This is a genomic window from Amycolatopsis sp. NPDC034160 (assembly GCF_055575355.1).
The window spans coordinates 1-56,467 of sequence record NZ_JBVISU010000023.1 but is presented as its reverse complement, the minus strand read 5'-3'; the positions used below and the strand labels follow the sequence as shown (position 1 = coordinate 56,467).

Below are 56,467 nucleotides of genomic sequence, written 5' to 3'. Positions count from 1 at the left end.
TCCTCGCCCTCGCCGTCTACGTCGAGTCGAAGGTGGCCGAGCCGATCCTGCCGCTGAGCCTGTTCCGCAACCACACGGTCACCCTGACCACCCTCGCGAGCTTCCTGGTCGGTGTCGCGTTGTTCGGCGGGACGGTGTTCCTGTCGCAGTACTTCCAGCTTTCACTCGGCAAGTCGCCGACGGTGGCCGGCCTGCTGAGCCTGCCGATGATCTTCGGCCTCCTTGTCTCCTCGACCGTCTCCGGACAGTTGATCAGCCGGACCGGCAAGTGGAAGAGCCACCTGCTGCTCGGCTCGGTACTGATGACCGTGGGCCTGGCCCTGCTGGGGACGATCGACGCCCACACGAACCTCGTCGTGCTCAGCGCGTTCATGGTGGTGCTCGGGGTCGGCGTCGGCATGCTGATGCAGAACCTGGTGCTGGTGGCGCAGAACGACGTCGACGCGCACGACCTCGGCACGGCGACGTCCACGCTGTCGTTCTTCCGCAGTCTCGGCGGTTCGATCGGCGTGAGCGCGCTGGGCGCGGTGCTCGCGAACCGGATCACGGCGCTGATCACCGAGGGCATCGGCCCGCTGCCCACCGGCGGGGAAGGTGGCGCGGTGCCGAACATCGCCACGCTGCCCGAACCGATCGCGACAGTGGTCCGTGAGGCGTACGGGGAAGCGACCAGCGAGTTGTTCCTGATCAGCGCGCCGATCGCACTGCTGGTGATCGTCTCGGTCGCCTTCCTCAAGCACAAGCCGTTGAAGACCCAGTCGGGCAACGAACGGCTGACCGAGGAGACCGTCGCCGACGCCGTCACCTGATCTCCCACGCACGAAGAGGTCCCCGGTTCACCGAACCGGGGACCTCTTTTTTTCGCGCACGAAAAACCACGAGAAAATCCGGTCGCGTTTCGGTGGATTCAGGCGGCGCTGCGCACGCGAATCGGGCGACGTCGTTCGCTGCCGGTCAGCCCGCCGAAAACGCCATGGTCCAGTCCGTTGTCCAAGGCGTACGCCAGGCAGGCCGAAGTCACCGGGCACCGCGCGCAGACCGCCTTGGCCCTGGCCACCTGCCGGGCGCCCGGACCGATTTCGGTGACCGGAAAGAACAGTTCGGGATCCTCACTTCGGCAAGCGGCCTCGCTCAGCTCGCTCGCCATCCTCGTCTCCATTTTCCTATCACCTCCTTTTCTTCGATTTTCTCTTCCTCGTCAAACGACTTCCGTCCGAACCCGGGTATCCGCTGGGGTGCACGACGTAAACTTCACCTTGATCGAATCGTTACACTCAGCGGCCCGCTCACTGCACCTGTCCTACGAGGGCATTCGCGTCCGGCGGCTGAGAGCGGTGAGTGCGGGTGATGGGCCACGACGAGTTCGACGAGTTCTTCCACGCCGAATTTCCGCTGCTCACCGGCTTCCTGTGCAAGGCGGGATTCGCGCTCGATCCGGCGCGGGACGCGGCGGCGGAAGCGATGCTCAACGCCTACGAAGACTGGCTGACCATCACCCATCCGCCCTCCTGGGTCCGGCGCGTCGGCTACCGGCGGGCGAAGGAGCAGACCGCGGCCCGGACGGACTGGGCCTGCACGGACGCGGGCAAGGAAGACAAGCTCACCGCCCTCGCCGACGAGGCATCGGCTGTCCTGACCATGCTGGGGCGGCTCCCGAAACGCCAGCAGCTCGGTATGGCGTGGGCACTGGACGGCTTCACGGCGCGGGAGGTCGCCGCGATACTCGGCATCGCGGAGGAGGCCGTCAGCACGACGCTGCGCCACGCGCGCGGCCGCCTGGAGGAGCACGACCCCGAGTTCGTCTCCCGGCTGGACCACGCCAACACGGCCTTCGTCGACGCGCTGAGGGTGGGACTCGACGTCGAAGACACGCTGTCCCGGATCAAAAACCGCGCGATGATCCGGGAACTCGCCTTGGTGGAGCCCGGTTCCCCGGTGGCGGCGGAACCGGAGCAGGTGGCCCCGGCCCGCTGGTATGCCCTCGACGCCCCCGTCGCGGCCGCGGGCCGCGGTGATCAGCGGGCGCTGGAGGAGCTGCTGAGCACCGTCCGGCCGCTCGTGATCCGCTACTGCCGGGCACGGATCGGCAGACAGGAACGGACCTACGCCTCGGCGGACGACGTCGCGCAGGAGGTCTGCGTGGCGATCCTCCGGGCGCTGCCCGCCTATCGCGAACGAGGGCGGCCGTTCCTCGCGTTCGTCTACGGCATCGCCCAGCACAAGGTCGCCGACGCCCGCCGCGCCGCCGCCCGCAACCGCTCCGATCCCGTCGCCGAAGTCCCCGACGGCGTCGCGGATACCGCCGGTCCGGAACAGCACGCGCTGCACAACGAATTGAGCGACCGGATGGGCGAGTTGCTGCGGATCCTGCCGGACAGGCAGCGGGAGATCGTCGTCTTGCGCATCGTTGTCGGCTTGTCCGCGGAGGAGACCGCCGGTGTGGTCGGTTCGACGGCGGGCGCGGTGCGGGTGGCTCAGCACCGCGCCTTGACGCGGCTCCGCAAGATCCTCACGGAAGACTCGTGAGTGGTAATGACGGTTAGAACCGTCATTACCACTCACGAGACCATTCACGACTCAGGGGCGGCAGCGTTCGGCCGTCGCCGCGGCCGTCTTCAGCTCCGGGGCCCCCAGGATGGCCGCGACCGGATCGAGTGCGCTGCGCGTGTCCTTCTGCGCGGCCACGAGCCCGTCGACCGCACGGCCTTGCGCCGCGGTGTCGTCCTTTCCCGACGCGTCCAGGTCCGCCTTCGCTTTCACGGTCTTGTCGCGGGCCGCGGTGTACTTCGCGAGGAAGTCCTGCTTCGCCGTCTCGCCAGCCGGAACCGGCGCGGCGGGAAGGGCAGTGAGGCCATCGACCGTCTTGGCCAGAATGGTCGCGTAATGCCCGAGCTGGGCGCTCGTGCTCTTCTTGATGGCCTCGATGGTTTCCCCACCCGCCGACGGCATCTTGTTGTTGCCGTCGACGAAATCCTTGACCGCACCGCAGAAGCCGTTCATCCAGGTCACCGCCGCGGCCGGATCCGCGCCGGCGGACGAAGACGTCACCGGCGGGGGCGCCGGCGCGGCCTGCGGTGCCGGGTCCGGCGCGCAAGCGGCCAGGAGCATCACGATTCCCGCCGCACCCAGGAGCCCGGCCGATGTCTTGTGGGCAGCGCACATGTCTGTTTCCCCTTTCCTCCGGTCGGGTGTTCCCTACCGGCGAGGAGGACCTTGACACGCCGGAACCGGCGCGGTCTGCGTCATCTGACGCAGAACGGACGGCCCGTACTCGAACTCGTAACGTTCGAAGCACCGGCGCCCGGTTGGCGTAACGAGGTGCGGGAGGGCGGCGAGTACAGCATTACCCCTGTTCACTGCGAGGGCACCCAGCCGAAGAGGTAGCGCCATGGCCATCAAGATCATCGCATCGCGGCTCGAAGGTGGGAAATTCCACGAGAACATCACGAAGCTGCGCTGGGTCAACCCAGGCAGCGGCGAAACCGGCGAGAGCCTGGTTTCGGCGATCGTGGCGTGGATCGAGGACGACGACGGGAAAGCCTACGTCGACGAGGGGATCCACCGGGTGGCCGTGGAAATCATCAAACCGAGCCTTCGCGACACGCTGTCGGTCGCCGAGCGGGATCCTGCGCGCCCCGCTCGGCGACCGACAGCGTCAAGGAGAGGTCGTGGCTTGTGAATCGTCCTCGATCACGCCGACCTGCTCAGGGTCGGGGGCCGCCATGTGGCGGATGCTTTCACCGCCCTTGTGGTCGTGGGCGCGGGAGTACAAGGAATCCAGCACGCTCTTCATTTTGTGCGCCGCACCGGCATACGCGTCGTCCACCGTCGTCGCATGATGCGTCACCGCTACGGGCTGTTTGCTCCCGGGACGTGCTTCGATCACGCACTTCTTGTCTTCCGGCTTGGTGCCCCCGTTGTCGCTGAGGTGCACCTCCACCCGGGTCAACCAACCGCCGAATCTGGCCAGACTGCTTTCCAAGTCCGTTTTCACGTAGGTGGCCAGTCTCTCGCCGCCATGGACGTTGTGGTCGGTGTTGACTTCGATCTGCACGAGCACCCTCCGCAGAAAACAGTAGAGGTGTCTTCAGTACCACGAGTATCGCTGACTCAAACCATTTCCCTCAATTCGGTACCGGCCCGCTCACGGCTGACATCTCGAGCGACCAGAATGGACATCGCCCGCTCGACAGCACGGGATGCGGAAGAAAGACCGTCGCGCCCAGGGTTTGACCTAACGTCGGCGCGGGCACTCCGGGGCCAGCCCCATCGTTGCGGCAAATTCGTTCCGGCCGCTCCAGAAAGTGAGTAACCATGATCGTGCTCGGAGTCATCATTCTCGTGATCGGCCTGATCGTCGACATTCCTGTGCTGACCACCATCGGCGCCGTTCTCGCCGTCGTGGGCGTGGTTCTCGCGATCCTCGGTGGCACGGGACGCAAGGTGGGCGGCCGCGCCCACTGGTTCTGAGCCCCTCAGCGTCCGCCCCGACAGCCCTTACCCCGCAACACTTCTACGCCACCGCACCAACGAGGACAACGATGCCCGAACCGACGACACCGGAACCTGTCCCAGCCGAATTACGGGCCCTGGCCGCCGAAGCCGACGCCCTCGCCGAACGGACCGCGGAAGTGGCCGCCCGCCTGGAGGCAGCGGACGACGGGCATTTGCAACGCCTCGCCCAGCCGATGAACAAAGCCACCGACGATCTGGCCGGCTACATCGGCGAGATCGCCCGGACCGCCGAGTACCTGACCCGCGTCCGCGTATCCCGCGATCCCCACCTCTGCGACGTCCCCTGGGGCATCTGTCCCGACCACGGCGTCACCCTGCACTCACTCGGAGACCGCGCCTGGTGCACCGCCACCGACTGCGGCAACACCTGGACCTACGACCGGCTGCACACCCCCTGCACCGAACCGGCCGCGGCGATCGCCACCGACCGCGACGGCGTCACCGGCTCACTCTGCACAGCCCACGCCGCCGACGCCGCGCGACGACTCGACGGATGCAGCATCGAGTACCTCGATCACCCGGCGACGAACAGCTGACCGGCGTGCCCACTCGTGCTCCTGGTCCTGCTCCACGAGCGCGACAGAACGGGCCTCGAAGTGCTTCCCCCTGGACCGACTCCTGTGCTCAACCGGTCAGTTCACACGGCACGGTGGAGTTGTCGAGCGGCAAGGGTTTCGATGCCGAACACGGGGCAGAGAAGGGTTCGTGGCAGCGCTTCCGCGGCGAACCTCGTCTGCGCGGGGCAGGCTCTGGTCCTGTGCAGTGAACTCTCGTGACAGTCAGCGACCTTGGCAGAATAGGCCGGTGACCGACACCGCCGCCTCCGACAGAGACGCACCGCAGTCAGCGCTGAACCGGATCATCGCCGGGCACCCACACGCCATCGGCAGTTTCCGGTTCCACTTCGCCGACCAGTCCTGGGAATGGTCCGACGACGTCGCCCGGCTCCACGGCTACCAGCCCGGCACCGTCCAGCCCACCACCGACCTGCTGCTGTCGCACAAACACCCCGACGACCGGGACACGGTGGCCGGAACACTGGCCGCGGCGGTCCACGACGGCACCGCGTTCTGCAGCCGCCACCGCATCATCGACACCACCGGCATCGAACACCACGTACTGGTCGTCGGCGACCGGCTCCACGACGACACCGGCGCCACCGTCGGCACCACCGGCTACTACATCGACCTCGACGTCAACAGCGACGGCCACCGCCGGCAGATCCTGAACGAAACACTCCCCGAACTCCTCGAAGCCCGCGCCGGCATCGAACAAGCCAAAGGCGCACTCATGCTCGCCTACGGCATCAACCCCGACCAAGCCTTCCGCATCCTGCAATGGCGCTCCCAGGAAACCAACACCAAACTACGGACACTCGCCGAAAAACTCACCGCCGCCATCACCACCCTCGGCGGCAGCCCCACCAGACAACGCACCCAGTTCGACCACATCCTCCTCACCATCCACGACCAGCCCGATCCCGCGACCGCCTAGCACGTGTTGTGACATGCGTGAGGTCTGCGACCGGCACCTTGTAGACTTCCGTCAAACGGCAAGGGCCGAGTTCGCGCCGGGAGGCAACGACGTGGAATACGCTGCCAGCACCGGCGGCCAGGGCCATGGTCAGCGGGTCGAGGCTGGGTTGCGGATCCTCGACCTGCCCACCACGAGCGGGATAATGGTGCTCGGGACGATCGACCCGGCGACCCGCGCATCATGGGAGACGAGCTTGAACCTGCTGGTCAACAATGGTGGCGGGACAGTGGATCTGTCCCGCCTGTCGTTCACCGACGTACGCGGGATGAGCGCCCTCGTCGACGCGGCCCGCCGCGTCCAGCCACCTCGGTCGCTGACGATCCGGCATCCGCCGGGCACCGTACGGAAAGTCCTGCGCCTCTTCTGGCCGCAAGAAGCAGCTCAGCTCATCACCGACGACGGACGGCCAACATGAATCCGGCTGTCATGGCCGCGGACCCGTTCGTCCACCCCGCTCTGTTCTACGAGGGTCCGGAGGACTACCTGGCGGGCACCGTGCCGTTCATCCGCCAAGGCCTGCTGGCAGGCGAACCGGTCGCGGTGTCGGTTCCCGGCCCCAACCTCGAACTACTGCGCGCCGCACTGGGCCAGGACGCCGAACAGGTCCGGCTGCTCGACATGACCGAGGAAGGCCGCAACCCCGGCCGGATCATCCCCGGCGTTCTCCGTGCCTTCGCCGACGCCCACCCCGATCAGCGGGTCCGCATTATCGGCGAACCGATCTGGGCCGGGCGCACCGAACTGGAGTACCCGGCCTGCGCCCAGCACGAGGCGTTGATCAACCTCGCGTTCACCGGCCGCGAAGTCACCATCCTCTGTCCGTACGACACCACCCGTCTCGACGCGCACGTCCTGGCCGACGCCGAAGCCACCCACCCCGTGCTGGTCGACACCGACGGCGAGCGACCAAGCACCGGCTACGACCCCCAGCGCATCATCGGCGGCTACAACACTCCCCTCCCCGAACCTGCCACCTCCATCACCATCGGCACCGTCACCCGCGACTCGGCCTCCCTGGCCCAGGCCCGCACCGTCACCCGCGACCAAGCCCACCGGGCCGGACTCTCCCCTGACCGCACCGAAGACGTCGAACTCGTGGTCGCCGAACTGCTCGGCAACAGCATCGACCACGGCGGCGGCCAGGGACGGTTACGGCTGTGGACCGAGCCGGGCTACCTGATCTGCGAAGTCCGCGACAACGGCCACCTCACCGACCCACTGGCCGGGCGACGCCCCATCCCCGCCGGGGAACTACGCGGCCGCGGCCTGCTGCTGGTCAACCAGCTGTCCGACCTCGTCCGCGTCCACACCGACCCGCACGGCACCACCATCCGGGTCTGCTTCACCACGTAGCACCCTGGAAACGCCAGGCCTGCTCCGGTATGTGTCAGCGAAGGGCTGCGGCGGCTTGAGTGACCAGCCAGCTTTCCGATCGCTCGTAGGTCCAGCCACTGTCCTCGTGCAAGGTGTGGTAACCGGAATATCCGAAGTAGAACCAGAGGATGTCGCTCGCCTCCGCGACCGTCGTTCCCTCGCGCAGGCCGCCGACGTCGCGGAGCCGGGTGGCGACGGCTTCGATGGCATCGCGGTAGCGCGTCGTGGCCACGCGCAGGTTTTCGGCGACCTCGCGGTTGTGCGGCGCGGTCGACAGCACCAGCCGGATGATGTCGCCGTATGTCTCGCGCATGGACCTGACCACGGCCGCGGTGTGCCGCAGTATCTCGTCCGGGTCGGTGAGGGTCTCGATCTGAGAGAGGGTCTGCGCCACGACCGGCGCTTGGCTCCACAGATCGACCAACGTCCGGATCAGGCCCTGTTTGCCGCCGGTCACCGCATACACCGTGGCCGGTGCTACACGGGCCTCCACCGCGATGTCATCGATCTTCGTCGCGAAGAATCCGTCCCGGGCGAAGAGCAGACGCGCCGCGTTGACGATGGCGGTGCGGGTGGCCGCGGCGTACTCGGCGCGGCGGCCTTTCAGAAGCTCGGTCATGGCGATCCCAGCATAGCCCGAGGTCACTCATCAGAGTTTAACTCTGATGAGTATGGGGTTACTCTGGTGACGTGAGTGACATACTGACCTCCGGAACGGAATACGAAGCGGTTCTGTCCCTTTGGAACGGTGCGGTGACCAGCCGTCCGCGTGCCGTCGTTCGCTGCGCCGACACGGCTGATGTCCAGGCCGGGGTTCGGACCGCCCTGGAGAAGGGGCTCCCGCTGTCGGTCCGCGGTGGCGGGCACGACTGGGCCGGTCGCGCGCTGGCCGACGGCGGACTGACTCTCGACCTGAGCCCGATGCGTCAGGTGAGTGTCGACCCGGCCACCGCGGTCGCCACCGTGGCGGGCGGCGCCACCGCGGCCGACGTGGCCGCGGCCGCGCAGCGGGCCGGCCTGGTCGCGGTGACCGGGACGGCCGGTTCGGTCGGTATGGCAGGCCTGACGCTCGGCGGTGGTTACGGGCCGCTGAGCGGCCGGTTCGGCCTCGCCGCCGACAACCTGCTGTCGGCCGACGTAGTGCTTGCCGACGGCACGCTGATCACCGCCGACGACGAGCACCACCCCGAATTGCTGTGGGCGCTGCGCGGTGGTGGAGGCAACTTCGGCGTGGTCACCACGATGCGGATCCAGTTGCACACGGTGCCGTCGACCCTGGCCGGGATGATCATGTACCGGTTCGACACCCTGCCGGAATTGGAGGAGTCGCTGCTGCGCGGGCCGGACGAGCTGACCGTGCAAGCCGGCTTCATCACCGCCCCGACCGGTGAGCCTGCACTCTTCGCCGCACCCACCTGGTGCGGCGATCCCGAGGCGGGAGCCCGGGTGCTGCAGCGGCTCACCGAGCTCGGCGAGCCGCTGGCAGCGCAGGTCGGTCCGACCACGATGGTCGATCAGCTCGCCCAGATCGACGCGATGTTCCCGGCCGGTCGCCACGTTGAGATCGCGACGCGGACAGTCCCCGGACTCGACCGTACCGTTCAGGAGATCTTGCTCGACGCCGCAAGCGCCAAGACCTCGCCCTTGTCCGCGATCTCACTGCACAGCCTCCATGGGGCGGCCGCTCGCGTGCCCGCCGACGCCACCGCGTTCCGCAACCGGACGCCGCACCTGATGGTCGAGACCATCGCGGTCTGGGAACCAGGGGACGCCGATGAACCTCGACACCGGGCCTGGGTACGGGGAACCGACCGTCTTCCGGGCGGCTATCCCAATCTGCTCGGGCCGGAGGACACAGAACGCACCGCCGCCGTCTTCGGGCCGAATGTCGAGCGACTACTCGCCGCCAAACAAAGGTACGACCCCGACCTCGTATTCCACGCCCCGGGCAGGCTCTGAGGGACATTGAGCCGACGAGAGGCCGTCGACGGAGGAATGAAGTGACCTGGAGCACCCGCGAGATCGCTCAACTCGCCGGGACCACACTGCGAGCGGTACGCCACTACCACGACATCGGGCTGGTGGCGGAACCACAGCGGCGTGCCAACGGCTACAAGCAGTACGGGGTGGCTCACCTTGTCCGGATACTGCGCATCAAACGCCTGACGGACCTCGGGTTCTCGCTGTCCCAGATCGCGACCATGGACGACACCGACGGCCCGCCTGCGGAGGCCCTGCGCACGCTCGACACCGAACTCGCGGCCACCATCGAACGTCTCCAACGCGCTCGCGCCGAACTCGACGTCATCCTGCGCCAGCCGACGCCGGCCGAACTGCCGCCCGGCTTCGCGGCCCCCGACGTCGTGGCGAGGATGTCGCACGCCGACCGCTCGTTGATCGTCGTGCTGACCCGGGTCCTCGGAGCGGGGACCATGCGGGCCTGGGCGGACATGCTGCGTGAGGCCGTCACCGACCCGGTCGCCGGACGGTTCGACACGCTTTCCGCCGACGCCGACGAGCAGACCCGCGCCGCGGTGGCCCGGGACATGGTCCCCTACGTACGCACGCTGAACGCGAAGCATCCTGAAATCAAGATCACGAACGCCGGCACCCGGCACAGTGCGCGCTACGTCGAGCAGGCCGTCGGCAAGGCCCTGAGGGAGCTCTACAACAGCGCGCAGCTGGACGTTCTCCGGCGTCTCGGCAAACTGCTGTCCGACCCGCACGACCATCCCGGTCAGTAGCCCGGGGTGTGGTCGCCCGGGGGTGCGGCTAGCGGCGGGCCGCCCACCAGTCGCAACGAAGGCGTGAGGGTGGTGGTGAACCGTCGGTCCAGGTGGTCGTGGGGGGGGGGTTGGGGTGAGAACCCGAATCGCCACTCACGACCACCCCAGCTCGCCCCACGTCGGAAGCCTCAAACCAGGAAGTCCGTGAAGGCCTCCTTCCCTACCCTGAAAGTAGGGAAGGAGGCCTTCACGGACACGCCACGTTTGACTTACGGCTGTTCTCTTGAGGGGTAAGGCAAACGTGGCGTGTTGCGTGCGGGGCTGTTCGCGCCGCGGCCTGATGTCGCCAATGTGGCATTGGGGACGCTGACCGTCTCCAATGCCACATGGGGGACATGCCGCCTCCCGATTCCCCGCTCACACCGCCAGGGGTGACCAACCTCCCCAAGCCCTCAAGGGGGTGTCGGCAAACCGCTTCCGCAACACCAAGCCTGGCCCCAGGGCATGCCAACTTGCCTTACCTCTCAAGATAAAAAGGGTTAGTGGGCAAAGGTGTCATGGTCGGCGCCTATGCGGTGCGTGTTCTCGCGAAGGCGGCGCCCGCTGCTCGTGTCGCGAAAGCCACTTTCAGGACATGTGGTGTCCCGAAAGTGGCTTTCGCGACACCTTCGGGACGCCACCGCCCAGTGCCGAAGCCCGATGTCCAACGTCTCACAGGCCCTCCCGACCACGACACCTTTGCCTTACCGCTCCAGAACCCTAATCCCACGGCGCGGGTCTGGTCGGCTCACGGCCGTAGGGGCCGATCGCCTCGCGGTCGGCATGTTCACCCGGCGGGTTTGTCGCGGTCGAGGATGACGTTGGCGCGCTGCAGGACGTCGATCTGCGCGGGGTTGTGAAGTTCGGCGACCGCGTGGAGGAAGGCCGACCAGTGGCGTGGCCCATGGCTCACCGCGCCCTGTTCCGCGAACTCCTGCAGGAGTGGATGTTCCCGCCGGTGGCGCTCAAGGTCGGGGGCGAGCCGCTCGGCCAGGTTCTGCCGGGTTTCCTCGCTCGCGTCCTCGGTCAGGGCATCGAGATCCTTCTCGGCCGCGGTCGGGGCTGTGGTGTGCGCCTGCCGCAGGGCGTCCAGCACCGGTGGCGCGAAGAATCGCGAGCAGACGAGCAGGAACGCCCGTTCGTCCTCGGACACGCCGCCGGCGAGGTCGCCGAAGCCTGGCGGCAAGTCGGCGCAGTCGGGATGCCGCAGGATCTCGGCCAGTTCCCCGCGGATCCGTTGCTGGCGCTCGATACCGGCCGCCAGCTCGGCGTCGAGGGCGCGGAATGTCTGTTCCGCGCCCTCGACCGATCTCCGGATCGCGGCGATGTCGGCCAGCGACACGCCCAGGTCCACCAGACGCCGGATCCGCAGCAGCCGGACGAGATGCCGGATCCGGTACTGCTTGTAGCCGTTGGCGGCCCGTTCCGGCTCCTCGAGCAGCCCGATCCGATGGTAGTGCCGCACCGTTTTCAGGGTGGTGCCGGCGAGCTCGGCCAGCTCACGGGTGCTCCAGTCGGCCTTTGTCCGCATGTCGGCAGTCCACACCGTGCCCCTGGGGCACAGTCAACATCAGCCTCGCTGGCAGGTCTGGTCGGCCGGCATGGTGCCGTCGACCAGGTAGGAAGTGGTGAGGTTCAGCGCGCAGGCGTTACCACCGATCACGTAGACACCATGCCCACTCCCGTCGACGGTGACCAGACGGGAGCGCTTCTCGAACTTCGCCCGCAGCAGTTCGCCACCGGCGAGCGGGGTGACCGGGTCCCGCCGGTTCTGCAGAATGAGCACGTTGCGAGGCCCCTTGTCCTTGATTGCGACGGGTGGCTCGGACGGCTCGTGCTTCCAGAAGGCGCACGGGGTGATGTTGGCGCTGGCCGCGCCGAACAGCGGGTACCGCTCGCGGTCCTCCGCGACGCTCCGCCGATAGGTGTCCACGTCCTTGGGCCACCGGACGTCGTTGCAGCTCACCGCCAGGAACACGGTGAGGAGGTTGTCCGCCGGGTTGGGTGCCGCCGCCGTCCCCGCGGCCGCGGCTGCCGGCGTCTTGCCGGGGTTCAGCAGCGACTGCCAGATCTGGGCGCGGGAGCCGTACTGGATCTCGTTGAAGAGGAGACCGAAGGTGAGCATCCGGAAGATGGGACCGGTGATCCCGTCGGGCGACGGTGTCCGGTCGAGCCGTTCGGCGATGCGGAAGTAGGTCTCGCGCACCTGCTGCGGCGTGCGGCCCAGCCCGTAGGAGTCGTGCCGCGCCGCCGCCCACTTCGCGAAGTCGGGGAACGTCTGCTCCATGCCGAGCCCGTACCGGCGCAGTCCGTCCCGGTCGAGGTGGGTGTCGCCGATGTTGCTGTCCAGCACGATCCGGTCGGTGCTGTCCGGGAACAACGAGACATACGCCGCGCCCAACGCCGTGCCGTAGGACGCCCCGTAGAAGCTGGCCTTCTTCTCACCGAGCGCGGCCCGGATCCGGTCCAGGTCACGCGCCGTGTTGGCGGTGCTCAGATGCCGCAGGCGCCCGTCGGTGTCGTTCGCGGCGCACCGTGCGGCGACCTCCTTGGCGATCTCCGCCTGCCGGGTCACGGCCGCGTCGTCGGCGGCGTACGGCGGGATGTTGCCCCAGTAGGCGTCGCCGGCGGTGAAACCGCAGGTGACCTTCGATGAGTGCCCCACCCCGCGGGTGTCCATGCCGATCAGGTCGTAGGCGTCCATGACGCCGGCCGGAAGCCCCTTTCCTATCAAGAAGCCCGGCTGGTCCAGCCCTGTGCCGCCCGGGCCGCCCGGGTTGAACATCAGTACGCCTCGCCGTTTCTCCGGTTTCGTGCTCGCGATCCGCGACACCATCAGGTCGATCTGGGTGCCGCCGGGGTCGCTGTAGTCCAGCGGAACCGGCACCTTCGCGCACTGGAGTTGCGCTTGCACCTGCGGCGGCACCACCACGTCGGCCGGACACGCCGCCCATGCCGGCTGCGGCTTTTCCGTCGCCGATTCCCCGGCTGCTGCCGGAATCACCGCGGCCAGGACGCCGATCAGCCCCAGCGTCCCCACCAGGGCCATACCCCGTGTACCAAACATTCCCCGTCTCCTGTCTGACCCACTCTCAGCGGGCCTGCCCGCATCCGACCCTGTGCCCTCAGGGCATGGTCAAGTGGCGGCCGGGGAGCGCCGCGAGCTGTCGACAAGAACACACCGGTACGGGGTTGAGTGTGCCGCTACGGCCGAGTGTCTCCTAGAAGACGCACCTTGCCCACGATTGATCCCGGAGGCTTCCATGGCCTTGTACGACTCCGGCCCGCCAGTGGACCGGTCCAGCTCACCGGTAACCCGGCGAACCACCGGTCGCGCCGGTGCCGCTGTCGGGGCGACGGCGGTACTCGCGTTGGCGGCTGCCTGCGCGGGCGCTCCGACCTCGGCGGTTTCCGAGTCGCAGCCGTCTCCTGCCGGATTGACGGCGTACTACGGGCAGAAGCTGAAGTTCGGCTCGTGTGAGGGCTTCGGCTCCACACCGGGAGAGAAGAAGCTCTACGCCGCGCCTTTCGAGTGCACCCGGCTGAAGGTTCCGCTGGACTACCAGGAACCGAACGGAAAGACCATTCAGGTCGCCGTGCTCCGCCTTCCTGCCCAGGGGGACCCCGGTCAACGCATCGGCTCACTGGTGCTCAACCCGGGCGGCCCGGGCGGTTCGGGCATGACCCAGGCGACGAAGTTCAGTACCGCGTTCGCGAAGAGCCCGCTGCCGCAACGGTTCGACGTGGTGGGGTTCGATCCGCGCGGGGTCGGGTCGTCGACGCCCGCGATCAGCTGTTTCACCGACCAGGAACGCGATCGCGGCGAGGACCAGACCACACTGCTGGCGTCGTCGGGAAAGTGGAGCGAGGACGACACCCGGCGCCTGGCGGAGCGATGCGCGGAGGGCTCGGGCGGGAAGGAGATCCTGGCCGCGGTCGGCACCCGTAACGCCGCCCGGGACATGGACATCCTGCGCTCGGCCCTGGGCGACGAGAAGTTGACCTATGCGGGGCAGAGCTACGGCACCCGGCTCGGCGCGGTCTACGCCGAGATGTTTCCCAAGAATGTGCGCGCACTGGTATTGGACGGCGTGGTGGACCCCACCCTGGAGAACCCGCCGCGGCGGCTCACCCAGCAGGCCGGTTTCCAGCAGAACTTCGAAAAGCTGGCGGCCGCCTGCGCCACCAGCGCGGACTGCCCGCTGGGTACCGACCCGGCCCAGGCCACGGAAGCCTTCCAGAAGCTGGTCCAGCCACTGATCGACAGGCCGGTCCCCGCCGGCAACGGGCGCACGCTGAACTTCAACCAGGCCACCGGAGGCGTCACCGCCGGCCTGTATTACCCCGAGGTCTGGCCGGTGCTCATCAAGGGTCTTGCCCAGCTCAAGCAGGGTGACGGGACGAAGATCATGGAGGTCGGCGACCTGTTCGGCGGTCGGGACGCCTCGGGCGCGTGGACCAACTTCTCCGAGGCGAACCTCGCGATCAACTGCAACGACGAGGCGCGCCGCACGCCCGAGGAAGAAACCCGGCTGCGCGCCGACATCGTCCGGACCAGCCCGTACCTGGCGACCGGCGAAAAGGCCGAAGGAGTGAGCCGGGACGCGTGCGAATCCTGGCCTGGTAAGCCCAGCCTCGGCATTCCCTACGCGCAGGACGTCAAGGGGCTGCCCAACTCCCTGATCATCTCCATCACCGGCGACCCGTCCACCCCCTACGCGGCCGGCAAGATCCTCGCCGACGAGATCGGCGGCACCGTGCTCACCGTCGAAGGTGCACGGCACACCGTCGCGCAAGAGGGGATCAACCCCTGCGTCAACGACGCCGTCACCGCCTACCTCATCGAACTGAAAGTCCCCAAGGAAGACCAACACTGCCGACTCTGACACGCGCCCTGCCCATCGAGCACAACGACACGAAGGACGGCATGCACCACTTCGAGGCAGACCCGATCCTGCGCCCGCTAGGGGCGTTCGAGCACATCATCGACCTCTACATCAGTCGCAACCCGGTACAGTTCTCGCTCGTCGTCGAACTCGAGGCGCCTGTCTCGGCACAGCAGCTGGAGCGCGCGCTCGCGCAGTTGCAGCGAACGCATCCGCTGCTCGCCGCCGGCATCGATCGCACCGGCGATCGCCCGGCATTCCGTCGGTCGACCGGGCCCATTCCGGTCCGAGAGGCCCGCACAAGCGACTGGCGGGAGGCGGCAGCGGAGGAGCAGACACGTCCCATCGACGCCAACGGCAGTCCTCTGGTGCGCGCGACGTTCTTGAGCGACGGTCCTGGTGACCGTGGAACCATCGTCCTTCTGACCTTCTCCCACCAGATCGCCGACGGACGCGGCGCACTCCGCGCAGTGCACGACCTCCTGGCGATCCTCGACAGACAGACGCTCCCGGCTCGGCCGGTGCCCATCGACCAGGAGAGTCTGCTCGAACGCCTACCCCGGGCAGAGCAGCCGGTCGAGCACACCCCGGACACCGCGACGGACCCGCCTGCCGCCACGATCCGTCCGTTCGACGCCACGGCACCGAGCATCGAGATCGCCGAACTCGACCCTGCGACGACCGAACACCTTCGCTCAACCGCTCGTGCCCACGCTTCAACCGTCCAAGGCGCACTCTGTGCCGCCGCCGCACAAGCACTCACCGCGCTCACCGGCGCCGACGACATCCGCATCAATGTGCCCATCGACCTCCGCTCGGTGCTGGGTCTCGACGATGACGTCGTGAACCGCTTCACGGCGACGACGGTCCTCATGCGGGCACCCGCGCACAGCACACTTTGGTCCCTCGCCAAGGACGCGACGACGCAACTGCGCGCGGCACGCGACGCCGCGCGCGACGCGGCACTCATGCTGGCCTCGCTCAATCCCGCCGACGCCGTGGAGGCAGAGGCGGCGATGCTCGCTGCCACCACCGCCGACCTGGAGATCACCAACCTGGGGACCTACGAGCCCGGCACGACGTCCGCGGTCGCGATCTGGGGTCCGACGATGACGACGCAGGTCCGGAACGAACGGATTCTCGGCGTCGTCACACACGACGGGTCGCTACGAATCGTTCTGACGACGCATGGCGATACAAGGGGCCTACCTGCGGACATCGCCAGCCGCCTCACTCGACTACGAGGTTGAGAAGGGTCTCGAACAGTCGAGCGCCCGACGCGCGGCTTGACGGCGAAGAGGTGTGAGTGTTCAATCACTAACATGAGCAAGACGTTGTCGAAGTCGGAGCAGCGGCGGTCGGGCGTCATCGCCGCGGCGGTCGAGGTGTTCGCGAAGTCCGGTTACCGGGGCACTCCGGTGGCCGAGGTGGCGGCGGCCGCCGAAATCTCCCCCGCCTACGTGTTCCGCCTGTTCCCGACGAAACAGGACCTGTTCGTCGCCGCGATGAGCGCTTGCTTCGACCGGATCCTCGACACGCTGCAGGCTGCCGTCGATCAGCTGCCCGCCGCCAGTCCGGGACGCGTGCTCGCCACGATGGCCGACGCTTACGCCGCGCTGATCAGGGACCGCAAGCTGATCATGCTCCAGGTTCACGCGCTGGCCGCCAGCGACGAGCCGGCGATCCGGGACGCTCTCCGCAGCAACCAGGCTCGCCTGGTCGACTACGTGGCCGGCCGCTCCCGGGCCGCACAACCCGACGTCCAGGCGTTCTTCGCCCGCGGACAGCTGTGCCACCTGGTGGCCGCCCTCGGGATCGAGGACTCGGCCGCCGATTGGGCGCTCCAGCTCACCGAAGGGCTCCTGCACTATTCGGACGCGACCGGATAGGCGTAGCCGACCTCGGTCCGGCCCGTACGCGGGCCCTTTTTTTCAGGAGACAAAAGTGACTGACCAATCACACACTACTTTCGGACCGCTCATCTCGAACCACCGGCGTGTGGGCCGCCGGGGGTTCGCGCTCGCCGCGCTGGCCGCGGCGCAGTTCATGGTCGTGCTGGATGCGTCGATCGTGAACGTCGCACTGCCGTCCATCCGAGCCGGTCTCGGCCTGGGTCCGGCCGAGCTGTCCTGGGTGGTGGACGGCTACCTCGTCGCGTTCGGCGGTTTGCTGTTGCTGGGCGGTCGGCTCGCCGACGTGTTCCGTCGCCGTGGGGTGTTCGTCGCGGGTCTCGCCGTGTTCGTGGCGGCATCGGCCGCATGCGCGCTCGCTCCGACAGGACCGGTCCTGATCGGCGCGCGGCTGGCGCAGGGAGCCGGCGGGGCGGTCATGGCACCGGCGGCGCTGTCCATCGTGATGGCCTTGTTTCCCGGCGGCGCCGGGCGCGCCAGGGCGATGGGCATCTGGGGCGGGGTGTCCGGTGCGGGCGGCATCGCGGGTGTTCTGCTCGGCGGCGTGCTGAGCCAGACCTTGGGCTGGCCGTGGATATTCCTGATCAACGCACCGATCGGACTGCTGGTCGCCGCGGTGGTGCTGTGGACGGTGCGGCCGTTCCCCGCCGCGGGCGGCACGTTCGACATCGGTGGCGCGGCCACCGTCACGCTCGCCATGGCGAGCATCGCCTACGGCTTGGTCAGCGGTGCGCATACCGGCTGGACGGGTGGCGTCACCCTCGGCGCGCTTGTCCTCGGCGTGGTCGCGTTGGCCGCTTTCCTCTCCATCGAGCGGCGCGTCGCCCGGCCGCTCGTGCCGCCGGCGGTGTTCACCCGCGCTCCGCTGGTCACGGCCAACGCGATCATGACACTGCTCGGCGCCGTCAGCGTCGGCATGTTCTATTTCCTGCCCCAGTACCAGCAGATCGCGCTGGGAATGAGCCCGGTGGAGACCAGCGTCACCCAGGTGCCGATCGCGGCGGCGATCACCGTCGGCGGGCTGCTGGCGCCGAGGATCGCCGCGGTCGTGGGCTCCCGCACCGCGCTCGCCGGCAGTCTCGTGTCCTTGACCGCCGGGCTCGCGTGGCTGGCGCTGGGGCCTGGCCCGGCCTATGCCGCGTTGGTGGGGCCGTTCCTGTTGATCGGCGCGGGAATCGGGGTCAGTCTCGTGTACGTCACCACCCTCGCGGTAGCCGATTCCGCTCCGGGCGAAGCCGGACTCGTCAGCGGCCTGGTCAACACCGCGCGCCAGATGGGCGGCGCGCTCGGCCTGGCGACCCTGGTCGCCGTCGCGACCGGCACCGGTCCCGTTCCGCACTTCGCCACCGCCTTCGCCGCCACGGCCGGACTCGCCGGCCTGGCGTTGCTGCTGTCGTGGGCACCAGCCCTTCGCAAGCACTGAAACCACTGCAGGAAAAGGAGAATCATCATGACGACCAAGCCCTACCTGACTGGGCACTACACCCCTGTTCCGGACGAGACCACCGCGGTCGATCTGCCGGTCACCGGCGCACTGCCGCCGGAACTGCACGGCGAATACCTTCGCAACGGCCACAACCCGAAGCCCGGCATCACCCCCAGCCACTGGTTCAAGGGTTCCGGCATGCTGCACGGCGTCCGCCTGGCGAACGGGCGCGCCCAGTGGTACCGCAACCGCTGGGTCAAAACCCCGGCTCTCGACGGTGCACCGCTCGTGCGCGGAGACGGCAGCGTCGATCTCACCGCCAGCGTCGCGGGCACCCACATCATCGAGCACGGCGGCCGGCTCCTCGCGCTCCAGGAGGCCAACCTGCCCTACGAGGTCACACCCGAACTCGACACCGTCGGCCCGTTCGACTTCCACGGCAAGCTCACCTCGGCGATGACCGCGCACCCGAAGCAGGACCCGACGACGGGCGAGTTGCACTTCTTCGGCTATTCGCCGTTTCCGCCGCACCTGACCTACTACGTCGCCTCGCCCGAGGGACACATCACTCGCAGCCAAGTGGTCGACGGCAGCGGCCCGAGCCTGATGCACGACTTCGCCATCACCGCGACCAAAGCCGTTTTCCTCGACCTGCCAGTCGTTTTCGACTCCGAGGAGACCTCGGGCATCCCCTACCGCTGGCATGACGACTACCCGGCCCGCATCGGTGTCCTCGACCGCGTCGGCACGCCGCACGTGACCTGGATCCCGGTCAGCCAGCGCGCCCTGCTGCACGTCACCAACGCCTACGACACGCCGGACGGGAAGATCGTCCTCGAAGGTCCCGCCTACGACCAGGCGTCCTGGGCGACCTCGTGGAAGTGGTGGATCGGCGCGCCCGGCCACCCGACCGCGCCGGTCAGCGGGGCGATCGCGACCCGGTGGCTGCTGGACCCGGCGACCGGGACCGCGACCGAGCAGGAACTCGACGACCTGGTGACGGACTTCCCCAGCATCAACGACGACCGCACCGGCCTGCCCTCCGCGATCAGCTACTCGGTCGCCTTCCCCGGAGCGGGGCTCGACGAGTTCGCCATCGTCAAACTGAACACGACCACCGGCGAGCGGCACCTGCACCGGCCGGGGCCCGGCCGGCATGCCGGTGAAGCGGTCTTCGTCCCCGCCGCAGGCGCCATCGGCGAGGACGACGGCTACCTGTTGACGATCGTCAGTGACTTGCCCGCCAACGCGTCCCGACTACTCATCCTCGACGCACACGACCTGAGCACCACCGCCACGGTCGAGCTGCCGCGGCGCGTGCCCAGCGGAATCCACGGCTCATGGTTCCCGGACAAGCACCTCACGTCGTGATCACCACACCGACGTACCCAGGACAGGCACCGGGGGCCGAGACGCGGATCTCCCACCGGGCCGGTGCCCGGACTCTCGGTCGCCAGCGCATCGGATCGAGCCGCGCTGGGTGCTGTGGAGCGGAATCGCCTGGCCAGGCGGCAAGGCGGTCACGGAACGAGCGTGAGCTTGCCGCCGGGGCGACGGGATTGGCTGAGCCTGGCGGCCTCGTGAAGGCCACCTTCATTACGGGAAAAGTAATGAAGGTGGCCTTCACTTGCTTCGACCGGTCAGGCGGGGTTGGGCAGCGGCATGCCGGGCACGCTCTGGTTTCCCGGAATCACGCCGTCGACCAGGTAGGCGTCGACGACCTTGTCCACGGCCGGGTTGCCGTACCCGTAGATGCCGTGGTCACCTTCGCCGGTGACAGTCAGCAGCCGGGAGTTCTCGAACCCGGCGTGTGCCTTCCGGGCGGCCTCGATGGGCGCGGCCGGGTCGTTCACCGACTGGACCATCAGCACCGGCGGAACGCCCTTGCCGTTCACCGTGGGCAGCGGACGGGGCTGCTTTTCCCAGAAGATGCAGTTCTGGATGAACATCCAGAACCCGCCGTCCAGCAGCTTGCCCTGGTCGAGGAACTTTTGCGACCTGCGGATCACCGACTTCCGGTCGCCGGGCGTGGGGCTGTCGTTGCACCGGACGGCGGTCAGCACGGCGAGCAGGGCGTCATTCGGGGCCGACTCGGCCGGTGCGTCGGCGATCGCCGCCCTGGCCTGCGCCTTGGCCTGTTCCGGCGCGTCGTTCCCGGTCAGTGTCCTGAGCTGGACCAGGAAGTCGGCCATGACCGGGAAGGCCTTCTTGCTCTTGAGCAGGCCGAGGAAACGGCTGTCCAGGTCGACCGGGCCGACCTTCACGCCGTCGACCTCCACCGGATTGCGCGTCAGCGCGGACCGGACCTTCTCGAAGGTCTGCCGAACCTGCTCGCCGGTCACGCCGAGCCCGTAGCGGTCGTCATGGGTCGCGGCCCACGGCAGGAAGTCCTGCCGCCAGCGGCGTTCGTACCCCATGGGCTGCAGGTCGAACGACGCCGCCCAGGTCGAAGTGAAGTCGACCGACGAGTCCAGCACGAACCGGCCGACCCGGTCGGGGAACCGCTGGGCGTAGTGCGCGCCGAGCCAGGTGCCCGCCGAGTAACCGATCCAGTTGATCTTTTCCCGGCCGAGCAGAACCCGCAGCAGGTCCAGGTCCTTGGTGTTGTGGAAGGTGTCGACGAACCTGCCGAGTTCACCGGAGGCCTGCTCGCAGGTCTTCGTGACCAGCTCCACCGTATCCAGGAGAAGGTCCAGATTGCGCGGGTCGCGGTCGCGCGGGTCGCGGGTCTCACCTTGGCCCGCTCCGTCGCACGAGATGTTCGTGCTCCTGCCGGTGCCGCGGGTGTCGATGCCGATGAGCTCCTGGTGCTCACGCAGTTTGACCTGCCGGCTCAGCGAGGCGGGAAACGAGCGGCCCGGCCCGCCGGGACCGCCCGGATTGGTCAGCACCGATGCCGTCGTCTCACCGGTGGACTTCAGCCTGCTGATCGCGATCGTCACGTCCTGCCGGTCGTCCGGGCGCTCCCAGTCGCGCGGAGACGCGAATGTCGCGCACTCAAGGATCTTCGCCGTCTCCGGTTTATCCGGCACATCCTCGGCGGTGCACTGGCGCCACACCAGGTCCTGTTCGGCGTAGCGCGCCGGAATGCCGGTGGTGTTCACCGTGCCGGGGTTCGCCAGCGCGGGGATCATTCCCGCGAGCAGGCCACCGGCGACCGCGGGGATCACCACGGCGAATCGCAATCTCCTGTCCATATACCGCCCCTTTGTTCGAACAGCCCGATTGAGCTACCTCAACAGGAGCAGTTGAACCCATGCCGCGGGGGCACACTCAAGGAGTTCGGTGAAGATTCCGCTCGCAGGCGGTGGCCTGTGGTCAACTCCAGTGCGAGCGCGTCGAGGTCGCCCTCTCTTCCGCCCGCCTGGCCTGGCACGCCTTCCGCCACCACCCGCATGGCCCGCGCCTCACGGAACCGGGAACGTGGAAGTATCCGGCACCAGCACCCCCAGGACAGCAACCTGTCGTTCCAAATACCGGGCCCGTGCCCGGATTTCACGGACGAACCTGGGTCCTACCGGGCATGACGGGTGCAGGCACGGTTAGCTTTTCTCGTCCTCATCCGACAACAGGCCCTCCTTCTCGGCTCGGGCCACGACCTTCTTGACGAAGTCGAGGGAACCGCAGTCCTGGTCGAGCAACGCGTTGCGGCGCGTGGCCCAGGCCGTCCCCAGCTCCTGCCGCACCTTCTCGCTCACGTCGGTACGTGCCGGGTTGAGAATCGTCTGTTCCTCCTCACCGATGTGGTGCATCAGCGCCTCGGCGAGCTTCTCGACCGCGTCGTCGAACTTCTGCGTATCGGTCCCTTTACACTCCAGCAAGTCCAGCAGCGCCCGATTGCCCTCGGCATGCTCTTCCTCACCGTGTTCCTGCTCATGCTTGTCGATCGCGTCCTTACGCCGCAGCGCCGGGTAAACCTCGTTCTCCTCAGCCTCGCCATGCGCGATCAACGCCGCCGACAGCGCAGCCCGGGCAGCACCACGGTCCGCAGTCGCGTCCCGCAAATCACGCAGGAGCTGCTCGAACAACCGGTGATCATCCAAAATCAGGTCTACGACATCACCAGCGACGGGGCGCGGGATCTTCACGGCAGTCATCCCATGATGATTCCCTCACACCGCCCGGCGGGCAACACGACTCACGCGCGGCCGACACTTCTCATCGTCACGGGAAGTCAAGCACCGTCGCAATGCCGACCATCAGGCCGAACCCACTTCCGCACTACTCGACAACGACGAAGCCGCCAAGGTCGGCTTCGACCCGGCTTTGCCCGAGCAGGCCGAAGGGCTCGCAAAACCTGGCCGTATAAGCGTGTTGAGCAAGGCGTTCGTCGCCTACGACAAGCTCTTCTGGCGAGCCAACGGACTCTCGGGCGAGGCACTGACCGACACCGGGACCGTGTTCATCACCTTCGACGTTTCGCCTGGTGCCGACGGGCCAGGCGTCCTGATGGCTTTCTGCGACCCTCGCGTGTTGGACGGCTTCGACCTCGAGCATCGACGCAGCAGTGATGGCGGCGACGACGGCCGCGGTCCTAGCCACCAGCAGTCGTCGGGGCCTTCGGTCCGATCCCGGCGAAGACTGCCTCGATCACGCGGTCGACGTACTCGTGCGTCAGCGGTTGCCGGGCGATCAACACCTGGAAATAGAAGGGACCGGACAGGAGGGCCATCGCCAGGCTCAGGTCGAAGTCGCTGGACAGTTGCCCCTGGTCGCGAGCCTTCCGCAAGCGAGCGATCGTCTTCTCCTCTTGCGGCCTGATGAAACGTTCGTTCAACGCCTCCGCGACTTGAGGATCTTGCTGGGCCTCGACCAGCAAAGCTTGATACAGCGGCCCGAGCGGCGGTTTGCTCAGCAGATCGACGGCCGCGTGGATCTGCTCGCGCAGGTCGGTTTCAATGTCGCCGGTGTCCGGATAGTTCAGTTCGGGCTCGTTCAGCGACAGCAGGGAGTCGAGGAACAATGCGCCCTTGGACGGCCATCGGCGATAGATCGTGTGTTTGCCGGCTCCGGCGCGCGCCGCGACCGCCTCGATGCTGAGTTTGGCGTATCCCACCTCCTGCCCGAGCTCCAGCGTGGTCCGCATGATGGCATCAGTCCGGTCGGCGACACGGCTGCCGCGTTTGTCGGCCATTTCGGCAGCATAGCGGAACGGCACGTGCCGTGTTGACTTTGCCCGAATACTTCAGCATGCTCGTTCCGGAAGCGGCACGACACGTGCCGTTCCGCATCTGGAGGAACCTCATGAAGTCATCGGGTACAGCTCCCGCGCTTCGGCTCGCCGGGCTGACCAAGACCTTCGGCGACAGACCGGCGGTCGACCACATCGATCTGGAAGTGCCCCGAGGGTCCTTCTTCGGCCTGATCGGCCCCAACGGCGCGGGCAAGACGACGTCGTTGTCGATGGCGGTGGGACTGCTGCGTCCCGACAGCGGGCGCTCCCAGATCCTCGGCGTCGACGTCTGGGCCGACCCCGCACGGGCCAAGGAACTCATGGGCGTGCTGCCCGACGGGCTGTCCATGCCCGAGCGGCTGACCGGCCGCGAGCTACTGCGTTTCACCGGTTTGCTGCGCGGTATGGAGGTGCCCGAGGTCGAGCGGCGATCGGGTGAGCTGCTGGAGATCCTGGAGCTGGCCGATACCGGGCGCACCCTGGTGATGGAGTACTCGACGGGCATGCGCAAGAAGATCGGCCTGGCCACCGCACTGCTGCACGCGCCGAAGCTGCTGGTGCTGGACGAACCGCTGGAGGCCGTCGATCCCGCCTCGGCCGCCACCATCAAGGTCATCTTGCGGCGGTTCGTCCGGGATGGCGGTTCCGTGGTGTTCTCCAGCCACGTGATGGCCGTCGTCGAGCAGTTGTGCGACCACGTGGCGGTGATCGCCTCCGGCCGGGTCGTGGCCTCGGGCCCACTGGAGACCGTGCGAGCCGGCCGAAGCCTGGAAGAGCGGTTCATGGACCTGGTCGGCGGCCAGGCCCCCGAGATGGGAGAGCTGGCATGGCTGTCCTCCTGATCCGGATGAAATTGGCCGTGCTGCGGAATTCCATGACCGGCCAGCGCGCCGGCCGGCTGGTCACGGGCGCCGTGGCCGGGCTGACGCTCGCGGCGGGCCTGATCTTGCTCGCCGGACGCGACTACCCGGTCGCGTCGCTGCGCTTCGATGTGCTGGGGGCAGGATTCGCCCTCTGGACGGCCGGATGGCTGCTGGGCCCGGCGCTTTTCGGCGGCGGTGACGAGACGTTGCGGCCCGAACAGTTCTCGCTGTTGCCGTTGACACCACGCCGTCTGGCGGCCGGGCTGGCGGCGGCGTCGTTCGTCGGCGTGGGCCCCCTGGTCACGCTCGTCGCCTTCTCCACGCTGGTGGTCGCGTCGGTCAAGACAGGGCTTGGTGCCGCGGCCACGGTGGTCGGCGTGCTCGCGGTCGTCCTTCAGCTGTCGGTGTGCGTGCTGGCCTCCCGATTGATCACCGCGGTGCTCGGCCAGGTCATGCGCTCCAAGGTGGGTGCGGCGCTCGCCGCTCTCGTCAGCGCCGCGATCTTGGCCGGGCTGCATTCGAGCTGGGTGCTCTCGCCGCTGGCACAGACCGCCCTGCGCACCGGCTTCCCGGATTCGTTCTCCGCGTGGTTGACGGCATTGCCTTCAGGCTGGGGACTGCTGGCCGTGCGCGCCGCCGCGCAGGGGAATTGGCCGACCGTGGCCGCCGTCCTGGCGGGGCTGGCGGCGCTCGGATTGCTTTGCTGGTACGGCTGGGCAGGTCTGTTGAAGCGACGGCTGGCCACCCGTCGCGCGAGCGGACGTCCGGTCCGGCTGTCCTCCGGCGACTGGGCCAGGGGCCCGGTGACCGCGGTCGTCGCCCGGGAGCTGCGAACCTGGTCCCGAGACCTGCTTCGCTTTCATTACCTGGTTTTCGCCCTGTGCTACGCCCTGGTGTTCTGCCTGCTGCCGCTGGCCGTCGGCGCGTCGATCTTCCTGCCGTGGACCGGCCTGGTGTTCGCGCTGTGGGTCGCGGCGATCTCCGCGAACCTCTATGGCGAGGACGGCACCGAGCTGTGGGGCAAACTGATGATCCCCGGTTCCGCCCGCCACGATGTACGCGGCCGCCAGCTTGCCTGGTTGCTGGTCACCGCGCCGACCACACTCGTCCTGACCACCGCGATGGTCGTCTTCACCGGCGAATACGGCCTTTGGCCCTGGCTGGCCACGGTGCTACCCGCGCTGCTGGGCGGCGGTGCGGGCGTGACCGTGCTGGTGTCGGTGCTGAGGCCGGTACCCATGACCGATCCGCGGCTCCGGGGCGGCAACCTGCTGGAGAACGGTACCGACTTCGCGCAGGTCCTGATGGTGCTGATCCTCAGCGCGGCGACCGCCGCCCCCGCGTATTTCGCGGCACGGCTGGGGCCGGTCTGGGCGGGGCCGGTCGTGGGTGTGGCCGGCGGCACTTTGCTGGCCTGGCTACTGGGACGGTGGGCCGTGGCCAAGCTCGAATCGAGCGCGCCGGAGTTGCTCCTGTATCTGCGTACCGGCGTCTCGCCCCGACGAAAGCGACCGGCCCCGGCCTGGAAACCGCGAAAGTCTTCCCTGCCCACGCCCGAACCGCACCTGGAGAAACTCGGCCTCCACTTGGCTCCGAACGGCCAGCGTGTCTACGTCGTCGCGAGCCTGATCCTGTGCTGGGTACCCCTGGCCGCCCAGGGCATCGTGCCCGCGCTCATGCTGACCACCGGCCAGCTCACGCCATCCTGGTTTCTGGCGCTGCACCTGCCCCCGCATCTCCAGTGGCCCGCGGTCACCGCCATGATCTGCCTCGGGCTCACCATGCTGACCACCGGCCTTGGCATCGGCCTTCACTACCGGGCCAAGTCGCGACGAGCAGGAGGCGAACTCGAGCCCACGACACGATGAGCGCGGCCATACCGAGCGCCCCGCACGGCCGGACCGGCCTCCATCGGCTCCTTGACCCCCGCGTCGAGTCCAACCCCGTGATCTCCCCAGCGGCCTAGGCCGACCTGCGACCACACCCAGCTTGTCGAACTGTGGAAGCAAAGAACTCCAGATCCGCTGAAGTCCCTCAACCGCAGCGGTTGTGACGAGGAAGCAGAAAGGTTGCTACGCCACCGACCGGCTCCGCAAAGCACTTCTCCACCTATCAGCACAACGGAGCAAACTGAGACGAAACGGAGCCCAGACGCGATCAACACCGAAGCGAAATTGTCACCGCAGGACCAACATTCCCGCAGGTCAGCGATGTTGACATGGTGGGCCGGGTCGGGCTCGAACCGACGGCCAAGGGATTATGAGTCCCCTCCGCCGCCGTGTCATCCAGTGTCGCGCAATGCCGGATCCTGACCGTTCGCGCAGGTCAACGCGTACCTTTCGACCCGTCCGAGTGTCAGGCTGTATCTGGGTGTGTCGGGCTCTACTTCGGCAACGGAGCCCAATCGGAGACGGCATTTTCCCGCTCAGTGGGCGACTCTCCATGTCCGAGCCAGACCGGCGGGTGTGACCGGCGGTGACAGAAAGCGACGACGATTGCTGGGAAAACCAGATGTCACCCAGGATCCGCGAACCGAGACATGCACAGGCGTTCCTTCACCTGTGTCGGAAGCACGCGGTCCTTCCACCGCAGCTGCGCGACGTCAGCACGCACGTCGGCGACGCCGCGGTTCTTGACGCGACCTATCGAGTTACGGTCGAGCCGTTCGTCATCCTCTTCGGCGTATCGACACCGCCCGCGCTGGAGGACACGTGCGCTACCTACTGCGGCCCAGGCGCTCGTTCCACCGCGTCGATCGGCGCCGACGTCGGAGCCGGTTTCGAGCTTTCTTGAGCCCGTCTTCGCGCGAACGAGCCTCGACGGCTGCCGGAACGAACATTCAAATTTGAAACTGGCGTCGTCAACGAACGTCGTCATGTCGAATAGGGTTATGCCGACCTGGTAGCCCTCCTGACGAGTCGACGAGGCGGCGCTGGCGAGAGTGAGCCGATGCTCGGTGTTGCGATGAGACAAACGCCGTGCACATGGCCACCGGCCTTCTCTAGACGCGGCGGCGACGTTTGCGGTTTTTACGCCCAGGTATGCGGCGGAGGTTGGGGTGTAACGCATCTTCCGGCGGAGTCGTGCCGCCGGTCGGAACTGGTTGGGGGATTGGCGTTCCCGAGTGGTGCAGGTAGGCGGCACCGATGATGACGGCGTCGCGGGCCAGATCGCCGTAGATAGTGTCGACCAGAGCGGTTGTGTAGGTTTCCTCGGTGAGGGCAAAGGCGAGGAAACCGACCGCTGCGACGATGGTGAACAGGGCCACTGTACCGATGTACGGCCACAGCGGCACAGGGCCAACGTAAGTGACCGTCGCCTTCGACCAATCGCCAACCAGGCTCGCGGGCATGGCGGCTACCACTATGCCGTAGATCAAGGTGAAGTTGAGGGCGCAGACGCCCACGAGGAGCATCAACATGCGGGCCATGCACTTGCGGTGGAAGCTCATGGGGATTGTCGAAGCCATGGCCTCAGCAGACCGAGGCAGGGTATGTGCGGCGAAAGACCGACGCAGGTAGCGCAGCAGGTCCTCACTGTCTGGCCAGCGTTCCCTGGTCAGAGACCGCGACCAGAGCATAAGAACGCCCCGCTGCGCTGAACGGTCGATGTCCGCGGCGACGACCTCCGCCGCGCGCGCAAACACTCCAGCTAGGTTGAGGCGGCGTAGCCGAATAAGCACAAGAACCAGCAATGGAAGGATCACCACAGCGGCGAGCATCGCCAACCGGCCCTCGGCTTCAGCAGCGAAGCGCCACGGGTCCTCCGTCAGCAGCGGCGCCAGCACAAGAACCAGTCCAGCTGGGAGAAAGATGGGTACGCGCGCCGCCAGTACAAACGCCCGACGGCCGCTCTCGAGTCCATACATGACACCAACAGGCAGCAGGTGAGTGAGCATCACCGCAGCTCCTTGCCCGCGCGCCATGAGTACTCCGGCGATAATCAGCCAGGCAAGCAGGAGGAGGATGAAGATCCGCGTGGGATTCAACAGAACATCAGCCATGCTGAGAAGCAACAGCACGGCAACCGCCCCAATGATCAGCCCTGTGGCCTCAAGCAGACCCACCCCGCCGAGCACCATCAGTGACGAAACAAGGCCTGTTAAGACTACCGTGAACAGCCGGCCGCTGAACCTGCGTCCCACGTTGGCGTAATCGTTCGCTTCTGACTCACACACCTCGCCAAATCCGCGGTCTCGTAACGCCCGGACCACCAGCACGCGGCCCTTCACCGGCTTGCGACTGGCGGCCCGCCGGTGGCGTCGGAGCTGCTCCAGCGCGGTGTAGCGACGCCAACGCCGCTCGTGCCACCCTGCCATTACCACTCCCCCGTTCGTCACAACGCAATCGCGCGGACGGACATCCCCGTTACGAGCAGGTGCAATAACACTGAGTCGCCGGCGACGTCCACGACCACGCGTCCGTAGCCGAGCCGGGCGAGGCTAACCTTGAAAGCGTCCCCGCGGGGCGTTGTCATGCAACGTAAAAGTCATCGTCGTCGACCCGTGCGGCCCGGCGGAGACCATGACCTAGTCCTGCTATCACGGTCACCTGCGGCCAGCCATCCGGCGAAGACAAGGCAAGTGCGAAGCAGGTCGGCAACACCTAACAAAGCACTACTAGCCGGTCATTTTCCACAACCGGATGGTTTCATCGTTTCCGGTGCTCGCCAGGACGCGGCCGTCTGGACTGAATCGAATATCCTTCACATTGCCCTGATGGCCGACAAGGTGCCTGCTTGTGGCCCATTCCCAGGTGGCGGTCGAGACCAGCCGGATAGTCGCCCCGTGCCCGACAGCCAAGTGTTTTCCATCTGGGCTGAAGGCGAGCGGGCCAACGAGCCAGGCGGGGATGATTGTCCGGATCTTCTCCCAGGTGTCGGTCCGCCACAGGTGCACATGGTCGGTCCGGCACCGGTGTACGTGGTCGGTCAGCCACCGTTCCACATGGTCGGTCAGCCAAAAATCCATATGGCCGGACAGCAAAAAGTCCACATTGTCGGTCAGCCGCTGGGACGCATGGTCGGTCTTTGCGCGCGTGGCGAGCACCGAACCGGTGTGATTAAAAGCGAATGTGTTATCGTGCTCGAAATCATAGGGCAAGGGGACTGGCTGCCACGTCGCAGTTGTCCAGACGAGCAGCTTGCGACCACTTGGGCTCCAAATACTCGCGGCCAGGAAACGACCGGTAGGGTCGAATTCGATGAGATCGACTATCGGTTGCCTGTGGAGCCAGGTGTTAATATTCCCAGAGCTGATGTCGACAACACAGATGCCGTTCTCAGTCGCCACGGCTACGGTCCGGCTGTCCGGGCTGAAGGCAACGGTTCCCTGAGGCAGTTCGCCGTGAGGCGCGCCAGTCTGTCTGTCGATTAGCTTTGTACATGCGCCGTCAGACCAGGCGGTGATGGTGTTGTCCGGGCTAAACGCCTGGAAACCGGGGTGCCGGGTTCTGGGAGTCCTGCACCGAACCCGCTGCCGAGCCCGCTGCGAAGACTGCAAGGTGTGCCAGTTCCTCGTGTCCCACTGGATGCTCCCGGCAGCCAGGTGCCTGCCATCCGGGCTGAACATCATCCGGCCCTCGACGGCCTCGGATCCGCGCCAGAGAACCTTGCTGGTGTCGTTAACCAGGCGACGCATGGTGAAGGAAAGATCCACCAGGCTCGGGCCGATCAGCAGGACGATCAACAGCCAGAGCAAGATCGTCCAGAACACCGAGCCGTTGTGTAGCCAGAACATGCAGACGAGAACGACAGTGGCAATACCGAACTCCGCCCAGCTGACGTACTTCCGTTTGCTGGAAAGTCGGCGCATGCTCTGGCCGGGAAGTTCTATGAGTGGTGCCGAATAAGGCTCATTCTGCCACGAGGTCGGCTCCAACGGCCTTCGCACGGTCGGCTTCCACGGCTGAGGCGCGGTTGGCCGTGGCCACTCGATCGCCGGCTGCTGCTCCTGCTTGTTCTTGATGATCACATCGAGGTTCGGCGTATGCGTCGGCAGCGGTTCGAGGGCGGTCCGGGCTGCTTTGGCCAGGTCCGGGTCTCGGCTTGACTGCAGGGCGGCCAGGGCTTGCTGGGCTGTTTGGTCGCCTGACTCGGCTTTCTCGCGGAGGTGGCTCACGCCCAGTAGCCGGTGTTCCGGGTTAGGGCTTTTCAACAGGCCGCGGATCTCCGGGCTGAGTGCCGATGGCAGGCGCAAACCGAACTTGTTGCGGGCGACCAGAAGGTCGCCACTCACCATGTCATTTCTTGTGGGGGTCTGATTGTCACTGTGTTCACGAACATGGCGGCGGACGTAGTCGTATAGCTCAGCAGTTCCGATTTCGCCGTCATTGTCGAGGTCTGCTTTGCCTGTGCGGAGACCTTCGATAATGGCGCCCGTGAAGACCGAGGCCTGGGGTTCCCCAATGGCTTTTGCTTCCCGGTTCGGTTCGTAGGCGTATTGGATGTGGGTCGAGGCTGTCATCACGCAACAGCCTCGGGCAGCGGCGAACTTCAGTTGTGCAATGACGTCGACCTCCATTGCGGATTTCGGGGTCGCGCCAGCCGGGAAGGCGCCAGAATAGCAACAGTCCAACCATACGATCGCCTGGCGTGCCGGGCTTTTGTCAATCAGCCGGCGGACCACTTGGGCCTCGACCGATGTGCTGGTCAGCAGCGTGCGACTGGTGTCGGTGGTGGCGAAATGCAGATCGCCTTTGTCGCTGTCCTTGATGCCGTGTCCCGACACGTACAGCAGGATCAAGTCGTTCCGTTCGGCTGTGGTGCATAGTTTGTCGATCTCTTTTGTGATCACATGCGACGGCTGATTAAGTAGGGACCGCACGGCGAAAGCGCCGATATCGGGGTCGCCGAGTACTCTCGCGAGCTGTGCCACATCATGCTCGGGCGCGTGCAGACGGGCGAAGGCCGGGTCGGTATAGGTGTCAGTGGCGATCAACAATGCGGTGCGCCGCTGCGTCATCGACCAGCCCTTCGGATGTTCACCCTGGACAGCCCATCGTACGATGGGCCGATATCGTGACAGGGATGACCCCCATTTTGGTGACAGTTCATGATCAGGATGCTGCGGTCGCGGACCGGATGGCCCGCCAGCTGCGGATCGAATTGCTCGGCCTGGCCATCGACGACGCGAAGTTCGACACCGATTCCCATGAGACTGTTGCCGGGGCGAAAGGAATCGACCCGGCAACAGTCACGACGATCATCGTGACACTGGCCGGTTCTCCCGTTTTGCGCCAGTTGGGGCGGGTGCTCCAGGACTTCGTCAACCGCGACCAGCACCGGGAGGTCACCGTCAAACGCGGCAAGGACAGCATCACGATCAAAGGCAGCCCGGACGAAGGCACCCAGAAGCTGATCGAGCAGTTCTTCGAGCAGGGCGACTAGTACTGCAACGGCAGTTAGACGAGAGGGTAGCCGCGTCGTTTGAAGTGGCTGAGGCGGGCTTGGTGTTGTCGTCGGCGTCGGAAGCGTGACCAGGCCCAGATGTGGTCGGCGGCGTCGGCGACACGCAGGACCAGCTTGTTAAGCAGGCGGCGGATCTCCGGGAGCGTGAATCCGATCATGTTTGGCTCGCCGACACCGATTCCCCTTTTCTGGCAAGGGATCTGGCGACGGCGAGCCAGGCGTGAGCGAGCATGGATAGGATGATGTGGGCATACCAGGCTCGCCAGGACCGGACTTGGTAGTGGTCGAGACCTGCCTCGTTCTTGCCTTGCTGGAAGCATTCCTCGATCCGCCAGCGGGACCCGGCGATCCAGGCTAGGTCCAGCAGGCTCGAGCGGCGTGGTCCGTAGCAGACGTAGTAGGCGGTCTCGGTCGGATCGGAGATCGATCGGCGGGCGAGCAGCCAATGTCCGCGCCCTGCCCGCCAGCCGGTGCGGATGGCGATTCTGGCCCAGTCGAACTCACGCGGTCCGTGCGCACCGGCACGGACCCACAACCGCCGCCACGCCTTGGCCGGCAGGTCCGTGATCAGCTCGCCCGCCCGGCCCTGGCCACCATCGGCGATGACCAGGGTGTCGCTGACCTTGAGGGCCAGCACATGCGCGGCGTCGCGGACTTCGAGCCAGTCCCGCAGGTACTGGACCTGCCCATAAGCCTTGTCGGCGGTGACCCACGCGAACGGCACGCCCGCGGTGAATGCCCGCTCGAGCATCGCCATCGCCTGCCGCGGCTTCGTCGAGAACTCGACCTCGTCGGCAATACCGGCCTGACGACACCGGTCACGGTCAGCCAGCCATGACTCCGGCAGATACAACTCCCGATCGATCAGCACACGCCCACGACCGGACGCATACGCCAGGAAGGTGTCGATCTGGCAGTTCTCGATCCGCCCCGCCGTCCCGGAATACTGACGCCGCACTCCAGCCGAACGGATCCCCTTCTTCAGAAACCCGGTCTCGTCCACGATCAGCACCCCGGCATCGTCACCGAGGTGCTCAACCACGTAGTCCCGCAGAGCATCACGCACGCCATCGATGTCCCAGTCCGCCCAGCGCAGCAACCGCTGCATCCCGTCCGGCAACACCTCGAGCGCCTGGCCTCGCTCACTGTCAGCGTCGAACGAACCCGCGGCGCCACCTGGGCACCACGCCTCCCTGCGGACTACTCATCGCTCCACAGCGAGTCGACGGTGGCCCGGTCGTGGGCGGCTTTCGCTGTCACGACCGCGTACTCGGCGATGGATAGGGATGTCAGCGCCTTAGCGACCGCGACGAAGTCCTTCTCGTCGTCGTAAAGGTTCTCCGGCAGGACCCGACGCCGTGAAAAGCCATGGTGATGCAGGATCGCGGTCACTCTATCGACCCGTGATCTGTTGTAGAACTTGAACAGCACCTGGTGGATATCCCCAGATGAGACATAAGGAAATGACCGTGATCGTGCGCGGGGCCATTCGATCTGCTCGAAGCCGTCTCGACCTCCGAGGCCAGGGCATCTGCCACCTCGGCGAGCTCGCGGCGAAGATCCTTGATCCGGGCAGCGCCAAGTTCCCTGGCCACGTCGGGCTCCCGGTGTGCTGCTTCCTTCGCCACGTCATCCACACGTGAGGGAAGCCCTCGGGTGATGGACGTCAGGCAGTCGCGCGCACGTGCCTCGGAATCGGCGCGCAGTCTTGCTTCTTCGGCTTCGGCCTCACGCAGTGCCTGAGCCGTTTCCTCACTCATGGCGAGAAGGTAGCCGAGCAGACCGACAAATTTGGTTCGGCGAGGCAGACGGCGCGAGCGGTTCAGATGCTCGCCAGTGGAGGTAACTCCTCCAGCCTGCGCAGAAGGATGCTTGTCTGCTGCTCCATCAGCCCGGCTCGCTCGTGGCTGAGCGGGCCGAAGTCGCCGTGGGCCGCCTGGTTCCGCAGGCCCGCGCAGGTTTCGAGTTCCTTCACGTCCTGCTTGGTGAGCATACCGGCGTGCCGCAACGCCGTGATCAGCGTGTTCATGGTCGGGCGCTCGGCGACGGTGATGTTGTTGGCCTGCGTGACAGCTCGCATGGCGATCTCCAGCGCGGCGCCACACAAGACGATGGGCGCGGCCGGGTGGACATTCTTGTCCTGCAACAGCAGCCGCACCTGCTCCATCAGGTCCATACGGGCGCCGGCGACCTCGCCGCGGATTCGTTCGCCGACGACCTCGATCACGCCGTGCTCGACCTGATCCACCCAGGCCTCCAGAAGGTCACCCAGCGCGCGAGCGCCGGTTTCCCTCGACCGCTGTTCACCGTGGCTCTGGTAGATCATTTCGGCCTGGAGGGTCCAGGCGCTGTCAGCCCCGGCGTAGATCCGGAAGAACTCCAGGGCCTGGGTCGCGGTGGCGACGATGATCATGAAGTCTTCGGGCCGCGCGGCTTTCCAGTAGCCGTCGCCTTCACCCAAGTCGTGCCAGCGCATGCGCTCACGAAGCCTCTCGGCGATCGTCAGCGCTCGCGAAGCCGATCACGGCAGCAGCCTTAACGCTTACCTCTTCGACGCCGATGATTTGCAGACGATGCTCAATCCGCCTCACCAGACACCAGGCTCCGCACTTCGCGGGAATGGTGACTGCCTAGGACGGGTCTTCGGTTAGGGCGAGCGCGGGGTCAATCGACTTGCCTTGAGTTCTCGCTGTCATTGGAGGCGAAAATGGGACGAAAAGGCTCGCCACTCACCGTCGCCTCCTCGAACATGGGCGTACGAACGAACGTCACCCCAGAGAACGAGGGATCTTCACCGAAGGTCGTCTTGTTAAAAGTTCTGAAGGTCGTCTGGTCGAACGTGGCGTCACCTCTGAAAGTCGCCAGTTCGAACGTGGCACCGCGCTTGAAGGTAGCCATGGTGAATGTGGCGTCGCCTCCGAAGGTCACCTTGGGAAATCCGACACGGCCTCCACTTACAGTCACTTTGTCAAACTGGGCTCCACCTGCAAAGTCAGCTTCTTGAAACCAGACACCATCGCAGAAAGTTGCCTCGGCAAACGAGGCACTTTCGGTAAAGGCCGTCAGTTCGAACCAAGCGGTGTCCTTAAAAATTGTTTTGCAGAATAAAGTCCTCCCTGTGAAGGCGGCGTTGTTAAACCTGCTGGCTCCAACAGAGGTGCCGGACATAACAAAGTCGATGAGGTGGGCGCCGGTGAGGTTGATATCTAGAGGCCCCCAGTAAAGAGCGTCGTATTCAGGCCTGAGGTGTTCGCTAAGCAGGCGTTGAGCGGTGAGGCGGACCTCGCGTTCTTGTGCTCTCGTACGATAGACCTCTTGTTGCTCGGCGCTGGCGCCGTCTTCGCGGTCCTGTTCGTTAGGCAGGTCGTAGGGCATGCGCAGGTAGGCGCAGAAGACGTTGACGATGGTCTGGCGTTGGGTCTCATTGTTCTGGGCGAGGCGCGCAAGGGCGTAGAGGCCGCCGAGCCGGACCGGGGCTTTCTCGGAGCCGAGCTGTTCGACGGCCTTTGTGTACAGCTCGGTGATTCGGCGTTCGGCCGCATCGGCGCGGGCGTCTTCAGCAACCTATTCCTGATGGGCTTGAGTGGCGGCCGCGACGTCCTGCTGGTGGGCAAGGACTTCGTATTGCTGGGCGAGGGCACGTTCGCGATTGTCGAGGTCTGCTTCGGTGGAGTGTTGGCGGCGCCAGGCGAGGTAGAGCGCGACCACGCCGCCGCTGCCGACACCGATGCTTAGCCCGATCTTTAGCGCGTTCAGCCGCGCGTTCACAAGGTCCACGTCGTTCAGCCCCTTGGTCGCCGCCCACCACAGTGCGACCACCGCCCCCGTGGTGAGCACCGTGATCACAGCGGCGGTCATCCACATCGCGGCTGGAGTCAGCTCCCGCAACCGTCTTCCCGTTGCAGGTGCCGTAATGATGCTGGTCGCGGCCCGCGCGTCACCGGTCATACCCAGAACGTCGCGGAAATCGATCGAGACGTTGCAGGATCGGAGGGAGCCTCTCGGCGAAGTGGCGTCCAGGTCGCCTGCCCTCCCCCCTTGTCGAGGGCGTGCCCGGTGGTTTGGGACACCGCGGTCTACGAGGTACTGGGCCTGGACCTCGCCGGAATTCTTGTCCGGGCGCCATCCCGGCCAGACGGTGTGGCGGAGCCGGTACTCGCGCGGGGTGAACTGGCGGCAGACGACTTCCCCGACAAGTCTTGAGGTGACCCGATGAGCGCCCTTGGCGCGGTCGCGCGGGACGTCGCCGTCGAGCGGACTGGTCTTGCGTTTCTTCCGCGTGCCAAGGAGGGCCTGGCGGCTGATGCCGGTGCCGACGTCGCCGAGGTAGACCAGGTACCCGGAGCCGGGGTCGTGGGCACCGCCACCATCCGTAGCGGCCACTGCAAAACCGAGGACGTTTGAACCGATACCAGCAGGCCTGGTGAAACGTTTCGCCGTCCCTGCTGGGTGTTCGTGTTCGGCCATCGATCGCTTCCCGAACACGTTTGCCAGGGCATCCTCGAGCTGTTCGTTGTGATCCCATGCTTACTTGGCCAAGCCTGCCGAAGCGAGTTACGGCACCAGCAGGCGTGGTGAGTAGTCGGTGGTCACCGAACGGTGCAGTCCAAGGTCTTTTTGACGCCCGACGCCGGCTTTCCCGGTATTGCCGCGACTGCTCGGGTTTGGTTGTTGGTTTCGTTCTGCTCCGCGAGGGCGTTAGCGGAGTCAACGGTGACGGTAATCGTTCTCCGCTGGTTGTAGTCGGCCGCTCGGATCGGTAGGACTGCCACGATCGGACTTGATTTCGGGATAGCAGGAGCGCGGACGGTTGTACTGGCGCCGCTGCCGCTCCGGACTGCGACTGAAACCGGGGTAGGGAGATTCTTTGGCTTCGTGCCGGTGGCCGACAGTCTCAAGGATACCTCGATAACGTCTTTTCCTTTTGGGGCTCCGCCTGTTTGGTACACGCAGTTCAGACCGGTAACGGACACGGTCAAGTCAAAACCGGGAGATGACGCTTCGCCGATCAGATCAACAGTAGTGGCGGAACCGCGGGTGTTGCTGATGACCAGTTGGGCTGTCTGTCGACCGCCTGAGCTTCGTGCGGTGAACAACACGCTGAAGGTGCAGGCTTGCCCTGGCTTGAGCATCTTGTGTGCGCAGGTGGCCGTGCGGTTGAACTGATCTTTGCCGTAGCCGTCGAGGTCGATGGCGGCGATCTGGAGAGTCGTTTTGCCGGTGTTGGTGATCGTGATGTTCCTGTCGCACTTTGGCTTGCACGACACTGAAGCAGGTGTGACGTCCATGTCGGGCGGCATGGAGGTGGACGATGGTGGCGTCGTCGCTGCTCCGACGAAGATCGATCTTGGAGACGGGACGAGCTCGATGTTGGCCGCGGCGCCGGCGACGAGTGATCCTCCGTACGTCAGGAACAGCGCGCCGACGGAGACCAGCGCTGCCATGGTGACGCGAATGTGGCGCCATGGGCCCAGCATGCTGACGAACGGCGGCAGCGCCGCAGCGAGTGCCATGCTCGTCAGTTTGAGCGGGTCCTTCGCTTCGGCGACGTTCGCGATGATCGTCGCGAACACCGCGGCGAGGATTGCCACGCTCAGCTCGAGTGCAGGTCTGGGTTCCCGCCGGGTGACAGTTCTCGTTGCCATGGCGCTCACCTGGCCTCAGGCCGCGGCGACGTCGGCGACGACGAGAACCTTGACCGTGCCACCAAAGGGATCGTCGATGTTCCCGGACGAGTCACGGAGATGAAGGTCGGCCGAAATGGTGACTTTGTTGCCGGCGAAGGCGGAGTCGACATCGACGTTCATTCGAAGGAGGTGATGGTCATTCCCGTCATACTTGATGTCAAAGCTTTTCAGGGCGGCTTGTGCACTGAGCAGGTGGTGCCCGAACTTCACGGACGCGTATCGGCGTGCCTGGCCACTGCCTGGCGTGAACTGGGCGACAGGAAAGGTGAGAGTGACGATCCGAAACTGCAAAGTCATGACTGCCCGCTTTCATCTGGGGTCGTCGCAACGCGCCGGCACGGACGTGATTGATGACGGCCTTCTGAAAACGATGACCGTCCGACGCGCTGCGTTATCTGCCGTGCTACCAGCATGAAGCCCCTGGACTGACAAGAGTATTCGCCTTTAGGCGTATTTCGTCACCAGGTCGCGCGCCTCGTGCACTCCTGACCACAGGAGCTGCCGAGCGTTGGTGGTCGACTCGGTCGCGTGCCGTGCGGGTTGTCGTCACCGGCCTCGCGGAGGAGCCGATCTCGCATTCCTAGCCGAGATCGAGAGGTTGTGCTTCCGTGCGGAGCATCGCCGCCGCGGCAGCAGTGCGCGTGCGGACCCCCATATGATCGAAAATGTGCTCCATATGCTTGCGCACTGTCGAGACGGAGATGGTGAGTTGCCGCGCGATGTCGGCGTTTGTGCGACCTTCACCAACCAGTCGCAGTACTTCGTGCTCGCGTCGCGTCAACCCGGATGTGCGCTGTAATTGCCGTCGGGAGGCGAGGTACAGCTCGTACAGATGCGGCCTGAGCAGCTGCAGCACCGCGCGGTCACGTTCGGTGAAATCCGGGCCACTGTCCCGGTATAAGGACAGCCCAAGCGACCTGCTCCGCCAGGAGGGCGTCGGGAAAGTCATGCTGATGCAGTGCAGTAAACCGTTAGGGGCGAAATACTCCACGAAGAGTGGCGCCCTGCGAAGCTCGGCCAGAGTGTAGAAGTCAGACCACCGAGTGACGCTCACGAAATCAGCTGTACGCTCCAGATATTGACATGCCCGGAATCCCCGATAAAATCGCCAATACGACTCGGTCTCTGGATAGAATTTATCAAACTCAAGCAGGTATTCATTGCCGTGTTCAACCTGCTGCTGAATGAGGCATCGGCGCCGCAGGCGATCTGCCTCAGTGAACACCACCGCGTCACAATTAACCAACCGAGGTAATTCTTCGAACGTCACCCAGGGCAGGGCTCCAGTCGACTCGCCCCGCCGACCTTCCTCGACCACGGCGACGAGCGCTCGAAGGTCATCTGTTGACATCGATTCGGACATCGGTGCCTCCTCCACGTCGCCTTTGTCCTCGACGCTACGCCGAGAGGTCCGCTGCGGGAACATCTTCGAAGGCAGATTTTACTGACCACATCGCGACAAGCGGCTTCACCGCGTCACACCACTAACCAGTGGGAAGTTTTCTTTCTATGTAGCGCCCGTCTTGGCGCGGATCACGATTGGCTCCGGGCTTTGTCACTGAAGGCCGACGTCGACATCACCGGCACCGCCGCGACGTCACGTCGCCGCGGCTGGCGTCGGAAGGGGCACGGAGAAGGCCATTACCGGCTCGGGTTGGGGTTACCGTCGGGGCGCTGGTTGATCCAGGAGAGGCCGCCAAGGTCGAGTTGGTGCTGGGCGCGAGTGACGGCGACGTAGGCGAGGCGGGCTTCTTCAGGTTCGATCTTGCCGGGCATGGGGTAGCCGCCAAGTTCGGTGTCTTCCGCGTCGTCCGGTAGCCGCCCAAGCCAGGATGGATTTCCCCGGCTACGACCACGTCCTCATCACTTATGCCGATCTGCAGGCCGTGGTCGAGGACTCGCAATATCGGGACTGGCGCACCACGCTCGGCGCCGTGCAAGGTATCTATCTCATCGCCGACACCAGCACTGGGCAGCTATTATGTGGGAAGGCAGACGGCGGCGAGCGGATCCTCGGCCGCTGGACTGCGTATGCGAAGAACGTCCACGGTGGCAACGCCGCACTGCGGGACCTGAGGGGCCTGGATCCCGCGCACCCGCGCCACTTCCAGTTCAGCATCCTGCGGGTCTTCGGGCCCCGGCACCCCCACAGCAGAAATCTACGCAGCGGAAGCCCACTTCAAAGCAGCGCTCCTCACCCGCCAGCACGGCCTGAACCGCAACTAGCCGCGTCCGAGGTGGCTCAGGGACTCGCGCGACGCCAGCTCACCCAGGATCGCGTCGATCGTATCGGGTCACCGTCACCTGGCACGATGACCACGATGAGGCGTGACAACAGCGACGAGGCTTACGTGCTGGACCTGTGCGACGAGGTCCTGGGCGGGCTCGGCCAGCGCCAAGCACGGTTCGACTGGCTGCGCGGGGATCCCGGCAAATACGGGCGCACGGTCCGGCTGCCCGTCGACAGCTACTGGCCCGAACACCGGCTCGTGGTCGAGTACCGGGAGATCCAGCACGACCAGCCCGTCCCGCATTTCGACAAACCCGACCGGCTCACCGTAAGCGGTGTCCACCGCAGCCGACAGCGCGCCTTGTACGACCAGCGTCGCGACGAGCTGATCCCCGCTCACGGCCTGCGCCTCGTGGTGATCAAGCCATCCGACCTGGCCGCCGACCGGCGAGGCCGGTTACGACGCGACCGCGACAACGACCAGCTGGCACTGCGCACCAAACTCATCTGAACGCCACTCCAGCTGGCCGCATTGCGAAACGCGACGCCGCCGAGTGAGGCTGACCTTCCTGGCGTACCTCGACTTCACTCGACACACCCAGCACCATCGCGCTTCCGCAACGAGCCGTGGCTGCTCGCCCACGCCATCGTCTCCTCCGGCACCTGTCGCTGGCCCTCACGTGCCCGCAACACCGGTGGCATAATCTGAGCGCGCGTAGGTCCTGCCGTCTTCCGACTGCAGGACCTCCGCCAGCGGGTAACAAGGTCACGCCACGACCGTCAGGAGCACCCGTCAGTGGGACTGTCCCAGTAACGGTGTTTCCGGCCCGACACGCCGGGCGTGGGCTCGGCGGGATGGGCACGGTGTGTGATGACACTGGACGTTGTGACTTCACGATCGACGGGTAAGAAGAAGGCGGCGAAGCCGCGGTCGGCGCAGGAGGAGCTGGCGGCCTCGATGGTCGCGCAAGCCCAAGCGCAGGGGCTGGCCCTGACCGGCCCGGACGGGCTGCTCAAACAGCTGACCAAGACGGTTCTCGAGGCGGCGTTGAGCGCGGAGATGACCGAGCACCTCGGCCACGAGAAGCACCAGGCCGAGCCGGGTCGTGCCAGCGCGAATGTGCGGAACGGCACGCGGTCGAAAACGGTGGTCTCGGACGCGGTGGGCGAGGTGGAGATCGCGGTACCGCGGGATCGGGATTCGAGTTTCGAGCCGGTGGTCGTGAAAAAGCGGCAACGTCGTTTGGGGAGCGTGGATGAGATCGTGTTGTCGTTGTATGCGAAGGGTTTGACGACGGGCGAGATTTCGGCGCATTTCTCCGAGATTTACGATGCGTCGGTGTCGAAGGAGACGGTGTCGCGGATTACCGATCAGGTTATCGGTGAGATGAGTGATTGGCAGTCGCGGCCACTGGATTCGGTGTATGCGGCGGTGTTCATTGACGCGGTGCATGTGAAGATCAGGGATGGGCAGGTCGCGAACCGGCCGATCTACGCTGCGATCGGTGTCACGCTGGAGGGTCGCCGGGATGTGCTCGGGCTGTGGGCCGGCCAGGGTGGTGAGGGCGCGAAGTTCTGGATGCAAGTGTTGGTGGACCTGAAGAATCGCGGTCTGGGTGACGTGTTCTTCGTGGTCTGTGACGGGCTGAAAGGGTTGCCCGAGGTGGTCGGGAACGTGTGGCCGGCGGCGATCGTGCAGACGTGTGTGGTGCATTTGCTGCGGAATACGTTCCGGCTCGCGTCGAAGCGGGACTGGGATGCGTTGAAGAGGGATATGAAACCGATCTACACGGCACCGAACGCGGCTGCGGCGGCGGTCGCGTTAGATGAGCTGGAGGAGGCGTGGGGTGGTAAGTATGGTGCGATGATTCGGTTGTGGCGTAACGCATGGGAGGAGTTCATTCCGTTTTTGGACTATGATGTGGAGATCAGGCGTGTGTTGTGTTCTACGAACGCGATTGAGTCGTTGAATTCGCGGTATCGTCGTGCGGTGCGGGCACGTGGTCATTTCCCGACGGAACAAGCTGCGTTAAAGTGTCTGTATCTGGTCACCCGGAGTCTGGACCCGACCGGCACCGGGCAAGCCCGGTGGGCGATGCGATGGAAACCCGCCTTGAACGCTTTCTCGATCACCTTCAGTGACCGCTGGCCGGGCGCTGAGACCTACTGACAACCACGGCCGGAAACACCGTTCGCGTTACAGTCCCCCGTCAGTCGCCCAATTTTGCCTATTCAGCGCTGCCAACGTGGTGTCGGCGAGAAGAGCGCGTAAGTCGGGGTCGGGTTTTCGGCAAGTACGCCCTCTCGGGCCACTGACTGAGCGCGGCGAACCACGTCACAACCCATTCGGTGATGGTGGTCCGGCTGCGGGTGAGGGCGAGCCAGGTGTTGCAGCGCTGGTCGCATTCGATGTCGGCTGCGTAGTTGTCGGCTGCACATTGGGTGGCGACCTTGTAATTAGTCCATGGCGTCGAATATATTGGCAACCGCGATGGCGAGTAGCTCTACCGGTACTTGAATGCCGTCTGAGTGGGTGGCGTTCTCTGGCGGATTTTTGCTTCCTGCCTCTTGTCATTGTAAGAAAATGACTCGTCACAATTCTAGATGATGTGGAATGTAAGGCATTTAGCCTCGATCTTGCATGGGGTTGCGGGGTTCCGTTGATGTAGTTGCTGTGGCTGGATTTTGCCTGGAATCCGTGGTGTGGGCAGGGTTGTGGGCCGACTGTCGTGTCGGTGGGCGGGTTCCGGGGTCCTTGGTCGCAGGGGCAGAAGGTTCGCGCTAGCCGGGCCAGGGTGCGGTGCGGAGCCGGGTGAAGACGCTGGCGAGGTGCTGGGCCCAGGGCCAGTCTTGGTCGAGGTGCAGGGTGGGGCTCGGGCGGTGCGGGTGAGTTGGCGGCGATGGCGCAGATTTGTAGCGGAAGGTGGTTGGTTCGCAGCGGGCGAGGTCGCCGGTGAAGCAGAGTGCTTGGATCCAGGTGAGCAGGTCGGCGATGGAGAACCCGAGGGAGAACCCGCATCCTGCGGCGCGCACGGCAGCGGCGAAGGCGTGGGTCACGCCGGCGGCATCGGTCCGCACCATCACCTGCGGCGCGTCAAGATTCTCGGGGTCTGGGCGGGCAACGCGGCCAGGGCCATGGCCAGGATATCGATGTGGTCGGAGGCGGTGTTCGACCCGGCTTTCCCGGGCCGCAGGATCCCTGCCAAGGCTTCCCCGCCGGCGACAGGTCTTCTTCCACGTTTTCGCCGCGTTCTCCTTCTCACTCTGCGCGATGCTTATCGTCGCGTCGATATCGATCACCAATCCGCCCTCGATATCGGTACCGGCTCCGGCGGCCCAGGCTCGTTCCCGCGCCTGCGCGCGGACCGATCGCAGGCGGGTGACGTGTTCGTCGTCGACCCGGTCGAGTACCCGCCAGGCGGTGGCGTCACTGGCCACCGACCCGAACAGTTTGTCCTGGTCCCGCAGCCTCGCCAGATGTGCCAGCGCGTCACCGCCGTCGGCGATCATCACCGCCAGATCAGCCAGGACCCGCCCTGGCAGGTGGGTTGGTATCCCGTCGTAGGTGTCGAGCAGCGTTTCCGGCCAGCCGGTGCCCAGGCCGGTGTTGATCGTCATCTCCCGCAGCAGCGCCACCCTCGCCCGCGACACCAGTCCCGTTCCGTCCGCGATGACCTGGACTCGTGACTGCTTGCTATCCTGCACCAAGGAAGTGCCTTCCTGTTGAGAGAACTTGATGTCTTTCGCAAACACCACCATTTTCCCTTACAGGAAAGGCACTTCCTCCATTTCCAAAACAGTTTTACATCACACTGCGCAAAAGACCCAGGTTATGCGCCATGGAGTCCTGCCGGTGACATGACGGATGAGGTTGACGATCTGCGCGCGCGTTTTGAGGCAGGCTGAGCGGACTCCGGATCCATCGGCTCCTGGCAGTGGACTACTGGGATGTCCACAACTTCGCCTCCGAACCCACACGATGGGACTACGGAAACTGGCATCACGCTGTCATGGGCGTCGGACTCAGCACCGACGCGGGGCCGGCGACGATCACCTGGACTGACACCTTCTACAGCAACGGCGTCGAAGTCCTCGACGGCCGGATCGAGGACCACCTCAGCTTGCGCGACGAGGGCACGGAGCGCAACGGGCCCGACGTCGGTTCCAGGAGCCCGTGGGATCGATACCTGCGACGCCGATTCGCGAGACCGCCGCTCATTAGGAGCGACTGGAACTGGGGCCACGCCGGCGAGCCGATAGCAGTGTCGTCGAGCCCGCGAGCACCGTGGACGTGCCGCTGGCTCTGCGTCTCAACTTTGATGTAGTGGCGGTGGACGCGACGACGCCCTTGCGATTTTCGCAAAGCCGGCGGCCGACAGCAGTTTGGCAACTCCTCAGTAGCGCGCCCGAGGGCAACCGAAAAGATCCTCTTGACGACGTGTTCGCGCCACAGGAGGATCGACTCGCACAACGTCATGCCGGAAAGGAAATGAGAATGCCGCCCGGAATTGCGAAGAAACAGCATGCGGTAGTGTCCCACAGAACGAATTTCTTCGGGCACCCGAGCGGGCCATCGACAGTTTCGTGGAAATACCAAGGTGTCAGCCGGGAGGTGGTGCGACCCGATGACGGACAATCTGCGGAACGATTGGCAGTCCGGTGTGGAGAATGCGCCAGGGAACTGACCTTCACCGTGCACAGCGTCGCGGACACACGCCGACGGCAGGGCTATTGGCGGGCAGCCACCTGGGCCTGTGTGGCGCTCTTCTTCGCCGGAGTCGCCAGCCTCGTCGCGGGCCAGGTCGTCTGGGGTTCCGTGGCGATCGCCTTCGGCTTCATCGCCGGCTGGATCATCGGATCGACCGCGGCGGAAGAGGTCGGCGTCACCGGCCACGGCAACGCCGTGCGACTGACGGTACCCAAGCACCACATCGCCCTTACCGAACCCCCGCCCGAGGGTATGCCCGAGCTGGTGTGCGCGCGGTGCGGCCACCAGGAGGAGTTCCCCCGGGGAAGCCATCTCCGCAAGCGCTACGTCCAACAGCGGTATCGGGACGCACAGGCTCGTTTCGCAAGGCACCGCTGCCGCTGATCTGAACGCTGCCTTTCGCCCTAGCGCGACACGCACGGGACTGACGACATCCACGAAGGAGTAGGACGGCAGCGTGCAGACGGTGCCCTTCGACTCCTCGATTTAGATTCTTACCTAATGGCAGCGGGCGAGGCCTCTTGTAGGTGGCGCCGTGACCGTTGATGTCGATCAGATTGAGGCGTAGTCTTTATGTCATGCGTTAGGGGAGTTTTGCAAAATGTTGATTCGTGTTCACGCTGGTACTCCCGGAGCAAAGCTGGAGCACGCGCGCGCCCTGAACGGCATTGAACTGCATCGAACGGTGCCATACGGCAGCGTTTGACGTGTCGTTTCCCTATCGTCGCAAGTCGGAGGCTTGCCCGAATCTCACTGACAGTGAGAGGGTCAGGGGTTCAAGTCCCCTTAGCTCCACTGCGACGAAACACCGCCCACCTGGCAGGTCTGCCGAGGTAGGGCGGTTTTTCGCTCTCCTCACTTTGAGAATTGGCGTTGCGAACTTCAGTTACCGTTCAGCAACTAAGGCGAACCTGGGGCACGCCCATGACCCCGTTTCAAACGGGGTCACCAAAATTGCCCCAGTCGGGTCACCCTTCTGGGTATTCCTGCGGAGATTCTCCAGTGCTGCTCGAGGTTCCACGCGGCGACCGTCAACCCGATCGGCTCGACCTTCGCCACCGTGCGGCATCGGAGGAAGGTCACCAGGGTCCCCGGCTCGCGCGCGGCCGGACCCTACAGCCGCCCAAAAGATCTTCATACACAGGTACTGACAATTACTCGGCGGTGCTCTCGATGTTCTCTAGCCGTTCGTGGTCAACACCAACGGCCGGACCGCCGGAAGACTAAGCCGTCTGCGTGGCACCGACGCTCCGGCACTGACTGGTGTCACACTGAGCACCGTGACGTCGTTTCGCTCGTTTTGCACAGGCCCAGGCCGGCCTCGTCTTCGGATCAACGACTGGGGGTGAGTTGTCCGCAGCGGCGAACAGCGGAGCTCTGTTAGAGACGCAATGGGTTGAGCGGAAGAAGGACGTACCTAAGGGCGATCAACCCAATCTGGAACTGGCGCGGGATCTCGCATCGTGCAGTGAGCCTTTTTCATCCTGGTGATGGGGTTGGTGTGTCGGTGCTGTGAACGTGGCGAAGCTCCTGGTAGGTCGGTTGTCGACTAAGAGCAACCGGTACCAGGAGCTTCGCTGTGCTTTCTTACCCGTCGGCCATCTCGCTGTCCACCTCCACGCTGCGGTATGTCGTGAAGGTGATCCGTGATCATCTGAAGCGGATCGGGTCCCCCTGGCGGGGGGGGTGTGGCCCTGTCACGGGGAAACGTCACGATCGTGCGGAGAACGTCGCCGAATTCATGGGACGGATTTGCCCGCAGGACTGAGGGGAGCGGAACCTGTCTCCTACGGCTTTCCTGTCAGGGCCAAGGGCAAACTCGTTCATACCTTCTTCAGCCGCGCGAATCCCTTGCCGAGCACCGCACCCCAGTCCCGCGCCCGCGCCAGCTCGCCGTCGCGCAGCACCGGCTCCTGCTTGTCCGTTCTGACAACGAAACTCTCCGACGGCACGAGCGGATCGAAACCGAGCCGCCTGAGTTTGCGTGCCACACTCACCGCGGCCGAGCCGGTCAGCCAGCGCGGCTTCCCCACCCGGGTGTCGAACGTCGCCACCGGATTACCGCCCGATACCCCGTCCAGGGCACCGACCCAGTCCCGCAGGCCCTTCGTCGACCGGACACCCTCCACCGCCTGCCGACCGGCCTCGGTCCGGCTGGAAGGCCACGACATCCCGTGCACGTGCGTTGGACCACCGACCACGAGCAAGTCGGCCTCCGCCACATTTCCGACGTCGTCGATGTTCACGACATCTACCTCGGCGTAGGGCGACAGCCCTTCCGCCACGGCCTTCGCCACCCGCTCGGTGTTCCCGAACATCGACTCGTACACCACCATCGCATGCATCACAGTTCTCCTTGTCTTGTCGGGGAAAGTTCACGAGAAGCGCGGCCGACCGGGACCGCGACCAGCACCGCCGCCAACACCAGGAAAGCGATACCGATGAACAGCAGCGATCACGCGACCCAGCTCAGGGCCGGGACGGTCGCGCCGGCTTCGGCGCGCGCATCGACGCCTGCCGATCCGTCGGCGTTCATCACCACCACGGTCCAATCGCCCGCTTGATCCGGCCAGGTCACCGTCTGGGTGCCGGTACCGCTCGCCTTCGAGGTCCAGATGCCCGCGTTCTCCGGCGGACCGAGGGCACCGGAGCCTTGGTGCACGACCACGGCGCCGGAGGACAGGTCGGTGATCGTCGCGTAGGCCGTGCCCGCGAACTGGCGCTGGACGGCGGCCGACGGCGCGATCCCGATGAAGACCGGCTTCCCGGATCCCGTCACCGTCAACCGGACATCGCCCAGGGCGCTCATCGCGGGCACGGAACCACTGGTGGCGCTCTCAAACCGGACCCGTTCGCTTACCAGGGCAGCGGTTTCGGTGCGGTAGGACGCCGACGTGCTCAGGTAGCCATCGTCGTCACGGCCGGTCTGATCCAGCCACAGCAGCGCACCACCACCGGTGAGCAGCCCCATGGACGTCAGACCGAGGACCACTCCCGCGACCACGGAGACGATCCTGCCCGGTGTCCAGCTCGAGGACACGGGCTTGCGCGCGAGCGGATGCGCCTCCTCGATCGGCGGCGTGCCGCCTGGCTCGTCGCCGCCCAGATCGATCCGGAACGGCGGGTACTCGTCGGTCATGAGCGCGGCGTAGGCGGTGACCCGGATGACCCAGCGGTCCATGCCGAGGACGAAGTCGTAGACCGGCTTCGGGTACTGGCCGGTGAACAGCAACACAACGCCGGCGATGAGGACGAGCAGGCCGACGAGTCCGCCCGCGCCCCAGCTGAAGCCGTCATCTTCGGGCCGCCATGCCAGCCACAGGCCTCCACCGGCGAACACGCCGAGGATGAGGCAGTGCGGGATCGCCAGCAGCCACTTCACCAGGACGAGTCTTCGCGACAGGCGTTCCGGATAGGAGATTTCGAGTCGTGCCGGGTAGCCGGGGACATCGGCGAGGGTGAACGGCGGGTACCGGTCGGTGCCCAGGGCGGCGTAGGCGTAGTACTGCACACGCCAGGTCCAGCGCAGCACCCCGACGGTGAACACCGGGACGTCCGGGTACTTGTCCCGCCATGGAGTCACCTGTTCCTCGGTCGCCTTACGTTCAGCGGCCTCGATCTCGGCGGGATCGACGTCAAGGAAGTTCGGGCGGAGTGCCCCGTGGTCGAACAGATCCGACCAGGTCCGGACCACGGTCAGCCCGGCCTCCCGCAACTGCACCTCGTCGAACGCGAAAGCGACCGCCGCGTCGCTGGCCGGCGAGCCGTCGGCGCCCACTACCACCGGTCCCGCACCATCGGGCCACGGTCCGCGGGCCACGACGATCGGGCAGTGCCCGTGGTGGGCCAGTGCCACGGCGATGGAACCCACGAGCATGCCGGTGAAACCGCCCAGCCCCCGCGAACCCAGCACGACCATCGACGCCCGCACCGACTCCTGGACCAATGCCGCCACCGGGCCCCATTGGCGGACCGCGGACTCGATCACAAGATCCGGATACCGGGCGAGCACCGCTTCCCGGGCGTCTGAAACCCACTCCAGGCCACGGCTCTCGAAACCCTCACGGATTCCTTCCCACGACGGGATGACACCCGGCATCGTCACGACCGGCATCGTGAACACGTGCACGAACCGCAGCGGCAGGCCACGTTTCGAGGCCTCACACGCCGCCCACATCGCGGCCGCGTTCGCGGACCGCGACCCGTCGATCCCCGCGACGATGGATCTTTCGGTGGTGACCGGCATTCCCGCTCCTCTGCTCCGTCTTCCGTTTCAACACGACGGCGGAATCTGCCCGGCGTGCTACCCCAGTCTTGTTTCAGTCTCGGCCTGCACGGATGGCAGAACGCAGAGGATGAAGTCCCGCGATCCCCGCCCCCGGGTCCCGCTCACCTGGCCAGTAGGCCCGCACCGTGAGGACCAAAGTCCCTAGCTGCATGGTCTCCGGGTCGTCGAGGCTGTGTCGAGCCCAGACGGCACTGACCGCGCGACCCCGGGCTTGTTCAGCTCGCTTCACACGTTCGGCAGCGGCGTCGAGATGGGCATCGCAGTAGTAGCGGCCGCCGCGAGCCGTGCGGAACGGTGTAGGGGAAATTGCCTTACAGGTCGAGCATGCCCGCAAACGTTGGATAGCCTTGTCCCGCCGCGGCGTCCCGGCCTGGCGAGACCGAGCCGTTCGGACTCCTCACGCCGCTTGCGACGAGTCTCCAGCGTGCGGATCGGCTGGCTGTTGCCGTCGCGAGCGTTGATCGAATCAGCTTCTTCGCGCCTTGAGAACTCGCGCGTGCTCGCTCCATCGGCCTCTTGCCCGAACCTGAGCCGCTCGCCGCGTGGACCTCTGCCCATGCGAGACAGCATGCGTCGCCAAGGCCCTGGGAGGCACGGCTGAGAAGACGGAGGCGAAACGGAGTCCGATGACGTCAAGGAAAAGTGGGTAGTACTCGCATAATCAGACATATTGGCAGGTCGGCAAGAATGTTGATCTTGAGCCGCCAAGAGGCTCGAACACCTGACCTTCTATTTACAAGTCCCTCTGCGACAAGCTCAGCCAGTGTCGCGAAATGCCGAGTTTCGACCATCTGCGCAGGTCAACGTCAACCTCTGGGCTTGACCCAGTTTGGCTAACATCCTGGCGTTACCCCCAGATGTCTGCCAAACGGGTCGAGCCCACTCATGCCCTAACTGGTAGCGGAACTTCGGAAACATCAACCGCAGATAGGTTTCTACCGGCACGCTGGGCCGCCCGAGACGCGCGTCTAAGTGCGCCCGGAACGGAGCAGAAACCGCTCATCCTCCAGCCAGGCATCCACTCGTTCCAGCTCGGCTGGCAACCGCCGGCACACCTCCGGAAGCACCGCATCCCACAACGTCAGCTGGCCGTTCTGTGTCCGTAACATTGCCTGAATCCCCTACAGAACCACGGTTTCCGTCATCATCCCGCACGAAACACTCCAGCCGACGAAGACACACCCCAGCGAGCTACTTTTTCAAGTCGAAGTAGCTAGACGATGGAGAGCGAGACGATTCCGGAAAGGGAAGAGACACCGGCGCCCACACAGTCGAGCGGGTTGGGCGCGACCAGCGTCAATACCGAGTTCACTGGGGCACCTTGATAGAGGCCAGCGGTGATGGTGCCCAAGCTGTCCTCGACAATTAGGCCGACCGGTCTGGTGATGACGTTGGTGGCAGATTTGGTGCTGGTCTGACCGGTGTTCCATTGGATGGTGGACTGGCTGCTGGTGATAGGACTTCCCAAGGCGCAACTGCCGCCTGGGATGACGGTGGTCGTGCTGGTCACGCCTGAATCCACGGTGCCGCCGAGACAGGGCCCGTAGTTGATGGTCGAAGTCGCGGTGGTCGGACGCGCAGTGATGGTCAGCGGTGGGTTGTATGTGAAGGTGACATTACCGACGCAGGTCAGCAGGGGAACGGCGGCAGAGGCCGGGGCCGTAACGATGAGGCTCGCCAATCCTGCAATCAGGACGGCCAGTGTCGTCAAGCGCCTGATAAGTCCCCTTAGGACACCACGTGTCGCGGATACGGCCTGTCGTGTGCGGGAAAACGTTGTTGGGATCATGACGCACTCCTTTGCTAAAATTTCGCGCGGTAAGCGTCCATGCCCTCACGACGGGTACAGCGCTCCTTGGGTGGGCTCGTCTCCCTTCTGAGTGATGCGTATCACTTCTCCTCTAGATCGCTGATTACATGGCGCATCGTTAACAGCCGAATGGGTGAATATAGAGACACCCGAAGGGTGTAGTCCTGTAAGGATAAGCGCTGGGTCATGGGCCGGTCCGACACCCATCACCGCTGGCCTCTAGTCGGCGTCTCGGTCGTTCAGGTCCGACCGTTCGCGCTGAGAACGACGAGGTCATCCCCCATGGCGCATTGCCTCAAGCGCCGCACCTCAACGCGCGCCCCTCCTATGAAACGGGGCGCGCCCTCCCACTGGCCCCGATCACGTGGTCACCACACCACATCGCTGTGCCCGAAGTGGACAAGGAGGCCGTCATGATCTGTGACCTGACCACAAGGACGACGAATGCCGCGCGGGACGTTTACATGACCCGGTCGCACGACGGCCGGGAATCGAAAGGAGCAACAATGTTTACTCGCGCACGAATCGTTGTAACGCTGGCCGCAGTTGCCACCTCTTGCTGACCACGATCGGCACCGCGTCCGCCGCAACGGGTGGCCCACTCGGCCTGAGGCCCAGCGGCCCGGTTCTGGGCCCGCTGATCATCCCACTCATCAGCGACATTGCCTTCGTGGCGGACGTAGTTTCGCTGATCCCCGGTGCCAATATGGGAACCGTGATCGCGATCGTGGCCGGCCTCCCACTCTGACAGGTGATCGAAGCTGTTCCACCAGGCTGGCCGGGCCTGGAACCGCAGCCGCGACGCCCCACCTCAATAACTGCTGCGCGACGGAGACGCGTACGCGAATGGCGGGGCGCTGGACGCGCAAGAAAATTACTGAACGAGATGACCAAGGCGGTGCGTGAACGAGTGTTGGACGCCGAAATGACCCAACATCTCGGTTATGAGAAAGGAGACCCTGCGGGGGACCTGCCGTTCCGGGAATTCACGGAACGGCAGGTCCCCGAAAACCGTGTTCATCTCGAACGGGCCGGTCGAGCTGGCTGTACCGCGTGATCGGAATGCTTTGTTCGAACCGGCGATCGTGCCGAAACGCGCACGTCGGCCGGGTAATTTTGACGAGGCGATCCTGTCATTGAATTTGCATGGCATGACCACCCGGGACATCGAAGCCCATCTGCGTGAAGTATATGGTGCGAAGGTGTCACGGGAATTGATCTCCAACGTGACCGAAGTGATGACTGACGAGATCGCGTGGTGGCAATCCCGGCTTTGGACGAGATGTATCCGATTCTCTGTCGATCTCGGGACGGCCAGAAGCTGGCTGCTCAACATCCCGGTCGTCGGATATCGGCTACCCGATTAGCCGCGTCGTATGCCTGCCGTCGCCGACCAGCCGGTTCAATCCCCGACCGGCCTATCCGCTGACAGAAATTCTGTTGGACGCTGTCGGTACTGGGCGACACTGCGTGGTCGAGGGGGCTCCGAGACGAAACCGGGCCCTCGGAACTCGGCCGCACTCGTCGTTCTCGGCACCCCTTGTTCGGCGAGGTCGAGTGACGGTTTCACGGCAGTGGCGCTACAGTGCGAGTGCAGGAGGTTCTTCGCGCGTTCCGATTCGACGGTACGCCGCCTTCGCGGCATACCGACCTCGCACGACGACGAAGGATTTCGCCGTGGGGAAGATGCGGCACGTTCCCTCCTCGTCCAACAGCGGGCCTGGAAGCACCCCGAGACCGGACTAGCCGGCGATCGTGATGGTGCCGGTCCGGTCTCGCCTGCTTCCCCGCACGGATCCGGGTTCCCGTCGTTTGCGTAGCCGACGAGGAGCTGGCCATGGATAAGATGCGGGATGAGTCGTTGCCTGGGGTCCTCGACGAGGTCACCGGGGCGCTGGAAACGTTGATCGCTGCGCTGGACAACGCTGAGGACTCCGCGATCCTGCTGCATCAGGTGTGTCAGCAGGTGACCCGGGCGGTACCCGGTGTCGACGAGGCCTCCATCACCCTGATTATCGAGGGTGTGGCCACCACCGCCGCGACGACCAGTGATATCGCCGCCGCTCTGGACCGCGACCAGTACGCCTTCGGGGACGGACCCTGCCTGCGAGCCGCGCGCACCGGCGCCATCGTGCGAGTGTCCATCACCGACGCCACCGAGCTGTGGCCGGTGTTCGCGAAGGACTCGGCCGAAGCAGGTTTCGGCAGCTTCCTGTCCGCGCCGCTGGCGATCGGCGACGGGCATACCGGGGCGGTCAACTGCTACAGCACCCGCGGCCACGGCTTCGCCGAACTCGACGAGAAACTGCTCGACCTCTACACCACCGCCGTCACCGCCGCCCTGCACGTCTACAACCGCTACCAGCTCGCACACGACACCGCCAAGCATCTCAGAACAGCATTGACCAGTCGCGCGGTCATCGACCAGGCCAAAGGTATCCTCATGGTCCTGCATCGGACTTCCGCCGAGGACGCGTTCGCGCGGCTCGTCGAACAGTCCCAGCGCGAAAACGTCAAACTGCGTGACCTGGCCGCCCGGTTCATCACCCACGCCACCGGCTTACCACCCACGACGTGACCACGCCGCGAACAGTGCGGCCGGTGTCCTTTTGCACAATGGCGCATTCCTACGCACCTCAACACATCCGACGTCGTGAAAGCCCCAGACTGCCGGATCCGCGCACCCCGCGATGATCAGGACGCGCAGCTGACGGAAGTACGGTGTCACCGAAGGCCGTCCGGCCAGCGCCCCTCCTCAGCGCAGCGGCCAAAGGCTCTGCCAACCCCGACCCCGGCGGCGGGGCTAGGCGCTGGTCACCACAGCAGGATCAAGCGAGCCGTCGGTGATCGCTCTCGTGACGTCACGCAGAGCCTGGGGGTGATCGGCGGCGTAGGCGAGTATCGCGGCTTGGGCGGCGGCGGGTTCGATCCCGAGTGTTCCCGCGACAAAACCGACGGCCTGTCCGAACCGGACCCGGTCGTTGAGTGCGGTGACCGTGGCTTCCAGGAACCGGTCCGCGCGACGGTCACCGCGTTCCTGGACCAGCGCGAGCACCGCCATATCCGATACCACCTGAGCCAGTTCCAACTGCCACTGCTGCTGCGCCCCCCTCCCGCCGTAAAGCAGGTTGAATCCGCCCACCGCACGTCCGTCCAGCTTCATCGGCACCGCGACCACCGACCGATAACCCGCCTCGAGCGCGGCGGAGACGAAGTCCGGCCACCGCGCCCAGTCCGATGTCAGATCAGGTGAGGTGACCAGAGCGGCGGCCGCGATGCAGTCGACACAGGGCCCCTGATCGATATCGGTCTGCAATGACTCCAAAAATTGGACCTTCTCATCCGAAGCGGCCACCACGTCCAGCCCGCCACCGAAGCGGGACAGCAGCACACCGGTCGAGGCCGCGCCGAGCAGCCCGGTACCGACCTCGACGATCAGGCGCAGCACCGTGGCGTTGTCCGGCGTACTGACCAGGCGCGCGGTGATGGCGGCCAGCGCACCGGTCAGGCGCGGGGTCAGCGTGCCGGGATCGCCGCCATCCCGTCGGTGACGACTCATGTTTCCTCCAGATCGGCGGTTCATTCGGCGAAGTCCTCCAGGACGATGCGCCGCTCCAGCACATCACGGGCGACGTCCAGGATCGACCGATTCGTCCCGAAAGCATGCGCGCGCAGGCGAGCGAAAGCGTCATCGAGACCGATGTGCAACTGGGCGGCGAGCATGCCGGTCGCCACGTTGACATCCTGGAACGACCGCACCTGCTCCGGGGCGAATCCGCGACCAGCCATTTTGGCTGTCCGGGCCTGCCGCAGCAGCGCGGCGGCTCCCAGCTCCGCCGCCAGCGCGGCGTCCCCGAGCTCGTCAGGGGGTAGGCCGCCGGAACTGCGGCACACCAGTTCCAGAGTGCCGAACCGGATCGCTCCAACCTGAAGCGGAAACGCGAACATCGCCGCCGCGCCCACCGTGAGCGCGGCCTGCGCAAACCCCGGCCAGCGCATCTGCTCGGCACGCAGATCAGACACCAGCACCGGACTCCCACTGGTGAATGCCTCGACACCGGGCCCTTCACCGACCGTGTACTGCAGTTCCGCCAAATCGGCCGCCCACGGGCCGCTGGCGCCCAGCACCTCCTCGGCATGCGAGCCACCCCGCAACGCCAGGGTCGCCGCGTCCACTTGACTCAGCGTCTCCACACAAGCAAGACATACCCTCTGCGCCCAACCGTCCCGGCGGCCCGCCCACTCGCCGGCCGGAGCGATAGCCCGCCACAACCGCCCCCGACGCTGCCCATCCAACGCTGCGCCCCTCTCCGCCGCAGGCCACCCGAACGGGAAACCCCGGAACCGTCACTCTACGAGACACCACCCCGATAAGCAGCTCAGCCGCCGCAAACGAACTCGGTGCGCGGCACATTCCGTCCCGCCCTCATTTGCCTTCCACCCTGCGCGACATGTCGACCTGGACCGAAGTGGCGAGTTAGAAAACATCACCGGTCCGCCGTGGATCGCTCGGCGGATATCTGGGACATGGATACAAAGATTGCGCCGAACTCGGGGTAATGCAGCAGGCGTGTGACCTCCCGAGCTGTCGCCGCGAAAGCCGGACGCCGGCACGATGTGGTTTGGCCGACCGCGAACCTTGACGTCGCGCCGGCCCAGTACGACTAGTTGACGGCGTGGGGGCGGGTTGCCCGCCGAGGTTGACGATTAGGAGCCGTGGTGGTCCGCAAACGAGTGTGGTGCAGTCGAGAGCACGACTGCACACGCGGATGTGGAAACCCCTCGGCCGAGCGGGACCAGCTGCGCCGGGCGCTGGAAACACTGCCGGTGAACGAGCAGGCCAAGGGGATGTTCATGATGTTGCGTGGCTGGTCGGCCGAGGAGGCATCTTATGGCGTTGAAGGCGATCTCCCAGCACACCAACCTCAAGCCACACGACGTCGCGACGGTGATCGTCGCCGCGGGCAGCCACGCCGAGCCGCCCGTGCCTGATCGCGAGGTGGTGCGGGCGGTGCTGGCCGAGAACCGAAGATCCGTGTTGGACTCGCCTTCGGAGACTAACCGCGTCCCGCCGGACACAGGGTGGGGCCGGAGGGACCAGAGCGCTGTTCCTCTCTGAACAGGTGTTGCGCTCGCCGACCTGACCGTCCTGGTTCCGGATGAAGTGCTCGACCTCGCGTTCCCGCGCCATGGCATGACCCTTGTCGACGGCCTCGGCCTTACTGTCATGGACACCGGCCGCGCGCGTGCTGCCCTCGACCTTGTTCTTCCACTGGCCGTCCTCGAATAAGGTCTCGATGTCACCCCGCACCGGTGAACCCCCTCCCCGCATCGTCACCGACGACCAGTGGATACCCGGTCCAGTGGCTGTCCGGACGTCTCCGAGCGGCGCTTGCCGAGAGGAACTGGGCAGGTGTGTACTGAGGCGCTGCCCCGGTCTGGTCCTCGCCTCGGGTAGCCGACCGTCGGGCATGGCCTCCCCACTCTCCTCGCGGGTTGCGTGCCCGACAGTTCGTGACCTCGCTCGCCACACCACCTGACCGTGTGGTTCCCGCCCCCGGAAATGCGGGTAAATCTCCAGGAATCCCAGGACGGGATTACCTGGCCGCGGCGCGACTCTCCCCCTAGTTCGCGCCGCCTGGCCGCTGTGGCCGGTTCTCGGTGGGCACGTACTCCGAGAACCGGCCACCTCCACCCCGTCCGTCACCACGCCGACACCGTCTTCGTCGCCGGCACCCCATCGATGGTCGTGAGTGGACAGCAGCGCCCAGCGAGGCGGCCGCTGGGAGCGTCAACACGGCGCGCTCCGGCCAGCGTTGCAGTGACGGTGTTCGATTTGGACAGTCGTGCACTGAAGTGGTTCAACTGTCCGGAAAGAGCGAGGCGCCT

At 65.7% G+C, this 56,467-nt stretch carries 52 protein-coding genes and 5 pseudogenes (1 of these 57 cut by a window edge); 28 read left to right on the top strand and 29 right to left on the bottom strand.

Translation table 11 applies throughout. The annotated features are described in order from the left end of the window. Positions 1–809, top strand: the 3' portion of a protein-coding gene (locus tag ACZ54P_RS33430; RefSeq protein WP_465465666.1) for an MDR family MFS transporter. 715 nt of this gene lie to the left of the window's left edge; the window shows 809 of its 1,524 coding nt (coding positions 716–1,524); the start codon falls outside the window, past its left edge; the stop codon is at positions 807–809. Positions 810–907: 98 nt separating this feature from the next. On the opposite strand, the gene ACZ54P_RS33425 is transcribed toward ACZ54P_RS33430, so the two are convergent. Continuing rightward, positions 908–1,159, bottom strand: coding sequence for a WhiB family transcriptional regulator (locus tag ACZ54P_RS33425; protein WP_465465595.1), 252 nt, complete (start codon positions 1,157–1,159; stop codon positions 908–910). 188 nt (positions 1,160–1,347) lie between these two features. Here ACZ54P_RS33425 and ACZ54P_RS33420 point away from each other — a divergent pair. Both ACZ54P_RS33420 and shbA read left to right on the top strand, forming a co-directional pair. Next, positions 1,348–1,767, top strand: a pseudogene (locus tag ACZ54P_RS33420) (RNA polymerase sigma factor); the annotation flags it as partial. Between the two features lie 129 nt (positions 1,768–1,896). Then, entirely contained in the window at positions 1,897–2,526 is a 630-nt protein-coding gene (shbA, locus tag ACZ54P_RS33415) for an RNA polymerase sigma factor ShbA (RefSeq protein ID WP_465465665.1), read from the top strand. A 51-nt stretch (positions 2,527–2,577) separates the two neighbouring features. Here shbA and ACZ54P_RS33410 read toward each other — a convergent pair whose 3' ends face one another. Then, entirely contained in the window at positions 2,578–3,162 is a 585-nt protein-coding gene (locus ACZ54P_RS33410) for a hypothetical protein (protein WP_465465594.1), read from the bottom strand. Positions 3,163–3,388: 226 nt separating this feature from the next. Here ACZ54P_RS33410 and ACZ54P_RS33405 point away from each other — a divergent pair, with 226 nt between their 5' ends. Beyond that, positions 3,389–3,679 (top strand): DUF3892 domain-containing protein, encoded by a 291-nt coding sequence (locus tag ACZ54P_RS33405; RefSeq protein WP_465465593.1) that lies wholly within the window; start codon positions 3,389–3,391, stop codon positions 3,677–3,679. Here the strand turns inward: ACZ54P_RS33405 and ACZ54P_RS33400 are convergent. Continuing rightward, on the bottom strand, positions 3,656–4,054 hold the full coding sequence (locus ACZ54P_RS33400; RefSeq protein WP_465465592.1) for an HPF/RaiA family ribosome-associated protein: 399 nt from the start codon (positions 4,052–4,054) through the stop codon (positions 3,656–3,658). The genes ACZ54P_RS33405 and ACZ54P_RS33400 overlap by 24 nt on opposite strands. 260 nt (positions 4,055–4,314) lie before the next feature. On the opposite strand from ACZ54P_RS33400, the gene ACZ54P_RS33395 reads away from it, so the two are divergent. The 5 genes from ACZ54P_RS33395 (at position 4,315) to ACZ54P_RS33375 (ending at position 7,404) form a co-directional block, all read left to right on the top strand. After that, positions 4,315–4,470 carry a hypothetical protein gene (locus tag ACZ54P_RS33395; protein WP_103746191.1) on the top strand — a complete coding sequence of 52 codons (156 nt, stop codon included), beginning with the start codon at positions 4,315–4,317 and terminating at the stop codon, positions 4,468–4,470. A gap of 71 nt (positions 4,471–4,541) precedes the next feature. Continuing rightward, on the top strand, positions 4,542–5,051 hold the full coding sequence (locus ACZ54P_RS33390) for a hypothetical protein (RefSeq protein ID WP_465465591.1): 510 nt from the start codon (positions 4,542–4,544) through the stop codon (positions 5,049–5,051). Between the two features lie 268 nt (positions 5,052–5,319). After that, on the top strand, positions 5,320–6,009 hold the full coding sequence (locus ACZ54P_RS33385) for a PAS and ANTAR domain-containing protein (RefSeq protein ID WP_465465590.1): 690 nt from the start codon (positions 5,320–5,322) through the stop codon (positions 6,007–6,009). A 91-nt stretch (positions 6,010–6,100) separates the two neighbouring features. Further along, on the top strand, positions 6,101–6,466 hold the full coding sequence (locus ACZ54P_RS33380) for an STAS domain-containing protein (RefSeq protein WP_465465589.1): 366 nt from the start codon (positions 6,101–6,103) through the stop codon (positions 6,464–6,466). After that, entirely contained in the window at positions 6,463–7,404 is a 942-nt protein-coding gene (locus tag ACZ54P_RS33375) for an anti-sigma factor RsbA family regulatory protein (RefSeq protein WP_465465588.1), read from the top strand. Before ACZ54P_RS33380 ends, ACZ54P_RS33375 begins: the two co-directional genes overlap by 4 nt. Positions 7,405–7,438: 34 nt before the next feature. Here ACZ54P_RS33375 and ACZ54P_RS33370 read toward each other — a convergent pair whose 3' ends face one another. Further along, on the bottom strand, positions 7,439–8,044 hold the full coding sequence (locus ACZ54P_RS33370) for a TetR/AcrR family transcriptional regulator (RefSeq protein WP_465465587.1): 606 nt from the start codon (positions 8,042–8,044) through the stop codon (positions 7,439–7,441). A gap of 71 nt (positions 8,045–8,115) precedes the next feature. On the opposite strand from ACZ54P_RS33370, the gene ACZ54P_RS33365 reads away from it, so the two are divergent. Beyond that, positions 8,116–9,384 carry an FAD-binding oxidoreductase gene (locus ACZ54P_RS33365; protein WP_465465586.1) on the top strand — a complete coding sequence of 423 codons (1,269 nt, stop codon included), beginning with the start codon at positions 8,116–8,118 and terminating at the stop codon, positions 9,382–9,384. A 41-nt stretch (positions 9,385–9,425) separates the two neighbouring features. Beyond that, positions 9,426–10,169, top strand: a complete 744-nt coding sequence (locus ACZ54P_RS33360; RefSeq protein ID WP_465465585.1) for a helix-turn-helix domain-containing protein — start codon at positions 9,426–9,428, stop codon at positions 10,167–10,169. Between the two features lie 808 nt (positions 10,170–10,977). Here the strand turns inward: ACZ54P_RS33360 and ACZ54P_RS33355 are convergent. Together ACZ54P_RS33355 and ACZ54P_RS33350 are read right to left on the bottom strand one after the other, a co-directional pair. After that, positions 10,978–11,721 (bottom strand): helix-turn-helix domain-containing protein, encoded by a 744-nt coding sequence (locus tag ACZ54P_RS33355; protein WP_465465584.1) that lies wholly within the window; start codon positions 11,719–11,721, stop codon positions 10,978–10,980. 39 nt (positions 11,722–11,760) lie between these two features. Beyond that, entirely contained in the window at positions 11,761–13,257 is a 1,497-nt protein-coding gene (locus ACZ54P_RS33350) for an alpha/beta hydrolase (RefSeq protein WP_465465583.1), read from the bottom strand. A 196-nt stretch (positions 13,258–13,453) separates the two neighbouring features. Here ACZ54P_RS33350 and ACZ54P_RS33345 point away from each other — a divergent pair, with 196 nt between their 5' ends. The 5 genes from ACZ54P_RS33345 (at position 13,454) to ACZ54P_RS33325 (ending at position 19,783) form a co-directional block, all read left to right on the top strand. Continuing rightward, entirely contained in the window at positions 13,454–15,076 is a 1,623-nt protein-coding gene (locus tag ACZ54P_RS33345; RefSeq protein ID WP_465465582.1) for an alpha/beta hydrolase, read from the top strand. 41 nt (positions 15,077–15,117) lie between these two features. After that, complete coding sequence (locus tag ACZ54P_RS33340; RefSeq protein WP_465465581.1) at positions 15,118–16,326, top strand: phthiocerol/phthiodiolone dimycocerosyl transferase family protein; 1,209 nt, start codon at positions 15,118–15,120, stop codon at positions 16,324–16,326. Positions 16,327–16,398: 72 nt separating this feature from the next. Next, positions 16,399–16,965 (top strand): TetR/AcrR family transcriptional regulator, encoded by a 567-nt coding sequence (locus tag ACZ54P_RS33335; protein WP_465465580.1) that lies wholly within the window; start codon positions 16,399–16,401, stop codon positions 16,963–16,965. A gap of 55 nt (positions 16,966–17,020) precedes the next feature. After that, on the top strand, positions 17,021–18,409 hold the full coding sequence (locus ACZ54P_RS33330; protein ID WP_465465579.1) for an MFS transporter: 1,389 nt from the start codon (positions 17,021–17,023) through the stop codon (positions 18,407–18,409). 27 nt (positions 18,410–18,436) lie between these two features. After that, positions 18,437–19,783: a carotenoid oxygenase family protein gene (locus tag ACZ54P_RS33325; RefSeq protein WP_465465578.1), complete on the top strand. Its 1,347-nt coding sequence runs from the start codon at positions 18,437–18,439 to the stop codon at positions 19,781–19,783. Between the two features lie 269 nt (positions 19,784–20,052). On the opposite strand, the gene ACZ54P_RS33320 is transcribed toward ACZ54P_RS33325, so the two are convergent. The 3 genes from ACZ54P_RS33320 to ACZ54P_RS33310 all read right to left on the bottom strand — a co-directional run bounded on the left by ACZ54P_RS33320 (position 20,053) and on the right by ACZ54P_RS33310 (position 23,546). After that, positions 20,053–21,609, bottom strand: coding sequence for an alpha/beta hydrolase (locus ACZ54P_RS33320; RefSeq protein WP_465465577.1), 1,557 nt, complete (start codon positions 21,607–21,609; stop codon positions 20,053–20,055). A gap of 345 nt (positions 21,610–21,954) precedes the next feature. Beyond that, complete coding sequence (locus tag ACZ54P_RS33315) at positions 21,955–22,509, bottom strand: hemerythrin domain-containing protein (protein ID WP_465465576.1); 555 nt, start codon at positions 22,507–22,509, stop codon at positions 21,955–21,957. A gap of 437 nt (positions 22,510–22,946) precedes the next feature. Further along, positions 22,947–23,546, bottom strand: coding sequence for a TetR/AcrR family transcriptional regulator (locus ACZ54P_RS33310; protein ID WP_465465575.1), 600 nt, complete (start codon positions 23,544–23,546; stop codon positions 22,947–22,949). A 110-nt stretch (positions 23,547–23,656) separates the two neighbouring features. Here ACZ54P_RS33310 and ACZ54P_RS33305 point away from each other — a divergent pair, with 110 nt between their 5' ends. From ACZ54P_RS33305 to ACZ54P_RS33295, 3 genes are all read left to right on the top strand, one after another. Further along, the gene (locus ACZ54P_RS33305) at positions 23,657–24,427 is read left to right on the top strand and encodes an ABC transporter ATP-binding protein (protein ID WP_465465574.1); all 771 of its coding nucleotides are present in this window, start codon (positions 23,657–23,659) and stop codon (positions 24,425–24,427) included. Beyond that, a complete protein-coding gene (locus ACZ54P_RS33300) occupies positions 24,412–26,316 on the top strand; it encodes a hypothetical protein (protein ID WP_465465573.1) in 1,905 nt (634 codons plus the stop codon). Before ACZ54P_RS33305 ends, ACZ54P_RS33300 begins: the two co-directional genes overlap by 16 nt. Before the next feature lie 607 nt (positions 26,317–26,923). Further along, complete coding sequence (locus ACZ54P_RS33295; RefSeq protein ID WP_465465572.1) at positions 26,924–27,241, top strand: hypothetical protein; 318 nt, start codon at positions 26,924–26,926, stop codon at positions 27,239–27,241. A 208-nt stretch (positions 27,242–27,449) separates the two neighbouring features. Here the strand turns inward: ACZ54P_RS33295 and ACZ54P_RS33290 are convergent, their stop codons facing one another. Together ACZ54P_RS33290 and ACZ54P_RS33285 are read right to left on the bottom strand one after the other, a co-directional pair. Beyond that, a complete protein-coding gene (locus ACZ54P_RS33290) occupies positions 27,450–28,766 on the bottom strand; it encodes a hypothetical protein (RefSeq protein WP_465465571.1) in 1,317 nt (438 codons plus the stop codon). Between the two features lie 300 nt (positions 28,767–29,066). Further along, complete coding sequence (locus tag ACZ54P_RS33285; RefSeq protein ID WP_465465570.1) at positions 29,067–31,409, bottom strand: caspase, EACC1-associated type; 2,343 nt, start codon at positions 31,407–31,409, stop codon at positions 29,067–29,069. A gap of 65 nt (positions 31,410–31,474) precedes the next feature. Here ACZ54P_RS33285 and ACZ54P_RS33280 point away from each other — a divergent pair, with 65 nt between their 5' ends. Further along, complete coding sequence (locus tag ACZ54P_RS33280; protein WP_465465569.1) at positions 31,475–31,834, top strand: hypothetical protein; 360 nt, start codon at positions 31,475–31,477, stop codon at positions 31,832–31,834. Positions 31,835–32,009: 175 nt separating this feature from the next. On the opposite strand, the pseudogene ACZ54P_RS33275 reads toward ACZ54P_RS33280, so the two are convergent. The 10 genes and pseudogenes from ACZ54P_RS33275 to ACZ54P_RS33230 all read right to left on the bottom strand — a co-directional run. After that, positions 32,010–32,990: pseudogene (locus ACZ54P_RS33275) on the bottom strand (IS701 family transposase); the annotation flags it as partial. 65 nt (positions 32,991–33,055) lie between these two features. Beyond that, positions 33,056–33,247, bottom strand: coding sequence for a hypothetical protein (locus tag ACZ54P_RS33270; RefSeq protein WP_465465568.1), 192 nt, complete (start codon positions 33,245–33,247; stop codon positions 33,056–33,058). Continuing rightward, a complete protein-coding gene (locus ACZ54P_RS33265) occupies positions 33,244–33,615 on the bottom strand; it encodes a hypothetical protein (RefSeq protein WP_465465567.1) in 372 nt (123 codons plus the stop codon). The genes ACZ54P_RS33270 and ACZ54P_RS33265 overlap by 4 nt, the downstream gene beginning before the upstream one ends. A gap of 62 nt (positions 33,616–33,677) precedes the next feature. Continuing rightward, the gene (locus ACZ54P_RS33260) at positions 33,678–34,331 is read right to left on the bottom strand and encodes a hypothetical protein (RefSeq protein ID WP_465465566.1); all 654 of its coding nucleotides are present in this window, start codon (positions 34,329–34,331) and stop codon (positions 33,678–33,680) included. 188 nt (positions 34,332–34,519) lie between these two features. Beyond that, complete coding sequence (locus ACZ54P_RS33255) at positions 34,520–35,230, bottom strand: pentapeptide repeat-containing protein (protein ID WP_465465565.1); 711 nt, start codon at positions 35,228–35,230, stop codon at positions 34,520–34,522. Positions 35,231–35,419: 189 nt separating this feature from the next. Then, positions 35,420–36,322: an ATP dependent DNA ligase gene (locus ACZ54P_RS33250; protein WP_465465564.1), complete on the bottom strand. Its 903-nt coding sequence runs from the start codon at positions 36,320–36,322 to the stop codon at positions 35,420–35,422. A gap of 122 nt (positions 36,323–36,444) precedes the next feature. Continuing rightward, positions 36,445–37,446, bottom strand: coding sequence for an Ig-like domain-containing protein (locus tag ACZ54P_RS33245; protein ID WP_465465563.1), 1,002 nt, complete (start codon positions 37,444–37,446; stop codon positions 36,445–36,447). Positions 37,447–37,515: 69 nt separating this feature from the next. Further along, on the bottom strand, positions 37,516–37,839 hold the full coding sequence (locus ACZ54P_RS33240) for a hypothetical protein (protein ID WP_465437136.1): 324 nt from the start codon (positions 37,837–37,839) through the stop codon (positions 37,516–37,518). A gap of 283 nt (positions 37,840–38,122) precedes the next feature. After that, positions 38,123–38,905, bottom strand: a complete 783-nt coding sequence (locus ACZ54P_RS33235) for a helix-turn-helix transcriptional regulator (protein ID WP_465465562.1) — start codon at positions 38,903–38,905, stop codon at positions 38,123–38,125. Positions 38,906–39,183: 278 nt separating this feature from the next. Continuing rightward, positions 39,184–39,318, bottom strand: coding sequence for a hypothetical protein (locus tag ACZ54P_RS33230; protein WP_465465561.1), 135 nt, complete (start codon positions 39,316–39,318; stop codon positions 39,184–39,186). 536 nt (positions 39,319–39,854) lie between these two features. Between ACZ54P_RS33230 and ACZ54P_RS33225 the strand changes: the two genes are divergently transcribed. After that, complete coding sequence (locus ACZ54P_RS33225) at positions 39,855–40,283, top strand: hypothetical protein (RefSeq protein WP_465465560.1); 429 nt, start codon at positions 39,855–39,857, stop codon at positions 40,281–40,283. A gap of 360 nt (positions 40,284–40,643) precedes the next feature. Then, the gene (locus ACZ54P_RS33220) at positions 40,644–41,942 is read left to right on the top strand and encodes an IS256 family transposase (protein WP_465465559.1); all 1,299 of its coding nucleotides are present in this window, start codon (positions 40,644–40,646) and stop codon (positions 41,940–41,942) included. Positions 41,943–42,553: 611 nt separating this feature from the next. Here ACZ54P_RS33220 and ACZ54P_RS33215 read toward each other — a convergent pair. Then, complete coding sequence (locus ACZ54P_RS33215; RefSeq protein WP_465465558.1) at positions 42,554–43,531, bottom strand: transposase; 978 nt, start codon at positions 43,529–43,531, stop codon at positions 42,554–42,556. A gap of 251 nt (positions 43,532–43,782) precedes the next feature. Here ACZ54P_RS33215 and ACZ54P_RS33210 point away from each other — a divergent pair, with 251 nt between their 5' ends. Together ACZ54P_RS33210 and ACZ54P_RS33205 are read left to right on the top strand one after the other, a co-directional pair. After that, positions 43,783–44,097, top strand: coding sequence for a hypothetical protein (locus ACZ54P_RS33210; RefSeq protein ID WP_465465557.1), 315 nt, complete (start codon positions 43,783–43,785; stop codon positions 44,095–44,097). Between the two features lie 323 nt (positions 44,098–44,420). Next, positions 44,421–44,864 (top strand): hypothetical protein, encoded by a 444-nt coding sequence (locus tag ACZ54P_RS33205; RefSeq protein ID WP_465465556.1) that lies wholly within the window; start codon positions 44,421–44,423, stop codon positions 44,862–44,864. Positions 44,865–46,303: 1,439 nt separating this feature from the next. Here ACZ54P_RS33205 and ACZ54P_RS33200 read toward each other — a convergent pair. The 4 genes and pseudogenes from ACZ54P_RS33200 to ACZ54P_RS33185 form a co-directional block, all read right to left on the bottom strand. Further along, positions 46,304–46,825, bottom strand: coding sequence for a flavodoxin family protein (locus tag ACZ54P_RS33200; RefSeq protein WP_465465555.1), 522 nt, complete (start codon positions 46,823–46,825; stop codon positions 46,304–46,306). 110 nt (positions 46,826–46,935) lie between these two features. After that, positions 46,936–48,726 (bottom strand): DUF4389 domain-containing protein, encoded by a 1,791-nt coding sequence (locus tag ACZ54P_RS33195; RefSeq protein ID WP_465465554.1) that lies wholly within the window; start codon positions 48,724–48,726, stop codon positions 46,936–46,938. Positions 48,727–49,650: 924 nt separating this feature from the next. Continuing rightward, positions 49,651–49,877: pseudogene (locus ACZ54P_RS33190) on the bottom strand (ISNCY family transposase); the annotation flags it as partial. Positions 49,878–49,981: 104 nt separating this feature from the next. Further along, positions 49,982–50,479, bottom strand: a complete 498-nt coding sequence (locus ACZ54P_RS33185) for a hypothetical protein (protein WP_465465553.1) — start codon at positions 50,477–50,479, stop codon at positions 49,982–49,984. Positions 50,480–51,134: 655 nt separating this feature from the next. Here ACZ54P_RS33185 and ACZ54P_RS33180 point away from each other — a divergent pair. The 3 genes and pseudogenes from ACZ54P_RS33180 to ACZ54P_RS33170 all read left to right on the top strand — a co-directional run bounded on the left by ACZ54P_RS33180 (position 51,135) and on the right by ACZ54P_RS33170 (position 53,156). Beyond that, a complete protein-coding gene (locus tag ACZ54P_RS33180) occupies positions 51,135–51,326 on the top strand; it encodes a hypothetical protein (protein WP_465465552.1) in 192 nt (63 codons plus the stop codon). Positions 51,327–51,396: 70 nt separating this feature from the next. Then, positions 51,397–51,875: pseudogene (locus ACZ54P_RS33175) on the top strand (transposase); the annotation flags it as partial. 540 nt (positions 51,876–52,415) lie between these two features. After that, complete coding sequence (locus ACZ54P_RS33170; RefSeq protein ID WP_465465551.1) at positions 52,416–53,156, top strand: ANTAR domain-containing protein; 741 nt, start codon at positions 52,416–52,418, stop codon at positions 53,154–53,156. Between the two features lie 225 nt (positions 53,157–53,381). On the opposite strand, the gene ACZ54P_RS33165 is transcribed toward ACZ54P_RS33170, so the two are convergent. Both ACZ54P_RS33165 and ACZ54P_RS33160 read right to left on the bottom strand, forming a co-directional pair. Then, the gene (locus tag ACZ54P_RS33165; RefSeq protein ID WP_465465550.1) at positions 53,382–54,137 is read right to left on the bottom strand and encodes a GAF domain-containing protein; all 756 of its coding nucleotides are present in this window, start codon (positions 54,135–54,137) and stop codon (positions 53,382–53,384) included. Positions 54,138–54,157: 20 nt separating this feature from the next. Continuing rightward, complete coding sequence (locus ACZ54P_RS33160; RefSeq protein WP_465465549.1) at positions 54,158–54,754, bottom strand: GAF and ANTAR domain-containing protein; 597 nt, start codon at positions 54,752–54,754, stop codon at positions 54,158–54,160. Between the two features lie 715 nt (positions 54,755–55,469). Here ACZ54P_RS33160 and ACZ54P_RS33155 point away from each other — a divergent pair. After that, positions 55,470–55,697 (top strand): hypothetical protein, encoded by a 228-nt coding sequence (locus ACZ54P_RS33155; RefSeq protein ID WP_465465672.1) that lies wholly within the window; start codon positions 55,470–55,472, stop codon positions 55,695–55,697. A gap of 12 nt (positions 55,698–55,709) precedes the next feature. Here the strand turns inward: ACZ54P_RS33155 and ACZ54P_RS33150 are convergent. Further along, positions 55,710–55,910 (bottom strand): annotated as a pseudogene (locus ACZ54P_RS33150) (DUF2188 domain-containing protein); the annotation flags it as partial. Positions 55,911–56,467: the final 557 nt, after the last annotated feature.

Bases quoted from the DNA above. Each gene is read 5' to 3' on its own strand.
- ACZ54P_RS33345 (WP_465465582.1), top strand. From the start codon at position 13,454: ATGGCCTTGTACGACTCCGGCCCGCCAGTGGACCGGTCCAGCTCACCG.
- ACZ54P_RS33320 (WP_465465577.1), bottom strand. From the start codon at position 21,609: ATGGACAGGAGATTGCGATTCGCCGTGGTGATCCCCGCGGTCGCCGGT.
- ACZ54P_RS33410 (WP_465465594.1), bottom strand. From the start codon at position 3,162: ATGTGCGCTGCCCACAAGACATCGGCCGGGCTCCTGGGTGCGGCGGGA.
- ACZ54P_RS33240 (WP_465437136.1), bottom strand. From the start codon at position 37,839: ATGACTTTGCAGTTTCGGATCGTCACTCTCACCTTTCCTGTCGCCCAG.
- ACZ54P_RS33325 (WP_465465578.1), top strand. From the start codon at position 18,437: ATGACGACCAAGCCCTACCTGACTGGGCACTACACCCCTGTTCCGGAC.
- ACZ54P_RS33375 (WP_465465588.1), top strand. From the start codon at position 6,463: ATGAATCCGGCTGTCATGGCCGCGGACCCGTTCGTCCACCCCGCTCTG.
- ACZ54P_RS33225 (WP_465465560.1), top strand. From the start codon at position 39,855: ATGACCACGATGAGGCGTGACAACAGCGACGAGGCTTACGTGCTGGAC.
- ACZ54P_RS33170 (WP_465465551.1), top strand. From the start codon at position 52,416: ATGGATAAGATGCGGGATGAGTCGTTGCCTGGGGTCCTCGACGAGGTC.
- ACZ54P_RS33200 (WP_465465555.1), bottom strand. From the start codon at position 46,825: ATGCATGCGATGGTGGTGTACGAGTCGATGTTCGGGAACACCGAGCGG.
- ACZ54P_RS33425 (WP_465465595.1), bottom strand. From the start codon at position 1,159: ATGGAGACGAGGATGGCGAGCGAGCTGAGCGAGGCCGCTTGCCGAAGT.
- ACZ54P_RS33305 (WP_465465574.1), top strand. From the start codon at position 23,657: ATGAAGTCATCGGGTACAGCTCCCGCGCTTCGGCTCGCCGGGCTGACC.
- ACZ54P_RS33355 (WP_465465584.1), bottom strand. From the start codon at position 11,721: ATGCGGACAAAGGCCGACTGGAGCACCCGTGAGCTGGCCGAGCTCGCC.
- ACZ54P_RS33310 (WP_465465575.1), bottom strand. From the start codon at position 23,546: ATGGCCGACAAACGCGGCAGCCGTGTCGCCGACCGGACTGATGCCATC.
- ACZ54P_RS33255 (WP_465465565.1), bottom strand. From the start codon at position 35,230: ATGCCCTACGACCTGCCTAACGAACAGGACCGCGAAGACGGCGCCAGC.
- ACZ54P_RS33280 (WP_465465569.1), top strand. From the start codon at position 31,475: ATGACCCCCATTTTGGTGACAGTTCATGATCAGGATGCTGCGGTCGCG.
- ACZ54P_RS33350 (WP_465465583.1), bottom strand. From the start codon at position 13,257: ATGTTTGGTACACGGGGTATGGCCCTGGTGGGGACGCTGGGGCTGATC.
- shbA (WP_465465665.1), top strand. From the start codon at position 1,897: ATGATCCGGGAACTCGCCTTGGTGGAGCCCGGTTCCCCGGTGGCGGCG.
- ACZ54P_RS33210 (WP_465465557.1), top strand. From the start codon at position 43,783: ATGGGCGTCGGACTCAGCACCGACGCGGGGCCGGCGACGATCACCTGG.
- ACZ54P_RS33220 (WP_465465559.1), top strand. From the start codon at position 40,644: ATGACACTGGACGTTGTGACTTCACGATCGACGGGTAAGAAGAAGGCG.
- ACZ54P_RS33265 (WP_465465567.1), bottom strand. From the start codon at position 33,615: ATGAGTGAGGAAACGGCTCAGGCACTGCGTGAGGCCGAAGCCGAAGAA.
- ACZ54P_RS33315 (WP_465465576.1), bottom strand. From the start codon at position 22,509: ATGACTGCCGTGAAGATCCCGCGCCCCGTCGCTGGTGATGTCGTAGAC.
- ACZ54P_RS33260 (WP_465465566.1), bottom strand. From the start codon at position 34,331: ATGCGCTGGCACGACTTGGGTGAAGGCGACGGCTACTGGAAAGCCGCG.
- ACZ54P_RS33290 (WP_465465571.1), bottom strand. From the start codon at position 28,766: ATGGCAGGGTGGCACGAGCGGCGTTGGCGTCGCTACACCGCGCTGGAG.
- ACZ54P_RS33235 (WP_465465562.1), bottom strand. From the start codon at position 38,905: ATGTCCGAATCGATGTCAACAGATGACCTTCGAGCGCTCGTCGCCGTG.
- ACZ54P_RS33370 (WP_465465587.1), bottom strand. From the start codon at position 8,044: ATGACCGAGCTTCTGAAAGGCCGCCGCGCCGAGTACGCCGCGGCCACC.
- ACZ54P_RS33215 (WP_465465558.1), bottom strand. From the start codon at position 43,531: ATGGTGGTGTTTGCGAAAGACATCAAGTTCTCTCAACAGGAAGGCACT.
- ACZ54P_RS33395 (WP_103746191.1), top strand. From the start codon at position 4,315: ATGATCGTGCTCGGAGTCATCATTCTCGTGATCGGCCTGATCGTCGAC.
- ACZ54P_RS33165 (WP_465465550.1), bottom strand. From the start codon at position 54,137: ATGAGTCGTCACCGACGGGATGGCGGCGATCCCGGCACGCTGACCCCG.
- ACZ54P_RS33230 (WP_465465561.1), bottom strand. From the start codon at position 39,318: ATGCCCGGCAAGATCGAACCTGAAGAAGCCCGCCTCGCCTACGTCGCC.
- ACZ54P_RS33155 (WP_465465672.1), top strand. From the start codon at position 55,470: ATGGCGTTGAAGGCGATCTCCCAGCACACCAACCTCAAGCCACACGAC.
- ACZ54P_RS33335 (WP_465465580.1), top strand. From the start codon at position 16,399: ATGAGCAAGACGTTGTCGAAGTCGGAGCAGCGGCGGTCGGGCGTCATC.
- ACZ54P_RS33390 (WP_465465591.1), top strand. From the start codon at position 4,542: ATGCCCGAACCGACGACACCGGAACCTGTCCCAGCCGAATTACGGGCC.
- ACZ54P_RS33285 (WP_465465570.1), bottom strand. From the start codon at position 31,409: ATGACGCAGCGGCGCACCGCATTGTTGATCGCCACTGACACCTATACC.
- ACZ54P_RS33250 (WP_465465564.1), bottom strand. From the start codon at position 36,322: ATGGCCGAACACGAACACCCAGCAGGGACGGCGAAACGTTTCACCAGG.
- ACZ54P_RS33340 (WP_465465581.1), top strand. From the start codon at position 15,118: ATGCACCACTTCGAGGCAGACCCGATCCTGCGCCCGCTAGGGGCGTTC.
- ACZ54P_RS33195 (WP_465465554.1), bottom strand. From the start codon at position 48,726: ATGCCGGTCACCACCGAAAGATCCATCGTCGCGGGGATCGACGGGTCG.
- ACZ54P_RS33405 (WP_465465593.1), top strand. From the start codon at position 3,389: ATGGCCATCAAGATCATCGCATCGCGGCTCGAAGGTGGGAAATTCCAC.
- ACZ54P_RS33300 (WP_465465573.1), top strand. From the start codon at position 24,412: ATGGCTGTCCTCCTGATCCGGATGAAATTGGCCGTGCTGCGGAATTCC.